The sequence below is a fragment of the Kribbella sp. NPDC020701 genome (assembly GCF_055562215.1).
In genome coordinates this window covers 249200-306454 of the sequence record NZ_JBVHFT010000005.1, presented here as the reverse complement: position 1 = coordinate 306454, position 57255 = coordinate 249200, and the positions used below count along the sequence as shown (strand labels likewise).

General features: G+C 68.1%; 50 protein-coding genes and 1 tRNA gene (2 of these 51 only partly in view). 23 read left to right on the top strand and 28 right to left on the bottom strand.

Annotated features, from left to right (window positions below):
- Window positions 1–469, bottom strand: the 5' portion of a protein-coding gene (locus ACZ3HV_RS14535) for a LuxR C-terminal-related transcriptional regulator (protein WP_465684395.1). The gene continues 1091 nt to the left of window position 1, outside the view; the window shows 469 of its 1560 coding nt (coding positions 1–469); it begins with the start codon at window positions 467–469; its stop codon lies beyond the left edge, outside the window.
- 62 nt (window positions 470–531) lie between these two features.
- On the opposite strand from ACZ3HV_RS14535, the gene ACZ3HV_RS14530 reads away from it, so the two are divergent.
- Together ACZ3HV_RS14530 and ACZ3HV_RS14525 are read left to right on the top strand one after the other, a co-directional pair.
- Window positions 532–1323 (top strand): endonuclease/exonuclease/phosphatase family protein, encoded by a 792-nt coding sequence (locus ACZ3HV_RS14530; RefSeq protein WP_465684393.1) that lies wholly within the window; start codon window positions 532–534, stop codon window positions 1321–1323.
- Window positions 1324–1587: 264 nt separating this feature from the next.
- Complete coding sequence (locus ACZ3HV_RS14525) at window positions 1588–2115, top strand: hypothetical protein (RefSeq protein ID WP_465684391.1); 528 nt, start codon at window positions 1588–1590, stop codon at window positions 2113–2115.
- A gap of 109 nt (window positions 2116–2224) precedes the next feature.
- Here ACZ3HV_RS14525 and ACZ3HV_RS14520 read toward each other — a convergent pair whose 3' ends face one another.
- Both ACZ3HV_RS14520 and ACZ3HV_RS14515 read right to left on the bottom strand, forming a co-directional pair.
- Window positions 2225–3427: an epoxide hydrolase family protein gene (locus ACZ3HV_RS14520; RefSeq protein ID WP_465684389.1), complete on the bottom strand. Its 1203-nt coding sequence runs from the start codon at window positions 3425–3427 to the stop codon at window positions 2225–2227.
- Between the two features lie 246 nt (window positions 3428–3673).
- Window positions 3674–3747 (bottom strand) — tRNA-Met (locus ACZ3HV_RS14515).
- Window positions 3748–3906: 159 nt separating this feature from the next.
- Here ACZ3HV_RS14515 and ACZ3HV_RS14510 point away from each other — a divergent pair.
- Window positions 3907–4872, top strand: a complete 966-nt coding sequence (locus ACZ3HV_RS14510; RefSeq protein WP_465684387.1) for a GNAT family N-acetyltransferase — start codon at window positions 3907–3909, stop codon at window positions 4870–4872.
- A gap of 118 nt (window positions 4873–4990) precedes the next feature.
- Window positions 4991–5575, top strand: a complete 585-nt coding sequence (locus ACZ3HV_RS14505; RefSeq protein ID WP_465684385.1) for a hypothetical protein — start codon at window positions 4991–4993, stop codon at window positions 5573–5575.
- Between the two features lie 98 nt (window positions 5576–5673).
- Here the strand turns inward: ACZ3HV_RS14505 and ACZ3HV_RS14500 are convergent, their stop codons facing one another.
- Genes ACZ3HV_RS14500 through ACZ3HV_RS14480 form a run of 5 tightly spaced genes read right to left on the bottom strand, consistent with a single transcriptional unit; the run spans window position 5674 to window position 11206 of the window.
- On the bottom strand, window positions 5674–8673 hold the full coding sequence (locus ACZ3HV_RS14500) for a UPF0182 family membrane protein (RefSeq protein WP_465684383.1): 3000 nt from the start codon (window positions 8671–8673) through the stop codon (window positions 5674–5676).
- Window positions 8666–9286 carry a PPA1309 family protein gene (locus ACZ3HV_RS14495; RefSeq protein ID WP_465684381.1) on the bottom strand — a complete coding sequence of 207 codons (621 nt, stop codon included), beginning with the start codon at window positions 9284–9286 and terminating at the stop codon, window positions 8666–8668. The genes ACZ3HV_RS14500 and ACZ3HV_RS14495 overlap by 8 nt, the downstream gene beginning before the upstream one ends.
- Before the next feature lie 43 nt (window positions 9287–9329).
- Window positions 9330–10367 carry a YlbL family protein gene (locus ACZ3HV_RS14490; RefSeq protein ID WP_465684379.1) on the bottom strand — a complete coding sequence of 346 codons (1038 nt, stop codon included), beginning with the start codon at window positions 10365–10367 and terminating at the stop codon, window positions 9330–9332.
- Window positions 10364–10750 (bottom strand): hypothetical protein, encoded by a 387-nt coding sequence (locus ACZ3HV_RS14485; protein ID WP_465684377.1) that lies wholly within the window; start codon window positions 10748–10750, stop codon window positions 10364–10366. The genes ACZ3HV_RS14490 and ACZ3HV_RS14485 overlap by 4 nt, the downstream gene beginning before the upstream one ends.
- 30 nt (window positions 10751–10780) lie before the next feature.
- Window positions 10781–11206, bottom strand: a complete 426-nt coding sequence (locus ACZ3HV_RS14480; RefSeq protein ID WP_465684375.1) for a molybdenum cofactor biosynthesis protein MoaE — start codon at window positions 11204–11206, stop codon at window positions 10781–10783.
- Between the two features lie 343 nt (window positions 11207–11549).
- On the opposite strand from ACZ3HV_RS14480, the gene ACZ3HV_RS14475 reads away from it, so the two are divergent.
- Window positions 11550–12827, top strand: coding sequence for a zinc-dependent metalloprotease (locus ACZ3HV_RS14475; protein WP_465684373.1), 1278 nt, complete (start codon window positions 11550–11552; stop codon window positions 12825–12827).
- Window positions 12828–12901: 74 nt separating this feature from the next.
- Window positions 12902–13462: an NUDIX hydrolase gene (locus tag ACZ3HV_RS14470; RefSeq protein ID WP_465684371.1), complete on the top strand. Its 561-nt coding sequence runs from the start codon at window positions 12902–12904 to the stop codon at window positions 13460–13462.
- Between the two features lie 721 nt (window positions 13463–14183).
- Here ACZ3HV_RS14470 and ACZ3HV_RS14465 read toward each other — a convergent pair.
- The 5 genes from ACZ3HV_RS14465 to ACZ3HV_RS14445 all read right to left on the bottom strand — a co-directional run bounded on the left by ACZ3HV_RS14465 (window position 14184) and on the right by ACZ3HV_RS14445 (window position 19190).
- Window positions 14184–14834 carry a DUF2064 domain-containing protein gene (locus tag ACZ3HV_RS14465; protein ID WP_465684369.1) on the bottom strand — a complete coding sequence of 217 codons (651 nt, stop codon included), beginning with the start codon at window positions 14832–14834 and terminating at the stop codon, window positions 14184–14186.
- The gene (locus ACZ3HV_RS14460; RefSeq protein ID WP_465684368.1) at window positions 14831–15235 is read right to left on the bottom strand and encodes a winged helix-turn-helix transcriptional regulator; all 405 of its coding nucleotides are present in this window, start codon (window positions 15233–15235) and stop codon (window positions 14831–14833) included. Before ACZ3HV_RS14460 ends, ACZ3HV_RS14465 begins: the two co-directional genes overlap by 4 nt.
- A gap of 125 nt (window positions 15236–15360) precedes the next feature.
- Window positions 15361–17127, bottom strand: a complete 1767-nt coding sequence (locus tag ACZ3HV_RS14455; protein WP_465684366.1) for a helix-turn-helix domain-containing protein — start codon at window positions 17125–17127, stop codon at window positions 15361–15363.
- Window positions 17128–17144: 17 nt separating this feature from the next.
- Entirely contained in the window at window positions 17145–18446 is a 1302-nt protein-coding gene (locus ACZ3HV_RS14450) for an MFS transporter (protein ID WP_465684364.1), read from the bottom strand.
- 15 nt (window positions 18447–18461) lie between these two features.
- Window positions 18462–19190 carry a 3-hydroxybutyrate dehydrogenase gene (locus ACZ3HV_RS14445; RefSeq protein ID WP_465684363.1) on the bottom strand — a complete coding sequence of 243 codons (729 nt, stop codon included), beginning with the start codon at window positions 19188–19190 and terminating at the stop codon, window positions 18462–18464.
- A gap of 146 nt (window positions 19191–19336) precedes the next feature.
- Here ACZ3HV_RS14445 and ACZ3HV_RS14440 point away from each other — a divergent pair, with 146 nt between their 5' ends.
- Window positions 19337–21598: an FdhF/YdeP family oxidoreductase gene (locus ACZ3HV_RS14440; protein ID WP_465684361.1), complete on the top strand. Its 2262-nt coding sequence runs from the start codon at window positions 19337–19339 to the stop codon at window positions 21596–21598.
- Here the strand turns inward: ACZ3HV_RS14440 and ACZ3HV_RS14435 are convergent.
- Window positions 21573–22748: an MFS transporter gene (locus tag ACZ3HV_RS14435; RefSeq protein WP_465684358.1), complete on the bottom strand. Its 1176-nt coding sequence runs from the start codon at window positions 22746–22748 to the stop codon at window positions 21573–21575. The genes ACZ3HV_RS14440 and ACZ3HV_RS14435 overlap by 26 nt on opposite strands.
- Before the next feature lie 67 nt (window positions 22749–22815).
- Between ACZ3HV_RS14435 and ACZ3HV_RS14430 the strand changes: the two genes are divergently transcribed.
- Window positions 22816–23391, top strand: coding sequence for a CGNR zinc finger domain-containing protein (locus ACZ3HV_RS14430; protein WP_465684356.1), 576 nt, complete (start codon window positions 22816–22818; stop codon window positions 23389–23391).
- Here the strand turns inward: ACZ3HV_RS14430 and ACZ3HV_RS14425 are convergent.
- The 3 genes from ACZ3HV_RS14425 to ACZ3HV_RS14415 all read right to left on the bottom strand — a co-directional run bounded on the left by ACZ3HV_RS14425 (window position 23354) and on the right by ACZ3HV_RS14415 (window position 27096).
- A complete protein-coding gene (locus tag ACZ3HV_RS14425; RefSeq protein WP_465684354.1) occupies window positions 23354–24046 on the bottom strand; it encodes a nucleoside/nucleotide kinase family protein in 693 nt (230 codons plus the stop codon). The two genes, ACZ3HV_RS14430 and ACZ3HV_RS14425, sit on opposite strands and share 38 nt — an antisense overlap.
- A 92-nt stretch (window positions 24047–24138) precedes the next feature.
- On the bottom strand, window positions 24139–26325 hold the full coding sequence (locus ACZ3HV_RS14420; RefSeq protein WP_465684352.1) for an MMPL family transporter: 2187 nt from the start codon (window positions 26323–26325) through the stop codon (window positions 24139–24141).
- Window positions 26326–26547: 222 nt separating this feature from the next.
- Complete coding sequence (locus ACZ3HV_RS14415; RefSeq protein WP_465684350.1) at window positions 26548–27096, bottom strand: YgjP-like metallopeptidase domain-containing protein; 549 nt, start codon at window positions 27094–27096, stop codon at window positions 26548–26550.
- Window positions 27097–27620: 524 nt separating this feature from the next.
- Between ACZ3HV_RS14415 and ACZ3HV_RS14410 the strand changes: the two genes are divergently transcribed.
- Complete coding sequence (locus ACZ3HV_RS14410; RefSeq protein WP_012922897.1) at window positions 27621–27779, top strand: DUF5679 domain-containing protein; 159 nt, start codon at window positions 27621–27623, stop codon at window positions 27777–27779.
- A gap of 149 nt (window positions 27780–27928) precedes the next feature.
- The gene (locus tag ACZ3HV_RS14405; protein ID WP_465684348.1) at window positions 27929–29239 is read left to right on the top strand and encodes an ABC1 kinase family protein; all 1311 of its coding nucleotides are present in this window, start codon (window positions 27929–27931) and stop codon (window positions 29237–29239) included.
- A 74-nt stretch (window positions 29240–29313) separates the two neighbouring features.
- Here ACZ3HV_RS14405 and ACZ3HV_RS14400 read toward each other — a convergent pair whose 3' ends face one another.
- Both ACZ3HV_RS14400 and ACZ3HV_RS14395 read right to left on the bottom strand, forming a co-directional pair.
- The gene (locus tag ACZ3HV_RS14400) at window positions 29314–30783 is read right to left on the bottom strand and encodes an MFS transporter (RefSeq protein WP_465684346.1); all 1470 of its coding nucleotides are present in this window, start codon (window positions 30781–30783) and stop codon (window positions 29314–29316) included.
- Window positions 30784–31161: 378 nt separating this feature from the next.
- Window positions 31162–31329, bottom strand: coding sequence for a hypothetical protein (locus ACZ3HV_RS14395; RefSeq protein WP_465684344.1), 168 nt, complete (start codon window positions 31327–31329; stop codon window positions 31162–31164).
- Between the two features lie 18 nt (window positions 31330–31347).
- Between ACZ3HV_RS14395 and ACZ3HV_RS14390 the strand changes: the two genes are divergently transcribed.
- The gene (locus ACZ3HV_RS14390; protein WP_465684342.1) at window positions 31348–31929 is read left to right on the top strand and encodes an NUDIX hydrolase; all 582 of its coding nucleotides are present in this window, start codon (window positions 31348–31350) and stop codon (window positions 31927–31929) included.
- A 1239-nt stretch (window positions 31930–33168) separates the two neighbouring features.
- On the opposite strand, the gene ACZ3HV_RS14385 is transcribed toward ACZ3HV_RS14390, so the two are convergent.
- The 4 genes from ACZ3HV_RS14385 to ACZ3HV_RS14370 all read right to left on the bottom strand — a co-directional run bounded on the left by ACZ3HV_RS14385 (window position 33169) and on the right by ACZ3HV_RS14370 (window position 36919).
- Window positions 33169–33384, bottom strand: a complete 216-nt coding sequence (locus ACZ3HV_RS14385; RefSeq protein ID WP_465684340.1) for a hypothetical protein — start codon at window positions 33382–33384, stop codon at window positions 33169–33171.
- Between the two features lie 30 nt (window positions 33385–33414).
- Window positions 33415–33702 (bottom strand): WhiB family transcriptional regulator, encoded by a 288-nt coding sequence (locus tag ACZ3HV_RS14380; protein WP_131285495.1) that lies wholly within the window; start codon window positions 33700–33702, stop codon window positions 33415–33417.
- Between the two features lie 150 nt (window positions 33703–33852).
- Window positions 33853–34050, bottom strand: a complete 198-nt coding sequence (locus ACZ3HV_RS14375) for a hypothetical protein (protein ID WP_465684338.1) — start codon at window positions 34048–34050, stop codon at window positions 33853–33855.
- 745 nt (window positions 34051–34795) lie between these two features.
- Entirely contained in the window at window positions 34796–36919 is a 2124-nt protein-coding gene (locus ACZ3HV_RS14370) for an ATP-dependent DNA helicase UvrD2 (RefSeq protein WP_465684336.1), read from the bottom strand.
- Window positions 36920–37018: 99 nt separating this feature from the next.
- Between ACZ3HV_RS14370 and ACZ3HV_RS14365 the strand changes: the two genes are divergently transcribed.
- Window positions 37019–37258, top strand: coding sequence for a mycoredoxin (locus tag ACZ3HV_RS14365; protein WP_360365938.1), 240 nt, complete (start codon window positions 37019–37021; stop codon window positions 37256–37258).
- A 98-nt stretch (window positions 37259–37356) separates the two neighbouring features.
- Window positions 37357–39756, top strand: a complete 2400-nt coding sequence (locus ACZ3HV_RS14360; protein ID WP_465684334.1) for a DUF6923 family protein — start codon at window positions 37357–37359, stop codon at window positions 39754–39756.
- Here the strand turns inward: ACZ3HV_RS14360 and nudC are convergent, their stop codons facing one another.
- A complete protein-coding gene (nudC, locus tag ACZ3HV_RS14355; protein ID WP_465684332.1) occupies window positions 39757–40680 on the bottom strand; it encodes an NAD(+) diphosphatase in 924 nt (307 codons plus the stop codon).
- A gap of 39 nt (window positions 40681–40719) precedes the next feature.
- On the opposite strand from nudC, the gene deoD reads away from it, so the two are divergent.
- Window positions 40720–41433, top strand: coding sequence for a purine-nucleoside phosphorylase (deoD, locus tag ACZ3HV_RS14350; RefSeq protein WP_360365932.1), 714 nt, complete (start codon window positions 40720–40722; stop codon window positions 41431–41433).
- A 26-nt stretch (window positions 41434–41459) separates the two neighbouring features.
- Window positions 41460–41972 (top strand): hypothetical protein, encoded by a 513-nt coding sequence (locus ACZ3HV_RS14345; RefSeq protein WP_465684330.1) that lies wholly within the window; start codon window positions 41460–41462, stop codon window positions 41970–41972.
- Window positions 41973–41978: 6 nt separating this feature from the next.
- Here ACZ3HV_RS14345 and ACZ3HV_RS14340 read toward each other — a convergent pair whose 3' ends face one another.
- Complete coding sequence (locus ACZ3HV_RS14340) at window positions 41979–42620, bottom strand: TetR/AcrR family transcriptional regulator (protein WP_465684328.1); 642 nt, start codon at window positions 42618–42620, stop codon at window positions 41979–41981.
- Window positions 42621–42797: 177 nt separating this feature from the next.
- Between ACZ3HV_RS14340 and ACZ3HV_RS14335 the strand changes: the two genes are divergently transcribed.
- The 3 genes from ACZ3HV_RS14335 to ACZ3HV_RS14325 are packed head-to-tail and all read left to right on the top strand — an operon-like array spanning window position 42798 to window position 46319.
- Complete coding sequence (locus ACZ3HV_RS14335; protein ID WP_465684326.1) at window positions 42798–43604, top strand: SDR family NAD(P)-dependent oxidoreductase; 807 nt, start codon at window positions 42798–42800, stop codon at window positions 43602–43604.
- A gap of 5 nt (window positions 43605–43609) precedes the next feature.
- Window positions 43610–44734, top strand: a complete 1125-nt coding sequence (locus ACZ3HV_RS14330) for a DUF5938 domain-containing protein (protein ID WP_465684325.1) — start codon at window positions 43610–43612, stop codon at window positions 44732–44734.
- Between the two features lie 10 nt (window positions 44735–44744).
- Window positions 44745–46319, top strand: coding sequence for an AMP-binding protein (locus tag ACZ3HV_RS14325; RefSeq protein WP_465684323.1), 1575 nt, complete (start codon window positions 44745–44747; stop codon window positions 46317–46319).
- On the opposite strand, the gene ACZ3HV_RS14320 is transcribed toward ACZ3HV_RS14325, so the two are convergent.
- Entirely contained in the window at window positions 46305–46988 is a 684-nt protein-coding gene (locus ACZ3HV_RS14320) for a GOLPH3/VPS74 family protein (RefSeq protein WP_465684321.1), read from the bottom strand. The genes ACZ3HV_RS14325 and ACZ3HV_RS14320 overlap by 15 nt on opposite strands.
- 164 nt (window positions 46989–47152) lie before the next feature.
- On the opposite strand from ACZ3HV_RS14320, the gene ACZ3HV_RS14315 reads away from it, so the two are divergent.
- The 5 genes from ACZ3HV_RS14315 (at window position 47153) to ACZ3HV_RS14295 (ending at window position 50865) form a co-directional block, all read left to right on the top strand.
- The gene (locus ACZ3HV_RS14315) at window positions 47153–47740 is read left to right on the top strand and encodes a GNAT family N-acetyltransferase (protein ID WP_465684319.1); all 588 of its coding nucleotides are present in this window, start codon (window positions 47153–47155) and stop codon (window positions 47738–47740) included.
- Window positions 47741–49471: an IucA/IucC family protein gene (locus tag ACZ3HV_RS14310; protein ID WP_465684317.1), complete on the top strand. Its 1731-nt coding sequence runs from the start codon at window positions 47741–47743 to the stop codon at window positions 49469–49471.
- Between the two features lie 39 nt (window positions 49472–49510).
- Window positions 49511–49732: a hypothetical protein gene (locus tag ACZ3HV_RS14305; protein ID WP_465684315.1), complete on the top strand. Its 222-nt coding sequence runs from the start codon at window positions 49511–49513 to the stop codon at window positions 49730–49732.
- Window positions 49729–50232: a Uma2 family endonuclease gene (locus ACZ3HV_RS14300; protein WP_465684313.1), complete on the top strand. Its 504-nt coding sequence runs from the start codon at window positions 49729–49731 to the stop codon at window positions 50230–50232. The genes ACZ3HV_RS14305 and ACZ3HV_RS14300 overlap by 4 nt, the downstream gene beginning before the upstream one ends.
- A 99-nt stretch (window positions 50233–50331) precedes the next feature.
- Window positions 50332–50865, top strand: a complete 534-nt coding sequence (locus ACZ3HV_RS14295; protein ID WP_465684311.1) for a Uma2 family endonuclease — start codon at window positions 50332–50334, stop codon at window positions 50863–50865.
- On the opposite strand, the gene ACZ3HV_RS14290 is transcribed toward ACZ3HV_RS14295, so the two are convergent.
- The gene (locus ACZ3HV_RS14290) at window positions 50855–54088 is read right to left on the bottom strand and encodes a UvrD-helicase domain-containing protein (protein WP_465684309.1); all 3234 of its coding nucleotides are present in this window, start codon (window positions 54086–54088) and stop codon (window positions 50855–50857) included. The genes ACZ3HV_RS14295 and ACZ3HV_RS14290 overlap by 11 nt on opposite strands.
- A gap of 181 nt (window positions 54089–54269) precedes the next feature.
- A protein-coding gene (locus ACZ3HV_RS14285) for an ATP-dependent helicase (protein WP_465684307.1) crosses the window boundary here: on the bottom strand, window positions 54270–57255 show its 3' portion. Its footprint extends 230 nt past the window's final position; 2986 of the gene's 3216 nt are visible here — the last part of the coding sequence; its start codon lies beyond the right edge, outside the window — the gene reads right to left on this strand; the stop codon is at window positions 54270–54272.

The following is a 57255-nucleotide window of genomic DNA, read 5'->3' as shown; positions in this document are numbered from 1 at the left end:
ACAGCCCCTGCTGGTGCAGCGCCAGCCCGACCAGATCCTTGCTACCAAGCCGATGCCCCGCTGCGACTGCCTCAGCACTGATCGCTACCGACTGCTCCGGGCTAGCGGCGGCGAAGGCCTGACCCATCCGCAAGAAGGCGGCCGGTACCGAGTCCGTCCCGTCCTCCTCGACCAGCCGGGCCGCCCGGGCCAGCCAGCCACCGGCGATCGCCACCTCGCCGGCAAACATCCGCTGCATCCCGGTCCACTGCGCCGCCGCGGCCGCACCAAGCAGATCACCTCGCTGGAGCAGCTCGTCGTACGCCCGCTCCCGGATGGCGTGATAGTCCTCCATCCGCCCCAACAACATGGCGACAACGGCGTACCGGTCGAGGTCCTCGGCAGTCAGACCATCGGCAGCACTGAACAACTCATAAGCCCGCCCCCAGGCCCGCTCCTCATAAGCCTCTCTAGCTTCAGCAACCCCCATCCGACCAGTATCAGCCCCATTTCGACCGCCATGCTCGATCGGGGTCCGGTAAGACTTTGGGCATGACTCCGCGACTAACCCTTGCCTCGCTCAACACACGGGGCATCCCGCTGGTCGGGTCACGACTGGGCGAGAGGTACACAGCGATCGCCGACGCCTTCGAAGCATCCGAGGTGGACGTGGTGAACTTCCAAGAGGTCTTCACCTACTACCACCTCCGCCAGTTGGTCCGCTCGATGCCGTCGTACCCCTCCATCAGCTTCAGACGCTCGGCGGCCGGTCCTGCGGGCGGACTGGTGACCATGGCACGGAGGCCGGTTTCACAGACCTCGTACCGACGCTTTCCGGTCCCGTCGGCCACCGAGACGGCCGGCCTGCCACGACTGGCCTGGCTGATGACCTCGTTGAAGGGATCACTGGTGACGAGACTGGACGGGATCACCATCGTGAACACTCACCTGCTGGCGAATCACGACGGCGACTGGTCTCCGCAGAACCGCTTCTACCCCGTCCAGCAAAGCCAACTGGCAGCACTCGCCCAGTACGTCGCCGCGGTCCCACAGCCGGCCATCCTCTCTGGCGACTTCAACATCGCTCGTGACAGTTCGCTCTACAGCGACTTCATCTGCGACACCGGGCTGGTCGACGCGTTCGGCAACGACTGTCCGCCGACCTTCCACGCCGCGTACCTCGGGCCTGACAAGACATCACACTGCATCGACTTCCTGCTGCTCTCGGACCCCTCGATCACCGTGGAAGCCGCCGAACTCACCTTCACCGACCACCGACCGATGCCGGCCGGTCCGGGATACGTGACCGACCATCTGGGGCTGCAGGTGCGGGTCGTGGTGTGATGCGTGCCTGTCCCGGATGTGTGGGAGCCACGTCCCGGATGCGAGGTGGGAGCAGGTCCCCTGGCTGACGGGAAACCGCGACGGCGACCGTCGGGTTATGACAACCACTACTGCGTTTCCCCCGCGTCAACGACGCAGGGTTCGTACGGCGCGGTTGCGCCATATCACTGTCAGCACGCGACTCATCACAGTCCTCGCCGACCGACCCGCCTTGTATCACGGCGGCGCGTTTGCCACTCCTCCAAGGAAGGGGTCGGAGGCATCGTGGAGAGCAAGCAGACCGAGATGACGGTGAATCACTCGCGCCCGGCAGCTGAGCCCCACACCCTGTTCTGGGGCATGGGATCGGGGACAATCGCCGTTGGCGTCTTCACCATCGTGCGGGGCGTCGGCCGCGTCCTCGACTCCATGGAGTTGCCGAATCAATTCGAGGGAACCGGCCCGGAGGCCACTGCCGACACCGCCAGCACCGTTAGCTGGGGTGCGGTCATTCTCACAGTGGGTGCGTATCTGTGGCGCGCAGGGAGACGGAGTGGCCTCCGCGATCGGGCTGGACGGGTCCTGATCATCGCCGGCTACGTGCTGATTGGCATTGCGATGAGCGAGTCGATCCACCTCGCGGTCGACATCTGGGCAGTGACAACCGATGCACAGGGAGACGCTCTGACCTCCACCATCATCAAGACGTTCCTGGGGTGGGGCGTGCCAGGTGCCATCCTCGTCAAGGTCGGATGCTCCCGTCGGCTGGCCAACGAGGAGATCATCATGACGGTCGAGGGCAGAGTCTCCTGAGCAACCGACAGACATCGCATCCCAGAGACAAGACGAAGGCCCGGAACTGATGGTCCGGGCCTTCTTTGTGTCGGGGGAGATCCGTCGTACGGCTCCGACGTTGCGTCGTTTAGCGCAGTGGCCTGAATGCGGCTCGCACTTCGGCGGCGAGGACCTCTGGCTCCTCCCAGGCAGCGAAGTGGCCGCCCCGGTCGACCTCGTTGAAGTAGGCGAGGCCGGGGTAGACCGTCTCGGCCCAGCTGCGCGGGGCGGCCCAGATCTCGCCGGGGAACGTCGAGAAGCCGACGGGAACCCTGACCGGCGGAGGAGCCTCCCCGGACGCACCGGCCGCGGCCAGGAACCGTCCGAACTCCCAGTACCACCGAGCGGCCGAAGCGCCGGTACCCGTCAGCCAGTACAGCGTGATGTTGTCGACGATGCTGTCCCGAGTGAGATTGCCGACCGGCTCGCCGTCGACGAACGCGCGGGAGATCTTGTAGTAGCTGTCCGTGTCATGGTCGAGCATCCAGGCCGCCAGCCCGACGGGTGAGTCCAGCAGGGAGTAGCCGATGGTCTGCGGTCGGGTGGACTGCTCCAGGAAGTAGCCGAAGCCATCGTGGGTGAACGTCGCGAGCGCCTCGTGCGCCGCGCGCTCCTCCTTGGATTCCTTAGGCAGTAGATCGACGATGCCCAACGCCGTCGCGAGCAGGTTGACGTGGATCCCGACCAGCCCTTCGGGCGCCTGACGGCCCATCGCGTCCGTGACTGCCGCACCCACGTCGCCACCCTGGGCGACGTAGCGCGTGTAGCCGAGGCGGTTCATCAGCTCCGCCCACGCCTGTGCGATCCGGCCGTTCTCCCAGCCGAGCTCGGTGGGCTGGCCGGAGAAGCCGTAGCCGGGCAACGACGGCAGTACCAGGTGGAATGCGTCCTCTTCGTTGCCGCCGTGAGCTGTCGGGTCGGTGAGTGGGCCGACACTGTCGAGCAGTTCGACGACAGAGCCCGGCCAGCCATGGGTCATGATCAGCGGCATTGCGTTCTCATGCCGCGACCTGACGTGGATGAAGTGGATGTCGACCCCGTCGATCTCAGTGGTGAACTGAGGTAGCGCGTTCAGTCTCGCCTCGCACTTGCGCCAGTCGTACTCGCTGGTCCAGTACCGGGCGAGTTCCTGCAGCGTCGCCAGCTGCACGCCCTGCGATCTGTCCGGGGCGAGTTCCTTGGTGGGCCAGCGCGTCGCCGCTACCCGCCGGCGCAAGTCGTCGAGCTGCTCCTGCGGAATCTCGATGTGGAACGACGGAATCAGGGTCGTGGTGTCGATGGTGGTGCTCATGACGCCTCCTTGGCGCGGCGACCCGGGCAGCACGAATCCAGGCCGCAAGGTGTTGGGGGATCTCGTTCGCGAGATCTGATGCGGTGGGTGACACCACCGACCCTGCTCTTCCCACCCGCAGGTCGCGCCCGTCGATTTCCCTGGTTTGCTCCCGGGTCTCCCTGCCGCCGATCATCCCCGGCCGCAAGTGAGTGGCCCCCTGAAGCAAAACGAAGGCCCGGACCTGATGGTCCGGGCCTTCTTCCGTAGCGGGGGCAGGATTTGAACCTGCGACCTCTGGGTTATGAGCCCAGCGAGCTACCGAGCTGCTCCACCCCGCGTCGTTGTGTCTTTAGTTTAGAGGATCTGGGCTGAGCAACCAAATCGGCTCCCGGTGTGGCTCCGGCACGGCCCCAGGACAACTCCGCGACGGCTGCGGGACGGCTGCGGGACGGTGAAAACCCGTGTCACCGGCGGGGCGAGCGGCGTACCGTCCGAGTATGTCCAGACACGACATCCGGCCGTTCGAGGAGGCGGATCTGCCCGCGGCCGCCAGTCTGCTTGCGCAGCGACACAAGGAGCACCGCAAGCGCCACCCTCTGCTTCCGGCCGACTATGAGGACGATCAGCTCGCCCTGGTCGAGGTGACCGCCGTGTGGGAGAGCGAGAGCGCCTCCGGTGCGGTGCTGACCGAGGGCGGTGAGGTGACCGGCTATTTGCTGGCCGCACCCAAGCCGTCGCCCGTGTGGGGTCCGAACATCTGGGTGGAGTCCGCCGGCCACGCCGTACGTGAGCCTGAACACATCCGCGACCTCTACGCCGCCGCAGCCACCAAATGGGTCGACGACGGCCGTATTGCGCACTACGTGCTGGTGCCGGACGACGCCGAGCTGATCGACGCGTGGTTCCGGCTGGGGTTCGGCTCGCAGCATGCTCACGCGATCCGGCCTGCGCCGAGTGCGCCGGTCTCTCCGCCATCCGATCTCGTCGTACGCCGTGCGGTCCGCGACGACATCGCCGTACTCGCGGAACTGGACCTGGCACTGCCGCAGCACCAAGGGCTGTCACCGGTGTTCTCTGCAGGGGAGATCCCCAGTCTGGAGGAGGCACTGGCCGATTGGGACGAGTCGATCGACGACCAGGACTATGCGACGTTCGTTGCCGAGTACAACGGTCAGGTGATCGGGTCGTCGATCGGGTGTTCTCTGGAGAAGTCGAGCTCGCACAGTGGCTTGGCCCGACCGGACAACGCCGGCTTCCTCGGGTTTGCCGCGGTACTGCCCTCGGCTCGGGGGCGAGGGGCTGGGCGGGCGCTGGGTGAGGCCGTTCTGCAGTGGTCGGCGGACACCGGGTACACGTCCGTGGTGACGGACTGGCGGGTGACGAACCTGCTGTCGTCGCGGGCGTGGCCGAAGCTCGGGTTCCAGCAGACGTTCCATCGGTTGCACCGGCTGATCGGGTACTGAGCGAGCGGTTGTCCACAGGTTCGAATTCGTCGGCCAGCGGACGGGGTGATCGCTGCATCTTCTTGGGCAAGAAGGCGTCTCGCAGCAGGCGAGGCGTCACGGTTCCCAGGAGGCAGCCATGTCGCGTTCGTCCCTTCGTTCCCGAGTCGTGCCGTCGACCCGTCGTATCGTGATCGGGAGCGCCGTCGTCCTCGCCTCACTCGGCGCCTTGACGGCCACCTCGGCCGCGGCGAGCGAGCCCGGGCCGCGCTCGGGGTTCTCCGTGGCACCTCCATCGACCGAGCAAAGGGCATGCACCTTGGACGGCTTCGTGATCGACCATCTCCCCGAGGGCATCGGTGTGCCGAGCGACTTCGAGTACGAGTGGGAGGACGTGAGCTTCCACAGCCGGGTCTGGGAGACCGGCCCGGATCCGGAGGGGGCGTACAAGGTCGATCTGACCGTCAAAACGCTCCGCGCCGAGAAGCTCACCGATCTCGAGGCACTGAAGGCGTTCCTGATCGAGTACGAGGAGAAGGACCCGGACAACTGGGAGCTGACCCCGGTCAAAGTCGGCGGTTACGACGGGCTGTTCACGGGGGACGAGGTGTTCTACTTCGTCTCGCCAGGAGTGGCGGCCGAGGTGACGATCGACCACGACCGCTTCACCGACGAGGACGTCCTCGACACCGCTGCCGGCTTCCGCCCGGAGACCACCACCTGATGCCGTAGGCAACCAGTCGTCCCCGGTGCTGGGGCAACAGAACGGGGCGGCGACGCCGACTGGTGTCGGTGTCGCCGCCCCGGGATCCGGCCTGCGGATCAGCCTGACGGTGAAGTCGGAGGCGTTGACGGCGGTGCCGGCGTGCCGGACGGCGTCGTTGTCGGTGTACCCGACGGAGTCGGCGTGGTCGGCGTCGGCGTGGTCGGCGTCGGCGTGGCTCCGGCTGACACCGCCCTATCGATCGCCGCCTTCATGTTGTTGACCTGGGTCTGGTATTCGGCCAAGTTGCCCGCCTTCAGGGCCGCCTGGGCCGCCGTGTACGCAGCTTGTGCCTCGGCGAGCGCCTGCTTGACCGTCTGGTTCACCGGGGTGGTCGGCGGCTTCGTACCGCCCGGCTGCTCACCGGTGTCGACGCTGGTGTTGAACACCTTGTTCAACGCTTCGGTCAGCGTGGAGCCGAAGGCGACCCGATCACCGAAGGAAACCAGTACATACCGGAGGACCGGATAACTACCAGGCCCACTGGTCCGGACCGAATACACCGGCTGGACGTAGAGCAGACCACCGCCGAGTGGCAGCGTCAGCAGGTTGCCGAACTGGGCTCTGGCGCCGCTGGTCGGCTGGTTGATCGGCAACAGCGCCGTTCTGATGCCGTCGTCGGTCTGGAACTTGTTGAAGACCTGTCCTGGACCGGGTATCTGCAGGTTCCCCGGCAATCGGAGGATCCGGAACTGGCCATAGTCCGGCGACGAAGCCTCGGAGTCGACGGCCATGAACGCAGTCAGGTTCTCGCGTTCGGCGTTCGGCACGTACACCGACGTCAGGGAGAACTTCGGATCGGTCTGACCGGGCATCCGCAACGAGAGATAGAAGGGAGGTTGTTTGATTTGAGTCGACGAGTCACTGCCGGACGACACCGCGGTGGGGTCGGCCGGGACGCGCCACAGGTCGCTGTTCTGGTACCAGGTGCCGGCATCCGTCACGTGGTACTTGGCCAGCAGGTCGCGCTGGACCTTGAACATGTCCTCCGGGTAGCGCAGGTGGGACATCAGCGCCGGCGAGATGTCCGCCCGCGGCTTCACCGTGTTGGGGAACGCCTTCATCCAGGTCTTCAGCACCGGGTCGCTCTCGTCCCAGGCGTACAGCTCGACCGATCCGTCGTACGCGTTGACGACGGCCTTGACCGAGTTGCGGATGTAGTTGATCTGCTCGCTCGGCTGCTGCGCGATGGTCCCGCGGCCGGTGGTGGTGTCCCGGGTGCTGTCGTCCAGGGCGACCTTCTCGGAGTACGGGTAGTTCGCCGAGGTGGTGTAGCCGTCGACGATCCAGACGACCTGGCCGTCGACGATCGCCGGGTACGGGTCGCCGTCCGGCGTCAGCCACGGAGCGGCCTTCTCGACCCGCTCGCGCGGGCTGCGGTCGTAGAGGATCTTCGAGTCGGTGTTCACCCGGCTGGACAGCAGGATGTTCGCGTCCCGGAACTTGGTTCCGTAGAGCAACCGGTTGAAGAAGTTCCCGACCGGGACACCGCCGGTGCCCTGGTAGGTGTTCAGCGTCGGGTCGCCGCCGCTCTTGCCTTCCGGGGTGTCGAGCTCGACCGCCTGGCCACCCTTCGCTCCGCCGACTATCGAATAGTCCGGAGACTGCTCGCCGAAGTAGATGCGCGGTTCGTAGTCACCCAGCTGGCCGGTGGGAGGCAGATCCTTCTCCGACCACACCGGCGTACCGTCGGCGGCGCGCTGGTTGCCGTTGGCGGCGACGACGCCATAGCCGTGGGTGTAGACGGTGTGGTCGTTGTTCCAGTTGCGCTGACCGGCCGGCAGGCGGTCGACCTGCACCTCGCGGACCGCGATCACGGTGTCGTTGGTCTTGTCGCCGATCTTGTACCGGTCGACGTCGAGATCAGTCGGGAAGGAGTAGAAACCACGGACCTGCTGCAACTGTTCGAACGTCGGGCCGACCACGGTCGGGTCGATCAGCCGGATACCCGGCAGCACCTCGGTGTCCGCGAGCAGCTCGGACGGCTTGGCCGTCGTGGTCGCCGCATAGTTGATGACCTGCGTCTTCTCCAGCCCGTAGGCCTGCCGCGTCGCCTCGATGTTCTTGGTGATGTACGGCGCCTCACGCACCGGCTCGCTCGGACGGACGCGCAACTGCTGCAGCGCGGCCGGCCACAGCGCGCCGAGCAGGATCGCCGACAGGATCAGCACGACCGTGCCGACACCGGGCAGCAACCAGGTCCGGCGGACCACGTTGGCGAAGAAGAGGCCGGCACACAGCACCGCGATGACAGCAAGGATCTCCTTGCTCGGCAGGACGGCGTTGTCACCGGTATAAGAGATACCGGTGAACAGCCTGCCGTCCGACGTCGTCAGGCCGAAGCGGTCCAGCCAGTAGCTGAAGGCCTTGAGCAGGACGAGCAGACCGAGCAGCACCGAGAACTGCACCTGCGCCGCGCCGGAGGCCTTCTGCCCCTTCGCGGACGGGCGGAAGCCGCCGTACAGATAGTGGGTGATGATCGCGGCGACCAGCGAGAGCAGCACGATCGAGTAGCCGAAGCCGAGCAGCACGCGCAGCCACGGGTAGTCGAAGACGAAGAACGAGATGTCCTTGTTGAAGTGCTTGTCGGTGACACCGAACGGTGTCCGGTTCCGCCAGGCCAGGAAGACCTTCCACTCCCCCGACGCGGCCGAGCCGCCGAACACCAGCATCAGGGCCGCGACCACGCCGATGGCGATCTTGCCGCGCTGCTGGAGCAGGTCGCCGTACCGCTCGAAGCCCGGGCTGGGCGACGGCGCGAGAGCGACCCGCGGGCGGGTGCGGAAGGCGATCACGATGTTCGCGACGACCGCGGCCGCCATCAGCAGGCCGACCACCAGGAACAGCAGCACCCGGGTTCCGAGCACGGTGCTGAACACGGAACCGAGGTCCACCGAGCGGTACCAGAGCCGCTGAGTCCAGACATCGGTGAAGACGCTGAACAGGATCAGCAGGACGATCAGGGTCGCGATCGTCGGCAGCAAGGCCCGGGGACGTCCGCCGGATGTTCGCCGCGGGCGCCGCGGCTCCTCCGGCATGTCGTAGACGCCGTCACTCATGGTCGTTCTCCTCGTCGTCGCTCATGCCGTCGACCCCAGGACCGCCGCCCGGCCGGCTGCCGAGAGAAGGTTCGAATGTCAAAGACAGTACTTCGCACAGCGTGGGGACCAAGTCCGTGCCGGTCAGCACGGCGCTGTCCTCGTCATGGGAACGCAGTCGGACGGCACCGAACCGGTCGCCTTCGCGGAGCACCGCGGCGACCATCCGGACCTCGTGGCGGCGCGGGTCACTGCCGGCCATCCGGGCGAGTTCGGCGTCCGATTCGACGCTCGACAGGCCAGCCTCGGTCGAGGCAGGAAGCACGATCCGTTCGATCGCGAGCGCGCATCCGGTGACGCCGTTGGGCCATTCGATCTGCGCCAGCGCATCGGCCAGGTGTTCGTCCTCGAGGCCGCCGGGCAGCTCGCCCTGGGCGACCGGAGTCAGAGGCTGGGAGGCGTCGTCAGCGCCGAGCTGCGCAGCCAGCTGGGGCTCGGCGCGGAGCAGCTCCTCGGTGGGGACCAGCGCGAACAGCTGCGCGGGCTGGTCCCAGCCCGCGCCGCTCACGTGCTTCTCGATCTCGATCACCGCGCGACTGAGCGCGTCAGGAGGCAGAGTGCCTACGGAGTCCATGCCGACAGACCTCCCCTTTGGCTGGCCGATGCGTACGGGTGGTTCACGGTGTGCATGCCGGGACATCTCCCTTTCCGCCGGCGATCGCCGTCAGGGCACTGATCGCCTCGCTCAGGGTGGTGATCTTCACCAACCGGATGTCCTTTACGCCGGCGTGCAACGCCGCCGCGCAGTTCGGGCCTGGGACCAGGAACACCGTGGCCCCGTCGTTCTTGGCGCCGGCGATCTTCTGCTGGATGCCGCCGATCGCTCCGACCTGGCCGAGCGCGTCGATCGTTCCGGTGCCGGCGACGTGCTTGCCGTCCAGCAGGGGGCCTGGTGTCAGCTTGTCGTAGATAGCCAGCGCGAACGCCGTGCCAGCGCTCGGGCCGCCGATGTCCTGGCCGAGGTTGACCGTCACCTTGACCGGCGAGTCGACGCCGATGCTGATACCGACCATCGGGCGGGTGGCCTCGCCGGGTGTCGCCGCGGTCTTCAGTTGCACGGTCTGCTCGGTGCCGCCGCGCCGGATCAGGAAGACGACGTTCTCGCCGACCTTGTGCTTGCGAACGAGGTCGCCGACCTGCGGGACCTGGGTGACCGTCTGTCCGTCGACGGCCAGCACGATGTCGCCGGCCTTCAGCTTGCCGTCCGCCGGAGTGTCCTTCGCCACCGTCGAGACCTTCGCGTGGAACGGGACCTTGGCCGCCTGCAGAGCGGCCGCGATCGCACTGTCCTGCGAGCCGGTCATCTCGGCGGTGTTCTGCTGCTCGACCTCGTCGGCACTCTGGTCCGGCGGATAGATGATGTCGCGCGGGAACAGGTCGTGATGCGGGTCGAACCAGTTCCGCATCGCCTGCGGGAGCGTCAGTTCACGGTCCGGCGAGGTGACCGACACCGTGGTCAGGTCGAGCTGACCGGTCGTCGGGAAGGTCTCGTGACCGGTGATCTCGATGACCGGCTTGTTCTTCGTCGTGCCCAGGGTGTCCTTGACCGGCCCGGGGCTGAACGAGACGAACGGCACCGGGAAGGCGGTGAGCAGGCCGAGCGAGATGACCAGCACGACGATCGAAGTGACCAATGTGGCGGTACGACGTGTCACGAACCCTGCCCTGCGATCTTGGTGGAACCGAACATCTCGGCCGGACCGAGCTTCCTGGCGAGTGCCTTTGCCGGGTCCAACGTCCCAGCACCCGGATCCGTCCCCGAGCCGTCGGCGGCCGGAGCGGCCCGGTCGTCGGACTTGTGGATGCCAGCCGCACTCGAAACGGTCGTGGCGGTGCGGCGACCGAAGCCGCGGCGGCGTTCCCGGGTGGCGCTGGGGCCGGGTGCGGCGAGCGCTTCATTGAAACGGCGGAAGTCCTCGACCGAGGCGAAGGCACCACCGGATCGGCGCGGACCACGGCTCCGCCCGCGCCACGCCGCCCAGCACATCGCCAGCAGCGTGGCGACCAGCGGGAACGCCAGCCACGCCAAAACCTTCATCCGGCCACCTTCATGCGCCCAGCGTACGGGTCAGTGAGCGCCGACCCACTCGCTGGCACCGTCGGTGAAGTGCTGGTGTTTCCAAATCGGGACCTCGGCCTTGAGATCGTCGATCAGCCGGCGGCAGGCGGCGAACGCGACGTCACGGTGCGAGGCGGCCACCGCCACGATCACGGCGGCATCCCCGATCTTCAGGTCTCCGGTCCGGTGGACGGCGGCCAGCGCGGTCACCCCGGGATCGTCGCAAATACGCTGCGCCACCTTCCGCAGGTGCTCCAGGGCGTCCGGGTGCGCCTCGTAACTGAGCCGATCAACCGGCTTGGCCTGGTCGTGGTTGCGCACCGTGCCAATGAAGAGAGCGGTCCCACCGGCGGTCGGGTCGGCGACAGCAGCCAGCACCTCATCGCTGGACAGCACGTCCTCCCGGATCTCCAGGAGCCTGATCGTGTCGCTCATCCGTCCCTCATTCCCAGCACGCGCCGACTCTCGTCCACCTGCCTCGAACCGTCCCCCATCCACTCGATTCTCCCTCCGATCCCCCTCAAACCGCACATCCCCTCCTCTTTCCGCCCGACTCGACCGTGGATTGCGGCGTACCCGAAGCTGCTTTCCGTGGCGTGTTGCGCACCCCGCGAGACTGTTGCCTCGCTCACCTACCCGCGATCTGCGCCGCCTGTGAGCGGGCGGTGGGTCTGCCCGAGGCGAACTGGAACGGTAAAGCGTTCGCCCGGGGAGGAACCGGTGGGTGGAACCAGTACGTTGGAGTTGTACGCCCCACCGCACAGGAAGGCCCACTCCGATGAGCGACGAACCGGACAACCCGTTCAAGGGAACTCCGTTCGAGGCCATGTTCCAGCAGTTCTCCGGTGCGGCCGGCGCGGGCGGCACCCCGGACCTGAACGCGATCTTCGCCCAGGTCCAGCAGCTGCTCAGCGGTTCCACCGACGGCAAGCCGGTGAACTGGGACCTGGCCAAGGACATCGCCCGCAAGACGGTCTCCGCCGCCGGAGACCGCTCCATCACGTCTGCCGACACCGATCGGGTATCGGACGCCGTCCGGCTGGCCGAGCACTGGCTCGACGAGTCGACCACGCTGCCCGAGGTGTCCGCCACCTCCGCGGCCTGGAGCCGGGCCGAGTGGGTCGAGAACACGCTGCCCGTGTGGCAGACGATCGTCGACCCGGTCGCTGAGCACGTCGCCGGCGCGATGGGCAATGCCCTCCCGGCCGAGGCTCAGCAGTTCGCCGGCCCCATGGCCGGCATGCTGCGGCAGCTGGGCGGGTCCGTCTTCGGTGCGCAGGTCGGTCAGGCGCTGGGTGAGCTCGCCGGTGAGGTCGTGAGCTCGTCCGACATCGGCCTGCCGCTCGGACCGACGGGTCAGGCGATCCTGCTCCCGGACAATGTCGCCAAGTTCGCCGAGGGTCTTGGCGTGACCGACGAGGACGTGCGGCTCTACCTGGCCCTGCGTGAGGTGGCCCACCAGCGCCTGTATGCGGGCGTGCCGTGGCTGAAGCAGCACGTGCTGGCCGCGATCGCCGACTACGCCGCCGGGATCGAGGTGGACACCGGCAAGATCGAGCGCGCGATGGCCGACATCGATCCGCAGAACCCGGAGGCGATGCAAGAGGCACTCGCGGGCGGCCTGTTCGAGCCCGAGGACTCGGAGCAGCAGAAGGCAGCGCTGGTCCGGCTCGAGACCGCCCTTGCGCTGGTCGAGGGCTGGGTGGACGACGTCGTACGGCAAGCCACCAAGGACCGGATGCCGTCCGCCGTCCAGCTTTCCGAGACGGTACGACGGCGCCGTGCGGCCGGCGGTCCGGCGGAGCAGACGTTCGCCACGCTTGTCGGACTCCAACTGCGGCCGCGCCGACTCCGCGACGCGGCGAACCTGTGGGCCGCAGTCCGCGACGCCCGAGGCCTGGAGGGCCGCGACGAGCTGTGGTCGCACCCCGACCTCCTCCCCAGCGCCTCCGACCTGGACGACCCCATCGGCTTCGCCCAACACGCCGGCGAACTGGCCGACATCGACATCACCGACTTCCTCCCCGACGAAGGCCCCGACAACCCCACCAAGTAACTCCCCTACCCACGCCCGCCCAGCCAAACTGCGGGGCGGGCTGTGGGACGCGGCGCATGGTGGAGACTTGGCGGATGCTTCATGACGATGCGGTAGCGACGTTGGAGGGCTGGGCTGCGCCCGATGCTGAGCAAGAGAAGCTGCGCGAGCACTACTTGCGGCATCTGGCACAGCACGCGGACGGCATGTGGCGAAGCAGCCGGCCCGAGCACATCACCGCGAGCGCGCTGCTCGTCGACGCGACGGGCACCCGAGCACTACTCACTCTGCACAAAACAGTCGGCTGCTGGCTCCAACTCGGCGGCCACTGCGAGCCCGGCGACACCACCCTCGGCGGCGCCGCCCTTCGCGAATCCACCGAGGAGTCGGGCCTCGACCACCTGACGATCGACCCGTCCCCACTTCTACTCTCCCGCCACCAAATCCTCGCCGGCGGCTGCGCGGGCACCTTCCACCTGGACGTCCAGTTCCTGGTCACCGCCACAGCAGGCACGGAGTACACCGCCAGCGAGGAATCCCACGACCTCGCTTGGTATCCAATCGACGCCCTACCACCCGACACAGACACCACCGTCCGGCAATTGGCGAACAGAGCCCGCCACCACCTCACCACCACTCCCCGCTTAGGCAACTGACGGAGCACCCCAGCACGTCATGTCCACTCCCCGGCCGGTTAGCCGACGGAGCACGCGACCACGTTGTGCGTGAAGTACTGAGGCCGCGTGGCAGGATGCGGCGCGCCAGCCGTGTGGACCGGGGTCGCGGGAACCGCGGTCGAGGGCTGATCATCAACCCGGTGTCGCCAGTCGAGGCCGAGCTGTGGGCCGACTGATTCAGCCGGCCCACGTGCCTCTAAGACCCCCTACTCCCCCGCTCTACCCACAATCCCCAGCCGCACAGCCATCCCCACATGACCTGCCGCACAGCCGATCCCCTCGCACTACCCATCCCCGTGGAACCCCGTCGTACAGGCCATCCCCGTGAAGCCCTCGCTGTACTACCGATCCCCCATGCAATCCCCGTTGCACTACCGATCCCCCGTGGAACCCCCCGCATTACTGCTGATCCCCGTCGTACTGTTCATCCCCCGTGCGGTACAGCTGTCTCCTGCATGCCTTGCAGTATTGCTGTTTCCCCGTGGAACTGCGTATCCCCGTGTGGTGCCGCTGTGCGTGCCCGTGACCCCGGTCAGGTGGGGTTGGGCTGGCCGTCCCCCGGTTGTTGTCCGCGGGGCAACCCCTGGCGGGGGTGGGCTGGGCCGGGTACCGCCCCTGAACGGCATCGACGGTCAGTCCGAACTCCCCCCAGGAGTTTCCCGCTGCTTGGTGAACGAGCGGCGAGCAGGAAGGTGACGCCTCAGGCGCGACGAAGTATGGATCTTGTTGCGTCCCAGCCCTCGAGGCCAGGATCCAATCGCGCTATGTCACCGGCCGATCGCAGACGGTGCCAACCTGGGCCGATCGCGACCGCATGCCGGCGGGGTTTGCGGGACTCGAGTTCAGACAGCGCGGTGTCGAAGGTGGGGGCGACCTCTGCGACCCAATCGGCCGTTGGGCGATTGACGCCGATCGCCGCTAGCGAACCGTCCTCGGCGGGGGTGACGGCGATGTCCGCGGTGCTGAGTGCGCGGAAGAGTTTGCCGATGAGGAGTCCTGGCAGATCGGGTACGTCGTGGGAGACGGCGACTACTGCTGCGGCCGGGCCGGCGAGTTCCACCGCGTCGAGTACTGGTCGATTGGGGTCGACGGCGTAGACGGGAGTACCGGGCCAGGTCAGGTCACCAACCTCGGACAGCGTCGACTCCGAGCCGCCGGCAACGGCGACCGCCACGTCAACGCGATCCAGACCCGCCAGCACCTCATACGTATCCTCAGCCAACGCCAGCCGCCACGCCTCCGGGTCACGACCCGGCGGTGCCCACGTCCCCAGAGCAGGTACGACGAGCACCACCACCCGCCGATCCGACGCCGTCACAGCCGCGCGCTCGTCCTGGTCTGATGGGGTCACGCTGGTGTGCTTACGTCGTAGGTGGTTCGGGCTGTGTTGACTTCGGTCATGTGGGTTTCGGCCCAGGACTTGATGGCGGCGATCAGGGGCATGAGGGTCTGGCCTAGCGGCGTTAGTTCGTAGTCGACGCGGACTGGGACTGACGGCGTTACCGAGCGCGTGAGGAGGCCGTCGCGTTCGAGGGAGCGCAGGGTTTGGGTGAGCATCTTCTGGCTGACGCCTGCGATGCGGCGGGACAGGTCGGAGTATCGCTGGGGGCCGTCGGCTAGGGCGGTGAGGATGAGGGTCACCCATTTGTCGCTGATGCGGTCCAGCAGCTGCCGGGCTGGACAGGTCGCCAGGAACGCGTCGTACTCGCGGGCTGCGTCTTCCCGGAGTTGGGCGGCGGTGCGGGTGGCCATGACTCTCCTCGTCGTGCGATACGCACTTCCGAGTGCGTACTTCCCGCCAGAGAGTAACTCTCCGAAATTGGTGTCGCCAACAGGCGTCGAGCTAAGGAGAGAGCCCGAGGTCACAGCGGCCGCACCTAGTCCAGGGTCAGCTGTAGGCGCAGTGCGACCTGTACGTCGAGGGCGTGGTCGGGGTGGAGCCAGCCTTCACCGAGCAGCACGGTGATGCGGTCCAAACGCTGCTGGACAGTGTTCGGATGGACGTGCAGGGCATCAGCTGCACGGGTCGGGCTCTGTCCCGCGGCGAAGTACGCCCGTAGCGTCCCGATCAGATCAGTCCCGCGCTGAGCGTCGTACTCGATCACTGGGCCGAGCACATGGTCGACGTGAGCGGCAATGTCTGCGCGCGCCGCGCCGACGAGCCCTGCGAGGCCTAGGTCGTCAGGTGTTGCGGCCTGGGCGGTCCGGCCGAGTCGCAGCATGGTGGTGACCAGTCGGGCCGCTTGGCGATGCACTGCGATCAGGTCGCTCCCCCAGGCCGCTGGGCCGGTGACCGCGATCGTCACACCGGCGTGGCGGGCTACCGCGGCCAGTCCGTGGGCCACCTTCGCCGGGTCGGACGACGTGAACAGGAGCACGAGGTCCCCGGCGTACGGGCCGCTGAGGGTGAGCTTGTCTTCCAGCGGTGCGGTGAGCCTGGCCAGTACGCCGGTGTGGTCGCCGCGGCAGACCGCTACCACCAGGCGATCATGACGGCGGTTCGGTGCGACCAGCCGGAGCCGGTCGGTCAGTGTCCTCGGATCTGCGCTGCCACTCAGGACATCTGCCAGCAGGTCCGCCTGGGCGCGTTGGGTCTGCTGGGCGGCCTGACGGCGGAACAGCAGCACCAGTGCGGTGACAACGGCGGCGCGTTCGACGATGCGCTGGTCCGCGCCGGACAGGTCGTCGACGCCACCGATGACCAGTGCGCCGAGTCGCTCGCCTTTGGCGGTCGCTGCGACCACCCAGCAGTCACCGATGCGAGTCAATCGACCGGACTCGGAGTCCTGCCAGGGCACCGTCGTTCCAGGTACGCCGCCGGCGACCGCGAGCTCGTTGCCGACAGCGTCGACCAGGACGACCCACACGTCGAGGAGCTCGGCCAGTGCGGCTGCGATCGCGTCCACATCACCACCGGACAACACGATCCCGGCGAAGCGGTCATGGGCTGCAGCCGCGTGCTCGACACCGGCGTGCGCAGCGGAGAGCTGGTCGAGTGCGGCCGCTGTCTCGGCGGCTGCGCGGACTTGGACGATCGTCACGGCCGCCAGAGCTGCCAGTGAACCTAGGAGTGACACCTCCTCGCGGCTGAACGGTCGGCGGGTCCGGTTGGAAGCGAACAGCACGCCGACGAAGGCTCCGTCGACGATGAGCGGCGTACCGCAGATGGCTACCAGACCCTCCTCACCGACGGCGTGGTCGATCGATGTGGTGTGCCGGAAGCGATGGTCGGCCGGATAGTCCGCGGTCCAGTACGGCTTGTAGGTCTCCGCGACCAAACCGCCAAGTCCCGCGCCCAGCGGGAGCCTGACCTGCTGGAAGGCCGCCGACACGGACCCATCGGTAGCCCGCATGTACGTGTCGCCGCGTGCCTCGTCGTACAAGGTCAGGTAGGCGACATCCGCGCCAAGCAGGGTGCGGGCGCGATGGACGATGGTATCGAGTACGCCGCCTGGGTCCCGGGCGGAGGCGAGTTCGCGCGCCACATCGACCAGCGTGGACAGCTCGGCCTCGCGCTTCTTGCTGGCGTCGATGCCGGCCCGGATCCGCAGGGCGAGGTCGCGTGCCACCGCGTCCTCGCCCGCCGCCCGGGCCAACTCGCTCCCGGGCGCGTCCTCGGCCAGCAGCCGGAGCAGCTCCTCCATCTTGGCGATGATGCCACCTACAGAGCGGTGAGGTCCCGGCGACGGGTTTCGGAGTACGACGTCACCGCGACCACCGAGATCACTGCGCAGGCTGCGACGTACACCGAGATCGCATAGCCGGAGTCGTACGCCTTGAGCAGGGCCACCGCGATGAACGGGGCCAGACCGCCCGCGATGATCGACGCGAGCTGGTAGCCAACCGACACACCGGAGTAGCGGACCCGCGTGCCGAAGAGCTCGGTGAAGAACGCTGCCTGTGGCCCGTACATCGCGCCATGCAGCACCAGTCCGACAGTGACGGCCAGTGTGGCGAGGGCGAAGTTCTTCGTGTTCACCAGGGCGATGAAGACGAAGGCCCACACGCCGACTCCGACCGCACCGATCAGATACACCGGCTTCCGGCCGATGCGGTCCGACAGCGCACCCCACAACGGGATCGCGAAGAAGTGGATGGCCGCACCGATCAGTACGGCGTTCAGCGCGAAGGACTTGCCCATGCCAAGGTGTTCCTTCGCGTACGTCGCGATGACGATCGTGAAGATGTAGTAGCTGACGTTCTCCGCCATCCGGGCGCCCATCGCGGTCAGGATCTCCCGCGGGTAGCGCGTGATCACCTCGAGGATCGGCAGCTTGTCCACCGGCTGCTGCTTCGCCCGCGCTTCCTGGAACACCGGCGACTCCTCGATCCGCAGCCGCACCCACAGCCCCACCAGCACGAGTACGGCGGACAGCAGGAACGGAATGCGCCAGCCCCAGGAGTTGAACGCCTCGTCCGACTGGAATGCCGCCAGGGCGGCCAGTACGCCGTTCGCGATCAGCTGACCGGCGGGAGCGCCGGCCTGTGGCCAAGATGCCCAGAAGCCACGCCGTGCGGGATCACCGTGCTCGGACACGATCAGTACGGCGCCACCCCACTCACCACCGAGGGCGAAGCCCTGGATGAGTCGCAGCACGGTCAGCAGGATCGGAGCGAGCGCACCGACCTGTGCGTACGTCGGTAGCAGGCCGATGGCGAACGTGGCCACGCCCATCATCAGCAGCGACAGCACCAGCAGTTGCTTGCGCCCCAACCGGTCTCCGAAGTGGCCGAACACCACTCCGCCGATCGGACGGGCGAAGAAGCCCACTGCGAAGGTGGCGAAGCTCAGGAGCGTCCCTGTCAGCTCTTCGCCCTTCGGGAAGAAGAGATCACCGAACACGACCGACGCGGCGACGCCGTAGAGGAAGAAGTCGTACCACTCGACCGTCGTGCCGACGAGACTCGCGCCGACCACGCGGACGATCGATGTCCGGGTACGAACCGGTTCTGTTGCTGTCATGGGCGGGCTCCTGAGCTAGTGGGCGGTCCAGCCGCCGTCGAGTACGAACGAGCTCCCCGTGATGGAAGCGGACGCCGGGCCGCACAGCAGCGCGACCAGCTCCGCCACTTCGGCCGGCTCGATCAGCCGCTTCACCGCGACCGGTTCGAGCAGGACCTTGTCCAGCACCTCTGCCTCGGACAGGCCATGGGTGGCCGCCTGGTCCGCGAGCTGGGCGGTGACGAGCGGCGTACGGACGTAGGCCGGGTTCACACAGTTGCTGGTCACGCCGTGCGCCGCGCCCTCCAGGGCGACGACCTTGCTGAGTCCTTCGAGTCCGTGCTTGGCAGCGACGTACGCCGCTTTGAACGGGCTGGCCCGGAGTCCGTGCACCGAGCTGATGTTGACCACGCGGCCCCAGCCGGCGCCGTACATGTGGGGCAGCGACTGCCGGATGAGCCGGAACGGTGACTCGAGCATGAGCCGCAGGATGTAGCTGAAGCGCTCCGGCGGGAACTGCTCGACCGGTGCAACCTGCTGGACCCCGGCGTTGTTCACCAGGATGTCCACGTCCGTCGGCAGCTCGGACAGGCTGTCAAGGTTGGACAGGTCGGCCACCACCGTCTCCACACCCTCGAGCGCCTCGAGTCCGGCCGGGTCGAAGTCGACTGCGACGACATGTACGCCGTCCGCCGCGAGGCGCCGGGCACACGCGGCGCCGATGCCGGACGCAGCTCCGGTGACTAGGGCTCGACGGGTCTCCATGGGCGACGACTGTAGAAATCCCCGCCCCGGCACACTATGGGATGCGAGCACACATCCAGGCCCTGGTCAGTGGTGTTCTGCGCCACTTGTCCACAACTTCGCCTATCAAAGCAGCGCGTGATGATAGGTGGACCTATTGTTGAAACATGGTCGATATCGAACAGCCGAAGAAGAAGGCGGCCGGCGTCCCCGCGGTGCTCTCGTCGTTCAAGTTCGGTCTTCGGGAGATGGGCCCGGCGCGGACCGGCAAGGTCTTCTTGAGGATGAACCAGGACGGCGGGTTCGACTGCCCGTCCTGTGCCTGGCCGGACCCCGACCACAAGCGCAAGCACGCGGCCGAGTTCTGCGAGAACGGCGCCAAGGCGGTGGCCTGGGAGGCGACCCGCAAGCGGGTGCCGCGCGCCTTCTTCGCCGAGCACCCGGTCGAGGCGATGAACGAGATCTCCGAGTTCGAGCTCGGCAAGCTCGGCCGGATCACCGAGCCGATGCTGCTGCGGGCCGGGGCGACGCACTACGAGCCGGTCGGCTGGGAGGAGGCGTTCCAGGTCGTCGCGCGACACCTGAAGGCGCTGGTCGACCCGAACGACGCCGTCTTCTACACCTCCGGCCGGACCAGCAACGAGGCCGCGTTCCTCTACCAGCTGTTCGTCCGCGCCTACGGCACCAACAACCTGCCCGACTGCTCGAACATGTGCCACGAGTCCTCCGGTACGGCGCTGTCGCGGGTGATCGGCAGCGGCAAGGGCGCCGTCACGCTGGAGATGCTGGAAGAGGCCGAGCTGATCGTCGTCGTCGGCCAGAACCCGGGCACCAACGCACCCCGGATGCTCAGCCACCTCGAGATCGCGAAGAAGAACGGCGCCGACATCGTCTCGGTGAATCCGCTGCCCGAGCCCGGCCTGATGAACTTCAAGAACCCCCAGCGCCCGTCCGGCTGGATCGGCAAGGGTACGACGCTCGCCGACCAGCATCTGCAGATCCGGATCGGCGGCGACCAGGCGTTGTTCCTCGCCGTCGGCCACCTGCTGCTCGACGCCGAGGCGGCCAGCCCGGGGACTGTGCTGGACAAGTCCTTCATCGACGATCACACCAGCGGGTACGACCTCTACGCCAAGCACAACAGCGAGATCGACTGGGCGGCGGTCGAGCTCGCGACCGGGCTGCACCGCCGGGAGATCGAGGAGTTCACCCAGCGGTTCATCAAGTCCAAGGCGACAGTCATCTGCTGGGCGATGGGCCTGACCCAGCACCGCGAGGCCGTCGCGACGATCAGCGAGATCGTCAACGTCCTGCTCCTGCAGGGCAACATCGGCAAGCGCGGCGCCGGACCGTGCCCGGTGCGCGGCCACTCGAACGTCCAGGGCGACCGCAGCATGGGGATCTGGGAGAAGATGCCGGACGCCTTCCTGGACAAGCTGGACCACGAGTTCGCCTTCACCTCACCCCGAGAGCACGGCATCGACGCGGCCGCGACCGTGCAGCGGTTGCGGGACAACGCCGTACGCGTCTTCATCGCGATGGGTGGGAACTTCGCGTCCGCGACACCCGATACCGAGGTCGTGCATCGCGGTCTACGCGAGTGCGATCTGACCGTGCACGTGTCGACGAAGCTCAACCGCTCGCACACCATCACCGGTCGCGAGGCGCTGATCCTGCCGACACTCGGGCGGACCGACCACGACCACACGGCGGCGGGTCCGCAGTCGGTGACGGTCGAGGACTCGCAAGGTGCGGTCCATCTGTCCACCGGCAACCTGATCCCACCGGGTCCGGAGATGAAGTCGGAGATCGGCATCATCTGCGGGCTGGCGCAGGCCGTCGTACCAGACGTCGGGCAGATTCCGTGGGCTGACTTCGCCGATGACTACAGCCTGATCCGGCAGCGGATCGGGCGCGTCGCGGACGGGTACGAGAACTTCGAGGAGCGCCTGCGAGCCAACGAGGGTGGGTTCCTGCTGGCGCACGCGGCCCGGGACAAGCGTGAGTTCCGGACGTCCGACGCGCGGGCGCAGTTCACGGCGAACGACCTGACCTGGTTGCCGACGGCGCCCGGTCGGCTGCTGCTGCAGACCATGCGCAGTCACGACCAGTTCAACACCACGATCTACGGGCTCGAGGACCGCTACCGCGGCGTGCACGGGACGCGCGAGGTCGTCTTCGTGCATCCGGACGACCTGGCCGAGCTGGGATTGAAGGACGGTGGGTACGTCGACATCGTGAGCGAGTTCGCGGGCGTCGAGCGGCGTGCCTCCGGGTTCCGGCTGGTCTCCTATCCGACCGCACGCGGTTGTGTGGCGGCGTACTACCCGGAAACCAACGTGCTGATGGCCGCCGACGACGTTGCCAAGGGCAGCAACACACCGGTCGCGAAGGGCCTGACGGTCAGGCTGGAGCCAGTCGCTTCCTGAACCACGACTGGAGGATCGCCAGTGCCGCGGCCACTGCCGCACTGGTGAGCCACAGACCCTTGGGACCTGCTGCGTCGAGGAGTTGGGTGACGGTCAGTGGCGCGATCGTCGTCGCGATGCCCCAGCTGAGGCCGAAGACAGCGAGGTAGCGGCCGCGGGCGTGATCGGGCGCGAGGCCGGATGCCTGCGTCAGGTAGCGGGTTAAGAGGAACAGATCGCCGAGGCTCCACAGGACCGCGGCGAGCAGGAAGATCGCGAGGCTTTGCGCGAAGGCACTGACTACCAGGCCGACGCCGAGCATGACGTAGCCAATGCTCATCGCTCGGAAGTCGTCGAGGTGCTGGATGCGCAGTACGCGCTGGGCGAGGATCAGTGTGACCGCGGAGACGGCGAGGATGATGCCGGTGCCCGATTTCGGGAGGCCTTGCTCGAGCAGAGTGAGTGGCATGCCGATGATCAGCTGCATGTAGAGAGTGGCGAAGACAGTGCCGCCGGCAAGCAACAGCAGTAGTCGGCGGTCGCTCCAGACGGCTGTTGCGACGGTGGGCGCGACCTCACGTTCTCGTCGTACGTCGGCTGGGAGGGCGACCGCGACCAGCACGGCGCAGGCCAGGCAGGTGACCGCATCGGCGACGAAGAGCCAGCGCAGGTCCACATGGCTGATCGCCGCTGCGAGCAGGCCGGCCAGGACCCCGGCCGCGGCCAGCGCCGCGCTGTAGAGGCCGTACGCCGCCGGGCGTTGGGAAGGCTCCGTGACGTCAGCGATCATCGCCTGGCTCGGCGGCTCATAGATCTCGAAGACAAGGCCGAGCAGCAGGGTGGCGACGACTGCGGACCAGAGCACGTGGCTGAGCGCTATCCAGGTCTGGGCGATCGCGCAGCCGGTCAGGCCGAGGACGATCGTCCGGCGGCGGCCGAGGCGGTCGGCCAGGTGACCGCCGAGCAGCCGGGACGGGATCGTGGCCGCGCCGAAGAGCGCCAGGATCACGCCGGTCTGGCCGAGCGAGGCGCCGAACTCGACGGTGAGCACCACCCCGAGGAACGGCAGCGTGAACGCGCCGATCTTGTTGACCGCGCGAGCCACGACCAGGATCCACACCGCCGGGGACAACCCACGCCAGGGCGCGGTCAGGGTCGCGGCAGCACTCATGTTCGACTCCATGACTGTCTAAGTGGATATGATCGGTCACGCGAGTTCGAGCCTACGGAGAGATCTTGTGACTGGTCAAGTGTCTTTTGATAGTCATGCCCGGAACGTGCTCGCGGCCTCCGTCGAGTACGTGAACCGGCTGACGCCCGGTGCGTCCGGCGGCGCCGCGTACGCCGTACCGGACGACAAGGCGCAGGCCGTGGCCGACGCTTTGGTCGCCATCGGCTATCCGCAGCTGTCGGTCCGGCCGGAGGACGCGCGGCGGCTGGCCGTGCTCGCGGGACGGATGCGGATCGTTTTCGAGGCGGCGCACAGCGGCGACCTCGATCGGGCCGCCGACGAGGTGAACTCGCTGCTCCTGGACACCAACGCGCGACCGCAGTTGGACCGGCGCAACGACGGCTGGAGTCTGCACTTCCACGGCCCGGACGACGGACTCGTCAACGGCTGGGCCGCCGGCTGCGCGGCCGGTCTCGCCCTCGCGCTGGGCACGGGCCTGGCCGGCCGGCTGGGAGTCTGCGCAGCGCCGCACTGCGACCGCGTCTTCGTCGACATCTCCCGCAACGGCCAGCGCCGCTTCTGCTCACCCCAATGTCAAAGCCGGGTCAAAGCCGCGGCACATCGCGCTCGGCAAACCTCGTGAGTGTCGGGTTCGCCGGGTCCTGGTTGCCCACGACAACCTGTGCACGGTCCTTCGGACGAACCTGATCGACGTACAGGCGCTCGCCGGGGATGTACCTGGTGCGGTAGCGGTGCTCGGCGGCCTCGGCGGAGTCCATCCACTGCTGGTCGCGAATGGTGCCGCGGCGGAGTACTTCCTCGAAGGTGATGTCCACGTAGACGCGGAGATCCCAGTAGTCGTCGAGCTCAGGCCGTTGGAGGAATGCGCCGTCAGCCAGCAGCACGGCATCGTCTGCTGCCACCGCGACGGGCGTGTCGAGGACAGTCTTGGCGGACGAGTCCCTGATCCCGGCGGTGTACCGGCGATCGCCGTCTGGGCCGAGCGGCACCAACAGCCGGTGGCGAATGGCCTCGTTGTCCCAGGTCTCAAGGTAGTAGCTCTCCGGCGAGTCCACCGGGTACGTCGTACGCAGCTCGACGGCACGCTTGAAGTGGTCGATCTCCGCGCGGATCACCTCACGCTCGGTGCGATCACGCAGTACCTGCACGAGCTCATCCGCCAGCGTGGTCTTCCCGGCCGCCGAACACCCATCGATCGCTACCCGCACCGGGTGTGGCCGTTCCACCGCGAGCACCAACTCCGCCAACTGCACCAACGTCTCGGCCCGCTGATCCACAGCTTCTCCTTCCCAGGAGGAGCGACGCTAGCAGCCCGACCACGGGCGAGCGCCCCACCGGCGGGTGGGGCGCTCGCGTCGTACCGGAACCGTCAGCCGACCGGGGTGAGCTCGCGCTCCTCCTCCGGGGCGGGCGGCTGGATCGCGTGCTTCGGCGTACGGCGCAGCCACTTGGGAGCCCACCAGTTGGCCTCGCCGAGCAGGATCATCGCGCTAGGCAGGACGACCGCCCGGATGATGGTCGCGTCGATCAGGATGGCCACCGCCAAGCCGACACCGAGCTGCTTCATGTCCAGCGTGCTCAGCGTCGCGAAGACCGCGAACACCCCGATCATCACGGCCGCCGCGCTGGTGACCACGCCGGCCGAGCCGGTGATGCCCTCGGCCACCGCCTGCTTGGTCGGCACGCCGCGCAGCACCGCCTCGCGGATCCGGCTGACCACGAACACGTGGTAGTCCATCGACAGACCGAACAGCACCACGAAGAGGAACAGTGGCAACCAACTGACCACCGCACCGTTCGACCGGAAGCCGAGAATCCCCTCAGCCCAGGTGTTCTGGAACACCGCCGTGACGACGCCGTACGCCGCTCCGGCACTCAGCAGGTTCAGCACGATCGCGGTGAACGCGACGACCACCGACCGGAACGTCACCATCATCACGATCAGCGTCAGCAGCAGCACGAACCCGATCACCAGCGGCAGCTTGTCCCGTGTGTGCGCCGCATAGTCGACATCCGCGGCCACGAACCCACCGACGGCGTACTCGACTCCCGGCACCTTGCCGACCGTCTCCGGCATCAGTTCCTTGCGCAGCTTGGTCAGCGAGTCCCGCGCTTCCTGGCTGCCACCCTCGTACGGCGTGGCGACCTCGAGCGTCGTGACCGTGCCGTCCTTGGAGACCCGCGGCTCCTCGAGACCGTCCTGAGCGAACAGCTTGTCCTTCTCCGTGCGCTGCATCAGTTCAGCCAGAGCTGCTTTGACCGCAGGCGCCTGGTTGGCCGGAGCCCGTACGGCGACCTCGTGGCTGGTGCCCGTGCTCGGGAAGGCCGCGGTCAGCCGGTCGTACGCCTTCATCACCGACGTCGTGCGCGGCAGGTCCTCGGTGCCCGGGAACTTCAGCGTCATCCCGAGCGCCGGCGACGCGACCGCGAGCAATGCGGTGACGGAAACCAGCAGAGTGGCGACCGGGTGCTTCAGTGCGGGCTTCAGCACAGCCGGCCAGAATCGCGGCTTGCCCTTGCTCGCGGTGAGCCGCCAGACCAGCGGGATCCGCGGACGGTCCACCCAGCGGCCGAGCTTCGCCAGTACGGCGGGGAGCACGGTCAGCGAGCCGACGACGGCGACCGCGACGACCAGGATCGAGCCGACCGCGAACGACGAGAACACCGCGTCCCGGGCCAGGAACAACCCGGCCATCGAGATGATCACCGCAGTACCGGAGACGACGACCGCGTGGCCAGACGTGGCGGCGGCGATCTCGACCGCGTCGACATGACCGCGACCCTTGGCCCGTTCCTCGCGTTCACGGCGTAGGTAGAAGAGTGAATAGTCGACACCGACAGCCATACCGATCAGCAGGATCACGCTGTTCACCGCGTCGACCGCGGGGATGAGCTGGGACGCGGCTGCCGATAGGCCGATCGCGGCTGCGACGGCGGACAACGCGAGTACCAGTGGAACGGAGGCCGCGATCAGCGCGCCGAACGCGATCAAGAGGATCGCGAGCGTCACCGGCAGGCTGAACATCTCGGCGCGCTTGAAGTCCTTGCCGAGCGTCTCGTTCAGCGCCTTGTCGATCGACAGACCACCGACCTCTTCGATCCGGAGCTTCGGATACTCCTGCTGGATCTTGGCTGTGGTGTCGAGGAGCGGCTGGACCCGGTTGTCACCGTCGCCGTCCTTCAGGGTGACCCTGACGATCACCGCGTCCTTGTTCGGCGACGGCATCGGCTGAGCGACCTCCGCGACCCCACCGAGGGCGCGCATCCGCTGGATCACCACGCCGGCCGCCTGGTTGGCCGCCGCCTGGTCGAGCGTCCCGGACGGAGCCGTGATCAGCACGCTCTCCACATCCGGGTCGGCGAAGTTGCCGGACTTGACGATGTTGTCCGCCCGGGTCACCTCACCGATGTCGCCCTCGTTCTCGGACTCCTTGGTCCCGGTCACCGAGCCGATCGCGAAACACGCGATCACGACGACCACCCACATCGCGATCGCCCGCCACGGATGGGTGGCACTCCAGCGTGCCGCCCGGACGGTGATCTGTCCCCTGGCCATACGTTCCCTGCCCCTCTGCCCCGCCACCTGGCGGCGCCCCACCCAGCGCACCTGGCGTGGCGCTGGCTACGGCTCAACCCTGGCTCGCGGAGCCGGGCCGCGACCATGCAGGAAGCCACCCAGTTCACCCTGGGGCTAACCCCACCCCACCCTTTCTCGTACGCCGTACGGCGCCGGGGTGATCGGAGCTTTCGGACGTCTGGCAGCGCCCGTGAGCGGGGCTCAGAAGTCCTCGAGATCCAGCGAGGAGGCGGCGGAAATACCCTCCAGATACCCCTCGGCACGCTCGGCCTTGGGGTAGCGGTGGACCAGCGCCCAGAAGGCGGCGTTGTGGGCCGGCTCGACCAGATGGGCGAGCTCGTGGATGAGCACATAGTCGACTACCCAGCCCGGCATCGACTGCAGACGGGTGCTCAAACGGATCGATCTGTCCGCCGGAGTGCAGGATCCCCACCGTCTGTTTTGGTTCGAAACCCACCTCACAGACGCAGGTTCGGGCACTTCGGGGAGATGGCGACACGCGAGTTCGTGTGCTCTGGCCAACAATTTTTCGTCCGACACGCGGGATCTGCTGCGCTGCTTGTCCAGCCGCGCCAGCATGGTCTCGACCCAGCGCGCCTCCTCGGCGGCCGACAACCGGTCGGGCATCAGCACGACGACCCGCTCGCCGTCCCGGTACGCGCTGACGGTCCGCTTGCGCCGCTTGCTGCGACGGATGTCCACGAACGGCGGGATCGGGCCAGGGGTCGAACGCGGTGGAGAGTCGGCCATGGGTCAAAACGTACCCCCAGAATCTGACAACTTTCTTCCGTCCACATCCTGTGCATCGACGTTTTCGCAGGTCAGACGCCAGATCTTGGGTCGGCCGATCCCGGTTGTTCACACCGTGTTCCCCTGGGTGTCCACAGCGCCGCGCGGCGTGCCCCACAGGTTGCCCACAGAGTTATCCACAGGCGTGGACAACGTGGGCTTGCCACCTCCACCGCCGCCACTTAGCGTCAGGTCCAACAGGCTCCCGGACCGCCTCCGGGGCCGCTCGGAGGGGAAGCCGAGCGGTTCCGAAGGCGGATCCCCGGGAGCCTGTTCCGTGCTGCCGAGGGGTCCGGAAAAGGCTTTCCTCGGGGGATTCCAGCGGCGCGCGGGCCGGCAGGTGCGCTTGAGCGTGCGCCAGCCTGCCGTAGGGTGAATCCCGACTGGGCCGAACGGCCTACGGCAGGACGGTCTGCCGTTAGCATCCACGACGGCCGCGGGGTCGGAACCCCGAGGCTGGTATTCAGAGCAAGGAGAGGGCCCTCATGGCAGAGACCTGGAGCGGCGAGTTCTACTGCGTCAAGTGCAAGGCCAAGCGCACCGCCGACGGCGAGGTCAAGGTCAACGACAAGGGCACGCGCATGGCCAAGGCCAAGTGCCCCGAGTGCGGTACGAACCTGAACCGGATCCTCGGCAAGGCCTGACGCACCAAGTCGTAGGGGCGGTGGCCGGCACGTTGCGCGTGCCGGACGCCGCCCCTCCGTCGTCCACAACCCGCCTGCGGCGTACGCCGTACGCGACATGCCGGTGACCCGGCCGGCGGGCCACTTGGGTGACCGGACAGAATGGGAACGTGTCGGACCTTCCTCGTAAGGCGCTGAGCCGGACCGCGAAACTTGCCAGCCTGCCCCTCGGTGCCGCCGGGCGGGCGACGGTCGGCCTGGGCAAGCGCATCGGTGGCGCCCCGGCCGAGACCGTGTTCGCCGAGTTCCAGCGCCGGACCGCCGACCAGTTGTTCGCCGTCCTCGGTGAGCTCAAGGGCGGCGCGATGAAGTTCGGGCAGATGCTCAGCCTGATGGAGTCCGCGATGCCGGAGGAGCTCGCAGCGCCGTACCGGGCCACCCTGACCAAGCTGCAGGACTCCGCCCCGCCGATGCCGGCCTCGACCGTGCACACGATCCTGTCCCGCGAGCTGGGCAAGCGCTGGCGGGACCGGTTCTCCGAGTTCGACGACCTGCCGGCGGCGGCCGCGTCGATCGGCCAGGTGCACCGTGGCGTCCTCATGGACGGCCGCGAGGTCGCCGTGAAGCTGCAGTACCCGGGTGCCGCCGACGCGCTCCGCGCGGACCTGCGCCAGCTCGGCCGGTTCGCCCGGACCTTCGGGACGTTCATCCCCGGCCTCGACATCAAGCCGCTCGTCGCCGAACTGCAGGAGCGGATCGGCGAGGAGCTGGACTACGACCGCGAGTCCCAGGCCCAGCAGCAGTACGCCGACGCCTTCAAGGACCACCCGGAGTTCGTCGTCCCCCGCGTCATCAAGCACTCCCCCACGGTCATCGTGTCGGAGTGGATCGAGGGCCGGCCGCTGTCGTCGTTCATCACCGACGGCACGAAGCAGGAGCGCGACGAGATCGGGCTGAAGTACGTCCGGTTCATGTTCAGCGGACCGAAGTACGCCGGTCTGCTGCACTCGGACCCCCATCCGGGGAACTTCCGGGTGATGGCCGACGGCCGGCTCGGCGTGGTCGACTTCGGCCTGTGCGCCCGGCTGCCGGACGGCCTGCCGCCAGCGATCGGGCGGCTGCTGCGGATCTCCCTGCAAGGCGACGCCGCGGCCGTCCTGGCCGGGCTGCGCGACGAGGGCTTCATCAAGCCGCGGATGGAGATCGACCCGGACCAGCTGATGGACTACCTCGCCCCGTTCGCCGAGCCGGCCCGGGCCGAGACGTTCCAGTTCAGCCGGGCGTGGATGCGTGCCCAGGCGAACCGGACCGGTGACTTCCGCTCCCCGAGCGCGTCGATGGCGCTCAAGATCAACCTCCCGCCGTCGTACCTGCTGATCCATCGCGTGTGGATCGGCGGCATCGCCGTACTCTCGCAACTCGAGGCGGAAGCGCCGTTCCGGTCCGTCCTGGAGGAGTTCCTGCCCGGGTTCACCGACTGACTCGCTTCATCGACTGAGCGGCTTCATCTGCTGAGGGGCTTCACCGGCTGAGGGGCTTGACCGGCTGAGCGGCTTCACCGACTGAGGGGCGGCGTCGCGCGGAGGGTGATCGCGAGCAGGATCGCGATGGCGGTCAGGGCTACGGCGGTGATGCCAGCTGCGAGGTGGAAGCCGCTGGTGAACGCCTCGCGGGCCTGGGTGAGGACGTCGTCGGGGACGCCCTGGGTGATCGCCTCGCCGAGGGAGTTACCGCCGCGGCCGCCCATCTGGCTGCGGTACACCGCGGTGACCACGCTGCCCAGGATCGCGATACCCAGCGCGTAGCCGAACTCGTTGCCGGTCTGCGTCAGCGCGCCGGCGGACCCGGCCTTCTCAGGTGGGACCGAGCCGATGACCAGGTTCGTCCCGAGCGTGACCAGCGGCGCGGCACCGATGCACTCGACCGCGAACGCGATCACCAGGACGGTGGTCGATGTCGCCTGCGTCATCACGGCCATCCCGACGATCGTGAACGCGATGCCGGCCGGGATCAGCACGCCCGGCCGGATCCGCTGCGCCAGCCGCGGCGCCAACTGGAAGGCGATGGTCGACGTGATCATGCCTGGGACCAGCGCGATCCCGGCGGCCAGCGGGGTCATGCCCAGCACCAGCTGGAAGTACTGCGCGACGAACACCATGACGCCGCCGGAGAGCATCGAGTACGACATCATGCTGCCGAGCGTCACGCTGAACGTCCGCCGGGTGAACAGCCGTACGTCGACCAACGGGTCCGCCAGGCGTCGCTGACGCCGTACGAAGATCCAGCCGAACACTCCGCCGCTCAGCAGCCCACCGACGGACTGTGCGCCGGGGCCGTGCGCGGCCAGGTGCTTCAGCCCATGGATCGCGGGCAGGATCGCGGCCAGCGACAGCACGACGCTCGGTACGTCGATCCGCCCGGCCCTCTCGTTGCGGTACTCCGGCAGCAGCACCGGGCCGACCACGAGCAGCACGACCATCGCCGGTACGCCGATCAAGAACGCCGAGCCCCACCAGAAATGATTGAGCAGCACGCCGCCCACGATCGGCCCGACGGTGGCGCCGACCGTGAAGCAACCGCCCCAGACGCCCAGCGCGGTCGCCCGCTGCCGCGCATCCGGGAACAGCGTCGAGATCAGCGACAACGTGCACGGCGCGATCGCGGCCCCGGCGATCCCCAGCACCGCCCGCGCACCGATCAACATGCCGGGACTAACCGAGTACGCCGCGACGATCGAAGCCACACCGAAGACGGCGGCCGCGGTCAACAGCAGTCGACGCCGGCCGATCCGATCACCCAGGTTGCCCATCGTGATCATCAGCCCGGCGACCATGAACCCGTACACATCCAGGATCCACAACTGCTGGCTACTCGTCGCCCCAAGCGCCTCGGTCACTGCCGGCACGGCCAGCAACATCACGAACAGATCCAACGACACCAACAACGTGGCAAGGCACAAAACCCCCAGCGCAACCCACTGCCGCCGCCCGGTCCCCACGGCCCCGCCCTCAGTACCGACTGTCACGATCCGCTGTCCTTCCGCAGGAGTCCCATCACCCCTACGTCGACCGACTCCCCCCCCAATCTCGACACCACCCCCAAACCAGCCACCACGCCGCCCCGCCCGCCGACAGACCACCCCAGCCAGGCCCCCACCCGCCCACACACCACCCCAGCCAGGCCCCTACCCGCCCACACACCACCCCGCCCGCGAACCCGTCCGCCGCTAGCCCCCCAGCCGCGACGCACCTGCCGACAGCTCACACCCGCCCGCCGATCACGTCGGCCGTGCCCGCCACGCCAGGGGTTGCCCCCTCAAGTGGAGGGTTGCCCACTCAGAATCTCAGGGGGCAACCCTCCAACTCAGGGGTTAACCACTCAGTTGGAGGGTTTGCCAGCGGGCTCACCAGTAGAGGGGGTCGAGCTTTCCTTCGATGCTGCGGACGTTCTCGCGCGCGCACCGGTCGCAGTACAGGAGCTTTCGGCCGTTCTCGACCGAGGTCACCCAGGTCAGCGGCGTGTCGTCCGAGTCCGCCTGCTGTCCACACAACGCACAGGTAGCTCTTGCCATAGCAGTAGTCTGCACCGCGTGCGTTGGCTGATCCACGAAGAACAGGAAGTCTGGGCCAGCCCGTGGCTGAGCGTACGGCGCCTGGACGTCGAGCAACCCGACGGCCGCCGCGTCGACTACCACGCGGTCCGCCTGAGTGACGTGGCCGCCACGGTGGTCACCGTCGACGGGAAGGTGCTGCTGATGTGGCGGCACCGGTTCCTGACCGACACCTGGGCGTGGGAACTCCCGATGGGCATCATCGAGACCGGCGAATCCCCGATGACCGCGGCCGCCCGCGAGCTCGAGGAGGAGACCGGCTGGCGCCCCGGCCAGCTCTCCGAGCTGATCCGCTCCCAACCCGGCGCCGGAATCATGGACTCCACACACCACGTCTTCCGGGCCACGACCGCGACCCGGATCGGCGAACCGACCGAGCGCAACGAGTCCGACCGGATCGAGTGGATCCGGCTCGCCGACGTACCCGAGATGATCGCCCGCCACGAAATCCTCAGCGGCATCACCCTGCTCGGCTTACAGCAGACCCTGCTGGCGGACGCCGGACTCGCCAGGACGCGGACCCCCGCCACTACACAACCGCCACCTCCCCCTCCCGCCTAAGCGCGGCGCCTGCCGCTCGGACCCAGTTGCTGAGTGCTGGAGGTCCGGCCGCGGTCACCGCCAGGCCTGGGAGTAGGCCCGGGGCCGGCGCTGGAGCCGAGCGCCGGGGGGCTGGAGCTGGGGTCCGAGGGCTGGGGGGCTGGAGCTGGGGTCCGAGGGCTGGGGCTGGACACTGGGGGCCGGGAGCCGGGGTGGGGACCGAGGGCCGGGGAGCCGGGAGCCGGGAGCGAGGGTCGTGGGCCGGGTTTGGGGCTGGGGCCGAAGGCCCGGGACTCGCCGGGGTGCGGACCGCCAGCACTACACAACTGCCACCTGCAACTCCCGCCTGAGCGCGGCGCCGGCCGCTCGGGCCCAGTTGATGAGTGCTGGAGGTCCGGCCGTGGTCACCGCCGGGCACTGGGGTACGCCCCGGGGCCGAGGTGGGGGCCGAGGGCTGGAGTTGGAGGTTGGGGAGCCGGGGGTGGGGACCGAGGGCCGGCGGCCAGGGCCGGGGGGAGGGCCGGGAGCCGGGAGCCGGGGTCGTGGGCCGGGGCTCGGGCCTAGGGCCCGGGGCTCGCCTGGGTGCGGACCGCCAGCACTACACGACTGCCAACTGCAGCCTCCGCCTGAGCCTGGCGCCTGCCGCTCGGGGGGCAGTTAGTGAGTGCCGGACGTCCGACATGTTCACCGGCGGGGTGGGCAGAGGGCGGGGCCGGAGCCGAGCGCGGAGCGGAGAGCCGGGGCTGGAGCCGAGCGCTGAGCCGAGCGCCGGAGGCTGGGCCGGAGCCGCGGACCGGACTTGAGGCTGGGGTTGGGACGGGGCCGGAGGCTGAGGCCGAGCCGGGCTTCGGGCTGGGGCCAGGGCTCGGGGCGAGGGGTGGGACCGGGCTGGAGGCCGAGCGGAGCCGGGGCTTCGGGCTGGGGCGCGAGGCGAGGGCTGGGACGGGGGCTGGAGGCCGAGCGGAGCCGGGGCTTCGGGCTGGGGCGCGAGGCGAGGGCTGGGACGGGGGCTGGAGGCTGAGCGGAGCCGGGGCCTCGGGCTGGGGCGCGAGGCGAGGGCTGGGACGGGGGCTGGAGGCTGAGCGGAGCCGGGCTTCGGGCTAGGGCGCGGGGCGAGGGCTGGGACGGGGGCTGGGGGTGGGGATGGGTGAGGGGCGGCATCTTGGGGGATGCCGCCCCTCGGAGTTCAGCTGGTCAGGCTGGGCCTGCTGGGGTCGTCCTCCTTACGGACCACCCCGGCGGGCGGTGTGTTCTGGTTGATCAGACCAAGCGGGCGAGTGCGAGGCGCGCGCGTGCGCTGGCCCTCTCAGCTCGCCGGCTGGCCCGCTCGGCCTGCTTCTGCGCCTTCTCGATCTTGTGAGCGAGGCGGAAGCGCCGGTTCTGCTCTGCGTCGTGCAGCGAAGAACGACAATGAGCACGGGCGAGATCTTCGTGAAGTAGATGCATCTCAGTTCTCCTGTGCGTCTGGTTGCTCATGGTTCGGAGTCTCGATTCGGATTGGATTCGTCAGGCCGCGGTTACGGTGTCGCTCTTGCGCGGACGCCCACGGGGCCGCTTGCGCGGAACCACCACACCCTGGACGAACAGCTCGCCACCCCACACTCCCCACGGCTCGGAACGCTCGAGCGCTCCGGCCAGGCACTCGGCCTTCAGCGGGCAGGTCGTGCAGAGAGACTTTGCGTACTCGACGTCCGCCGGCGATTCGGCGAAGAAGAGTTCTGGCGCGTAGGACCGACAGGGCAGGTCCTGCGACGTTGCCACCTCGGTGAAGACATCGAGGAAGCTAACGCTCATTCCGGTCACCTCCCAGTGACTTTTGGTTGCTGATCTCTTGTCGTCGGTGACTGCCGCCGGTTGACGGCTGCCAAATTCAGGGACAAACAAAAGGGCCGCGGGACCCTTTTCGGGTTCCGCGGCCTTGGAGGTGCCGGCTCTGACGTCTTGTCAGACCGGTGGACTCCATGCTCGAGAACCCGAACCGCCGTACTTCACATCGCCGACAGCTCCGCCCAGGACCTGGGCAAAGGTGGAAGCCATGAGCACAACGGTCGCGACGTGCAGGCGCGGCGAGGCACCCTGAATCGGGGCGCACGGCAGCGCGGCAGTGTCGCTGAACGGCTTCTTGACCGTGTTGGTGATCATTCCAGGGCACCTCCTCTCGTTGTGGCGAAGCGGGCGGTTAGCTCGATCGCTATGGTGGTTTGAAGTTTTCGGCCAGGCTTCGACCGCAGAAAGAACAGTACGCCGCCGGAGTCGGAGCCCGCAAACTATTTATCGCCAGTTTGCGAACTTGGCCGGAAGTTGCCGCCCCGGCGACCGGATCTGGCTGCCGCGACAGGATTCCGGCACGCTCCGGGACGTCAACCGCACGCTCCGAGATCGTTGCCTCTGTCACCTAAATGCCACGTCTGCCAGGAGCAGAACACGGCACGTCCTCCAGAGTGCGCCGCCAACCCCGTGCCTGGCAAGAGATTTCTTCGTACGCCGGGGTTGCTGCCCGATCGGGCACACGCGGGGATGCCGCTGCCGCAGCCAACGCTTGAACCTGCAGGTAGCTCGCACCCGGGACTTTGCAGGTTGCCGATCGGCTGACCGTCGGCGGCCAAGCAAAAGTCCCGGGTGCGAGCGGTTGGAGGTGAGGGCCGCGCCTCTGTGGCCGGTGATCGGCGGGTGGGCGGTGGTGAGGTGAGCGGGCCCAAGCGGCCGGTGGGACCGAGGGCCGCGCTGGTATGGCCGGGGCGAGGGGTGGGGCCGGGCTGAGGTGGGCGGGGCCGAAGCTGGCCGTTGGAGGAGGCCGCGGGTGGGCGGTGCCCGGCTGAGGTGGGCGGGGCCAGGTGGCGGTGGGAGTGGAGGCCGCGGGCGGTCGCGCTTGGCAAGCTTGGGGGGGTTAGCGGGTGCAGAGGTTGAGGATGGGCTGGCCGTACTTGGTTAGTTTGGTGTGGCCTATGCCGGGGATTCGGCGGAGGGACTGTTCGTCGGTGGGGCGGGTTTCGGCGATGGCGGTGAGGGTGGCGTCGGTGAGGATGACGAAGGCGGGCATGCGTTCGGCCTCGGCCTGTTCGGTGCGCCAGGCGATCAGGGCGTCGTACAGCTTCTGGTCGATTGTGGAGGGGCAGTCCTCGCAGCGGCCGAGTTTGCGGGCGCCGGGGTCGAGGAGGCCACGGCCGCAGACCCGGCACTTGGGGATCGGGCGGCCGGACCGGCTGGACCGAGCCTCGGGGGACGGCCGCTCCCAGCCGACGGATGACGAGTTCCACTCGGTGCGCGCCGTACGCACACCGATCGGGTCCAGGAAGCGGGTCGGCCCGCGCTGACCGCGGCCGCCGGGTGAGCGTGACGTCGACCAACTGACGAAGAGCTGCTGCTTCGCCCGGGTCACGCCGACATAGAACAGCCGCCGCTCCTCCTCCACCTGCGCCGGCGTCTGGGCGTAGCTGATCGGCAGTGTCCCCTCGTGCGCGCCCACGATGAACACGCAGTCCCACTCCAGCCCCTTGGCCGCGTGCAGCGTCGCCAGCGTCACCCCTTCGGCGAGCGGTGCGTGCTGAATCGACGCACGCCGGTCCAACTCCGCCATCAGGTCGCCCAGCCGAGCAGAAGGATTGGCCGCAGCGAAGTCGGACGTCATCGTCACCAGTGCGCCCAGCGACTCCCACCGATCCCGCACCGCGCCCTTCCCAGTCGGCGGCTCCGGCGTCCACCCGGCCCCGGCCAGGACCCCGGTCACCACCTCGACCAGGTCGCCCGACACGTCGCCGGCCTTCGCCTGACCGCGCAGCAGTACGGCGGCCTGCCGGATCTCGGCCCGCTCGAAGAACCGCTCGGCCCCCTTCAGCACCGTCGGGATCTTCCGCTCGGCCAGCGCCTGCTCGAAGTTCTCCGACTGTGCATTGGTCCGGAACAGTACGGCGATGTCCCGCAGCGCCACGCCCTCGTCGCGAAGCCGCACAACCGCCCGCGCCACCGCGTCGGCCTCCGCGACCTCGTCTGAGTACTCGCGGTACACCGGCGACGGACCGGCCTCCCGCTGCGACCGCAATGTCACGCGACCCGGCAGGCCCGATGGACCGGCCGCGTCCAGGATCTTGTTCGCGACGTCGACGATCTGCGGGGTCGACCGGTAGTCCCGTACCAGCTTGATCACCGTCGCGGACGGATGCCGGGACGCGAAGCGCACCAGGTTCTGCGGCTCGGCGCCGGCCCAGGAGTAGATGGTCTGCGCCGGGTCCCCCACCACACACACGTCCTCGCGACCACCGAGCCACAGGTCGAGCAGACTCTGCTGCAGCGGCGAAACGTCCTGGTACTCGTCCACGACGAAGGTCCGGTACTGCCTCCGGATCTCGGCGGCCACCCGCTCGTCCTCCGCGAGCAGCGCGACCGCGCAGAGCAGCACATCCTCCAGATCGATCCGCCCGCGCTCCAGCTTCACGTCCTCGTATGCCGCGAAGATCCGGGCGATCGTGGCCGGGTCGAAGGCCGCCAGGGTCCGGCCCGTGCGCGGCGCCACCCGCGCGTAGTCGTCCGGCCGCACGTTGCTCACCTTGGCCCACTCGACCTCGCCGGCCAGGTCGCGCAGCGCGGGCGTGTCCACCCGGACCCGGCAGCGCGACGCTGCCTCGGTCAGCAGGGGGAACTTGCGATCCGCGATCTGCGGCAGCTCCCCGCCGTACACCTTGGGCCAGAAGAACCGGGCCTGCCGTAGCGCGGCCGAGTGGAAGGTCCGCGCCTGCACGCCCTCGACACCGAGCTGTGCGAGCCGCCCGCGCATCTCGCCGGCGGCGCGCTGGGTGAACGTCACGGCCAGCACGCGGAGCGGGTCGAAGGTCCCGGTCCGGACGCCGTACGCGATCCGGTGGGTGATGGCCCGCGTCTTCCCCGTCCCCGCGCCGGCCATCACCACGACCGGTCCGTGCAGGGTCGTCGCGACTGCCCGCTGCTCAGGGTCGAGCGCCTCGAGCAGGGCGTCCGCGGAAGCGGAGTGTGTGAGATCGCTCACGGACGGGGACATCAGGGAACAGCACCACCTGCGGCAAGGTTCGGATATGTCGAAGGCAACCCTAGACGGGTCGCCCGACAGAAACCCCTCCCACTCCTTAGGAGTCAGCCGATGTCGGCTTTCACCATGTACTCGACGCCCTGGTGCGGTTACTGCCACCGCCTGAAGGGTCAGCTCAAGCGGGCCGGTATCGAGTTCGTCGAGGTCGACATCGAGCAGCAGCCGGATGCGGCGAAGCTGGTCGAGAAGATCAACAACGGCAACCAGACCGTGCCGACCGTGGTCTTCCCCGACGGCACCGCGATGACGAACCCGTCGCTGGCCCAGGTCGCGGAGAAGCTCGTCGCCTGATCATTCCGGAACGCGGGCGGGTCATATCGCCTGAGTTATGGACATTACGGTCATGACCGTTATACCTTCCTGTGACCAACGTCGCAGGGAGCCCGCCCATGATTCCGCGCCGTCCCGTCCGTTATGCGCTCAGTCGTCGTGCCCTGAATCGCGCCGTCGCGACCCTGGCCGTCACGCTGGGCTTGATCACCAGCGGCGGCCTGGCCGCGACCGCGGGGCCGCCTGATCCGGCCGGCACGGGAGACATCCCCTTCCCGTTCCCGTCGGAGAACGGCCCGATCCAGCCGCCGACCACCCCGTTCGCCCCGGCCGACGACGTCATCCACGACCTCGGCTCGCCGGTCCTCTCGCTCACCGTCATGGAGGGTGCGGTCGGCCGGCTGCCCGACGGACGCGACGTCGTGTACGCCGTACCTGCCGGTGAGAACGCCCGCCTCAACGTCGTGGACCTGCACACCCGCCAACTGATCAGCGCGACGCCGCTTCCGGGTGCCGCGGGCGCGTGGGCGATCGTGGTGGCACCCGACGGCAGCGTGTACGTCGGCACCTACCCGAGCGCGCACCTCTACCGCTACAGCCCGGACACCGGCACGGTGACCGACCTGGGTCAGCCCGTTCCGGGCGAGTCCTACATCTACGGCCTCACCGCCGACCAGAACGGCAACGTGTACGCCGGCACCTATCCGACCGCGCACGCCTTCAAGTACGACCCGTCGAACGGACAGGTCACCGACTACGGCTCCCTCGACCCGGTGCAGCAGTACGCACGGTCGACGGTCTACGACCCGGACCACAACAAGCTGTTCGTCGGCGTCTCCACGCCGAACGCACGGCTGCTGCGCATCGACGTGGCGACCAAGGCGGTCGAGGACATCACTCCCCCGGGCATCACCGCCAAGGACTTCATCGACCTGGACTACGCGGACGGAAAGGTGTTCGGCAACGCCAGCGGCCGGCTGGTCGTGGTCGACGCGGTCACCGGTGAGCAGGTGAAGTTCACCGACTCCACCACCGGCACGCAGGTCATGGACTACCCGATCGCCGCCCGGGGCGTGTCCGCGGCCGGTCCAGGAGGCGTGTACTTCACCAGCAACACACTGGCCCTCATCCACTACGACCTCGACACCAACACGGTCGGTCCGGTCGCACCGCCGCGGACAGTGACGCGGGGCGGCTCGATCGGCTACGGCTGGGTGACCGAGAACGGCGTACCCGTCCTGTACGGCCTGGCCGGCAACTACTCCGGTGGCACGTTCCGGTACAACCCGGCGGACGGGACGCTCGCGCAGTGGAGCTCACCGTTCCAGTACGTGCCATCACCACTCATGCACGAGCTCGCCGACCCCGCCACGGGCAAGGTCTTCGTCAATGTCTACCTGAACGGGTCCACCGCCAGCTACGACCCGGCTACCGGTAAGACCACGATCACCACCCGGCAGGGACAGGTCGAAGACTGGAACTGGGACGGCAACGGCAAGCTGTACGTCGGCATCTATCCGTACGGCCGCCTGTCGCTCTGGGACCCGACCGCCCCCGATAGTCCGACCAATCCGAAGGAACTGTTCAGCCTGGTCGACAGCCACCACCAGAACCGGCCGGTGTCCGTCGTACCGGCCGGCAACCGCGTGTACGTCGGCACCACTCCGGCGTACGGCGAGTACGGCGGCTCCCTGACCGTGCTCGACGTTCCGACCGGTGCGTTCACGGTCTACCGCAACCTGGTGCCCGACCAGACGATCGCGTCCGTCCTCCCGCTTGGTACGAACGTCTGGGCGGGCTCCGGCATCGAAGGCGGCCAGGGCACCGAGCCCAAGGCCACCGAGGCGCACCTGATCAAGGTCGACCCGTCGTCCGGCCAGGTGCTGTCCGACATCGTGCCGGTGTCCGGCGCGGCCAGCATCAACGAACTGATCACCGGACCGGACGGCAACCTGTGGGGCCTGGCCGACGGCATCGTGTTCGTCGTCAACCCGTCCACCGGTCAGGTGATCCGTCAGCTCCCGGTGTTCAGCGGAGTCACCGGCGCCAACGACGGTGCGCTGTCCTGGCGCGACGGCTACCTGTACGGCGTCACCAGCGGCCGGCTCTTCGTCCTGGACATCCTCAGCGGCGAATCGACCATCCTGCGCGACCACGGCCTCAACCGGCTCACGCAGACTCCGGACGGCACGTACTACACGCTGCTGCGGCCGGACGGCTACACCAACCCGACCAACCTGGCCTCCTACACCCCACCGGCCGACACCTGTCCGCAGTCGGACATCCGGGCCGCGGTCTGGACCGGGAACGTCAACAGTCACGTGCAGAACCGCTTTGTCAGCTACGGCTGCACATTGACCGACGTCTTACCGGATGCGAAAGCGGACTGGCCGAGCCACGGCGCCTACGTCATCGCCGTGGACAAGAAACTCAGGCAGCTCGAGTCCGACGGCAGCGTGGAGCGCTGGGAGGGGGTCCTGATCCGCGTCGCCGCCGCTCAGTCCGACGTGGGCTCGTGATCACCAGCTTCCGGTGAGCGCCTCGCCGTACCAGCCTTCGATCAGGCGGCGGGAGATGGAGATGTTGCCGGGGAGGGCCATCGTGCCGGCTTCGACCAGCGCACGAAGGTCCTCCCGGGTGAACCACCTGGCTTCGGCGATCTCGTCGGCGTCCACCTCGATGTCGAAGGCCGACGCCTTGGCGTAGAAGCCGAGCATCAGGCTGGACGGCAGTGGCCACGGCTGGCTGCCGGCGTACTCGATCTCAGGCCCCACGACCACACCGGTCTCCTCCAGCACCTCACGCCGTACGGCGTGCTCGAGCGACTCACCGGGCTCGACGAAGCCGGCCAGCGTCGAGTACCGGCCTTCCGGCCAGGCCTCGTTGCGGCCGAGCAGTGCGCGGTCCTGGTCGTCGGTGACGAGCACGATGATCGCCGGATCGCTGCGTGGGAAGTGCGAGCGGCCGCACACCGGGCACTGCCGGACGTGCCCAGCCTCGACGACCTCGGTGTGTGCGCCACAGTTGGCGCAGTGCGTGTGGACGGCGTGCCAGTTGGACAGTCCGATCACGTTGACCGCGATACCGGCCTCACGGTCGTCCAGTACGGCGCCCATCTCACGCAGACCGGCGTACGACTCGTCGGCCTCGCCGTCGATCAGTACGGCGAACACCGCCCGGCCGTCCGCGGTCTGTCCGGCACCTGACTCACGGTCGATGCCCAGGAAGACCCTGGCGCCCTCAGGCGCCTCGGCGGGCGACACGAACAGCAGTGCGGTCCGGTCCGGGGTCACCCGCAGCTTGTCCTCGGACACCACGACCACCTGCGTGTCCGGGGCGGCCCATGCCTTGGCCAGCCACTCCTCGTCACGCCTGCGGTCGGCCGCCCGATCGAGAATGGAGCGGGACAGCGCTAGGGAAGCTGGTGCGATGGAGTAGGCCACATGACTCAACATATCCCGGCCGCGTGAGAGCATCCCCGCATGAGTATTCACATCGCCGCCGAGAAGGGGCAGATCGCACCGCGGGTGCTGTTCCCCGGGGACCCGCTGCGGGCCAAGTGGATCGCCGAGACCTACCTGTCCGACGTGATCTGCTACACCGAGATCCGGAACATGTTCGGGTTCACCGGCACCTACAAGGGTGAGCGGATCTCTGTCCAGGGCTCCGGCATGGGCCAGGCGTCCGCCTCCATCTACGCGAACGAGCTGTTCGCGGAGTACGACGTACGCACGCTGATCCGGGTCGGGACGTGTGGCGCGCTGACCGAGGACGTCCGGGTCCGCGACGTGATCGTGGCGATGTCCGCGAGCACCGACTCGCAGATGAACCGGCTGCGCTTCCACGGCATCGACTACGCGCCGACCGCCGACTACCAGCTGCTCCGCGCGGCGGTGGACGCGGCCGAGGCAGCCGGGTTGAACGTGCACGTCGGTCAGGTGTTCTCCGGCGACCTGTTCTACAACGACCGTCCGGACCTGGTCTCGCGGACCGCGGAGTACGGCGTACTCGGCATCGAGATGGAGGCCGCGGCGCTCTACACGCTGGCAGCGAAGTTCGGCCGCCGCGCGCTCGGCATCATGACGGTGTCCGACCACCTGATCACGCACGAGGTGACCAGCGCGGAGGAACGGCAGACGACGTTCTCCGAGATGATCACCATCGCTCTCGACGCCGCGATCGAGGTGCCGGTCTGAAGCGCTATATGGGCACAGTCACCGCCATGACCGTGGTTGCCCTCCTCACCGCCTGTTCTTCGTCGAAGGGTGACGAGCAGAAGGCGGACGACAAACCGGCCGCCAGCGGTACGACGTCCGCACCGGCCCCGGCACCGATGTCGACCATCAACGCCACCCAGGTGGTCGCCGGCCTCACCGGCGCCGGCTACAAGTGCACCCCGGACGTCGCCTACGTGACGTGTACGTCGGGCGCCACGTCGGTCGGGATCCTCACCGGATCGCACCCCCGTCCGCCGGTGGTGTCGCTGCACGCGGCCGGACCGGTCGACACGTCGTCGGCCGAGATCGCCAAGGTGCTGCCACAGGTCCTGGAGCTCGCCCATGTCAACCAGGGCGGGGACATCGTCAGCTGGTTCGGTCAGCAGAAGGCCAGCACGGCCCAGATGACCGCAGGCGACTGGCTGGTCGAGTACTCGGCCGAGGTCGACACCTACGAGCCCGGCACCAACCTGACCCTCACCGACAAGCTCTGCAAGGTGAACTGTCAGGCGGAGTAGGTCTGGTTACGCCGCGACCAGTTTCGGAAGGACCTGCTTGACCCGATCGGTCAGCAGGTCCGGCACCTTGTCCGGGGCCGCGGCGTAGCCGACCACGGCTTGCTCGAACAGGCCGTCCACCAATGCGTACGCCGTGGGCGCGTCGACGGTCGGCGTGGTCCCTCTGAGGTCGGCGTAGCGGGTGAGGATGCGCCAGATCATCTGCTCGAGCAGCTGGTCGATCGCGACGACATCCGGCCGCAGCTGCTCCTCGAACATGCTCTGGCCGCGCAGGTCGTACCAGAGCCGGTGCATCGGGGTTTCCTCGACCAGTGTCTGCGTCATCTTGCCCAGGAAGCCGGCGGCCAGTTCCTCGCCGGAGGTGGCGGTCTCGACGACCTCGTCGTACCGCTGGGCGCACTTGGTCTTGTAGTGCCGCACGCAGTAGCTGATCAGGTCGATCTTGTCGCGGAAGTAGTAGTGCACGACGCCGTGGGTGAACTCGGAGTTGTTCGCGATCTCGCGCAGGCTGGTCCGTGCGTACCCGAGCTCGCCGAGCGTCTTCAGCGCCGATTCGGCCAACGCGACCCGGCGGCGCTCGATCTTGTCGATCCCGGAGATCCGGGCGGGCCGGTCCTCTTGCGCGGCGTTCGCCGAGGTCACGGTCACCACCCACTCCCTGTCGCACGGCCGGGTTCGTTCGCGTCAGCGTACCCCCGCCACGGGCCAGGCGCTCCCGTGGCGGGGAGATTTCTTGACAAGTGTCAAACAAAGTCTTGACGAGTGTCAAACAACTGGCCAGAGTGTGAAACGACCCCGGTGTCCTTCAACCACAAGGAGCTTCTGATGGGCGGACTCGATCTCTCTGGCCGCAAGGCCCTCGTCACCGGTGGAGCCCAGGGGCTCGGCGAGGGGATGGCGAAGGCGCTCGCGGCGGCCGGCGCCAAAGTGGTCGTCAGCGACCTGCAGAAGGACAGCGGCGAGGCCGTCGCCGACGCGCTGGACAGCGAGTTCGGCGACGGCAACGGATTCGTCGCCCACGACATCACCGACGAGAGCAGCTGGGAGAACGCGGTCATCGCGGCCAACGACATCCTCGGCGGCCTGGACATCCTGGTGAACAACGCCGGCATCGAGATCACCAACCTGCTCACCGAGGTGACCGTCGACGAGATCCGCAAGATGCTCGAGGTCAACGTGCTCGGCACCACACTCGGGATCAAGTGGGGCCTGCGGACGATGCGCCCGGACGGGCTGGCCGGCCAGGGCGGCGCGATCATCAACGTGGCCTCGGTCGCCGCGACCATCGCGTTCCCGGGCGTCGCCGTCTACTCCGCGACCAAGTCCGCGGTCGACCGGCTGACGCGGGTCGCGGCGATGGAGTCCGGCAAGCTCGGGTACGGCGTACGCGTCAACTGCATCTATCCCGGTCTGGTGCCGACGCCGATGGGCGCGGGGCTGGCCAACGACGTCGCGCAGCTCGGGCTGTTCGAGTCCCCCGAGGCCGCGGTCGCCGCGGTGATCGGGCTGACTCCGGCCGGCCGACTCGGTGAGGTCACCGACATGGCCGACGCGGTCGTCTTCCTCGCCTCGGACGAGGCGCGGTTCATCACCGGCATCGGACTGCCGGTCGACGGCGGAATGGGGATGTGATCGCCATGAGCACAAAACCCGTCGTCGTGTACGGCGCCTCCGGTTACACCGGCCGGTTGGTGTGTGAGTACCTCCGCCACTACCACGTGCCGTTCGTGGCCGCCGGTCGCAATGAGAACAAGCTGAAGGAGTCGATGGACTCCCACGTGCCGGGCATCGAGACAGCCGACTACGAGATCGCCACCGTCGACCATGACGTGTCCGCGCTGACCGATCTGTTCAAAGGCGCGTCAGTGGTGCTCAACACGGTCGGACCGTTCAGCGAGCTCGGCCCAGCGGCGGTCGAGGCTGCTCTCGCGGCGGGTGCGCACTACACCGACACGACTGGCGAGCAGGACTGGCTGATGACCTGCGACGAGACCTATGGTCCGCAGTTCGCCGAGGCAGGCCTGCTGCTCGCTCCCGGGATCGCGCAGATGTACACGACGAGCGAGATCGCCGCGCAGCTGTGTCTGGAAGAGCCCGGCCTGGACACCCTGGACATAGCGGTGTTCTGGGGCGGCAGTCCGACCATCGCATCGACCAGAACCATCTTGGTGAACGCAGCCACGTCCAAGGCGCACTACCTCGAACACAACGCGTACGTCGAGTTCCCCGAGCAGGGCCTGGTGTCCCTGGTGGTGCCCGGGCAACACGAGCTGGCGTTGTCGCTGCCGTGGGGTGGCATGTCGCACCCGGTCTGGTTCAAGCGCGATCCGCGGGTGGCCAACTGCAAGTCGCAGGGCGGTGTCTTCAATGCCGCGCTGATGAACGGCGTACCGCAGATCGTCGCCGCAGCTCTCGAAGCCACCAAGGACATGGCTCCGGACGACCGCAACGCGGCGCTGACCGAAACCGCGCGTCAGGTGATGAACCAGATGCCACCGCGCGAGAACCCACGCGTGAACAAGACGCTGGACTCCGTCCACGCCTCCGGACCACTCGGCCGGGCGCACTGCGTCATCCATGGCAACAGCAACTACCAGCAGACCGGTCTGCTCCAGGCGTATGCGGCGTACTCACTGCTGCAGACACCGCCGAAGCGTGTCGGGTTCGCCAGTGGTTGCCAGGCATTCGGTCACCGTGAGCTGCTCGGCGTACTGCGCAGCTTCGGGTTGGTGTCCGAACCACAACTGACCACGCTGCACTGAAGGAGTCACAGTGCGACTGGTCGACTACCTCGACAAGGGCGCCTCGCTCGGTCCGGACGCAGCCTGCCTGACCACCGACGGCGAGACGCTCTCGTACGCCGAGGTGCAGCAGCTGTCCCACCGGATCGCGGCCGGCCTCGCGGCGAGCGGCGTACGACCGGGTGGCAAGGTCGCGATCCTGTCGGCGAACGACCCGATCGCGTTCAGCTGTGTGTTCGGGATCAGCCGGGCCGGTGCGGTCTGGTGCCCGATCAACCCGCGCAACGAGGCCGCGGAGAACCGCGAGCTGCTCGACCAGTTCGACTGTGAAGTACTGATCTACCAGGCGGCGTTCGCGCCCCTGGTTGAACGGATCCGCGACGAGCTGCCGAAGGTCCACACCTTCGTCTGCCTCGACGAGGATCCCGGCCCGGGCCAATCCCCCCACCTCAATGGCCGGGGCCAGACTGTCGGCTGGGACGCGTTCTGCGGGGGCGTGTCCCAGCCGGCACCCGATCTGACCGATCCCGACAACCTCGCGACGATCGTCGGGACCGGTGGGACCACCGGGCGCCCGAAGGGTGTGATGCTCAGCAACACGAACCTCGAGACGATGACGGCGCTGACCCTGATGGGCTATCCGTTCGGCGAGCGGCCGGTCTACCTCGCGCTCGCTCCGCTCACCCACGCGGCCGGCGTACTGTGCTTTCCCGTCCTCTCGTCCGGTGGCGAGATCGTCATCATGCGGACTCCCGACGTCCACGCGTTCCTGCGGCTGATTCCGCAGTACGGCGTGACGCACACGTTCCTGCCGCCGACGGTGATCTACATGGTGCTCGCGGCCCCGGAGCTGGACACGACGGATCTCTCGTCGCTGCGTTGCTTCTGGTACGGCGCGGCCCCGATGTCGGTGTCGCGACTCGAGGAGGCGCTGCAGCGGATCGGCCCGGTAATGGCCCAGCTGTTCGGGCAGACCGAGGCGCCGATGATGATCTCGATCCTGCCGCCCGCCGAGCATTTCGATGCCGCTGGCAACATTGCGCGCGGGCGCCTGGCCTCGGCCGGGCGTCCTTCTCCGCTGGTCACGACCGCGATCATGGCCGCGGACGGATCCCTGCTCCCACGGGGGGAGCGGGGCGAAATCGTGGTCCGCGGTTCGCTGGTGATGCAGGGGTACTACCGCAATCCCGAGGCCACCGCGGCCGCATCGGCGTACGGATGGCACCACACCGGCGACATCGGCTACCTGGACGGCGAGAACTACCTGTACATCGTCGACCGGGCCAAGGACATGATCATCACCGGCGGCTTCAACGTGTACTCCACCGAGGTCGAGCAAGCGTTGATGGCGCATCCTGCCGTCCAGGACTGCGCGGTAGTTGGCCGGCCGGACGAGAAGTGGGGCGAGCGGGTCGTGGCCGTCGTCCAGCTGCAGCCGGACGCGACCGTCGAGGCCGCCGAGCTGATCGCCTTCGCCAAGGAACGCATCGGCAGCGTCAAGGCGCCCAAGGACGTGCTGGTCTGGTCGGACCTGCCGCGCTCCAAGGTCGGCAAGGTCCTCAAGCCGGACATCAAAGCCCGGCTGGACGCTCTAGCTGCTCCCTGACGCAGCGGCGGTCGAACTGGCGACGACGATCGCCGCCGTCACCGCAGCCTGCATCTCGGAGACGGCCTTCTTCACCGCGTCCGCAGCCCAGTCCGACTCGGCGATCTCCTTCGCCCGCCGCTTGAGCGCCTTCTTGTCCACCGCGTCGGTGACGACCTTCGGTACGACGTTCAGCGCGCTGAGCAACGCGATCAGCGCGCCGGTGCGCTCGTCCGGCGAGGTTCCCACCTTCAGCACGCTCTCGAGCTTGGAACGCACCTCGGCCTCATGCCGCGCGTCCTTGGCCGGCCAACGCGTCACCGGGAACAGACCGAGGACCTTGCCCTCGTCCGCCTGCAGGACACCGCGGTCGGCGAGCCGGGCGAGCAACTGGTCCCGCAGCTTCTTCGACAGCCGGCCGATCTGATCCTTGGGCCGCTTGCCGGGCTTGCCCGCGACGAAGGCCAACCGCTCGTCCAGGATCGCGTCGCCGGTCGGTGCGGCGTCCAGCACCTTCAACCGACCGGCCTTGACCCCGTCACCGGCACTGGTGACGTCGATCTTCCCGAGCACGGTCAGCTCGATCAGCACGGCACCGGCCAGCGCGTAGTCCAGCCCTGGTGATCCCGCGATCGGCTTCCCGCTCTCGTCGTCGTACAGCAGCAACAAGAGATCCTCGGCAATCAACATGCCTCCAACCTAGGCACGCCCTCCGCCCCCAGGCATCCGCCGCGCGAACTACCCGGCGCATCCACCGTGGTCAGGATGTGGGTCTGGTTTCGATGCGGAGTCAGCTATCTAGTAAGGTAAGCCTTAGCTAAGCGAAGGTTCGCCCACCTCGAAAGCAGACCGCCATGACCAGAGCACTGCCCGAGCCGTCCTTCCGGCGCTTCTTCGCCGGCGTCGGCACCCTCAGCCTCCGGCCGTTCGACCTGACCGAGGACGTCACCACGCTGCACGGCTGGGTCACCCAGCCGTACGCCCGGTACTGGGGGCTGCTGACCGCGTCCGTGGAGGACGTGCACGCGGAGTACCTCCGGATCGAGAGATCCGGCCACCACCGCGCCTTCCTCGGCGAGCACGACGGCCGCCCGGCGTTCCTGATGGAGCGCTACGAACCGTCGTACGACGCGGTCGGCAAGGTGTACGACGTGGCGCCGGGCGACATCGGCATGCACGTGCTCGCCGGGCCGCCGGTCGCACCGATCACCGGCTTCACGGGAGCCGTGTTCGAGACGATCCTGGACAGCCTGTTCAGCGACCCGCTGGTGGACCGGATCGTGGTCGAACCGGATGTCAGGAATGTGAAAATCCAGGCCCTGAATGAACGGATGGGGTTCCGCCAGCACAGCATCGTGGACCTGCCGGACAAGCAGGCCTGGCTGAGCTTCTGCACCCGCGACCAGTACGCCGACGCGACCCGGATGAATGAGGCAGGCTGAATGATCGACCACCTGAACCCCGACGTCTGGGCCGTCGTCAACCGCGCACTGGTACGCAAGGCTCTCTCCGAGTTCGCGCACGAGCGCATCCTCGAACCGATTGCTGACGGCAACGGATACTCGGTCGGGCGCTACCGCTTCACGGCCCGGCGGTATCCCTTGAATCATTGGGATATCGATGCCGACTCGCTGGACAACGGTGGCGCTCTTGATGCGCTGGAGTTCATCACCGAGTTCCACGAGCAGCTCGGGATCGGCGCGGACATGCTGCCGGTGTACCTCGAGGAGATCAGCAGCACGCTCGCGAGTGCGGCGTACAAGCTCTCGAAGCCGGACCTGACCGCGGCCGATCTGGTCACCGCGGACTTCCAGACGATCGAGGCCGCGATGACCGAGGGGCACCCGTGCTTCGTCGCGAACAACGGGCGGCTCGGGTTCGGGGTCGCTGACTATCGCGCGTTCGCACCGGAAACCGGTGCGGCGGTTCAGTTGACGTGGATCGCCCTACGCAAGGATCGCGCCACGGTCGCGCACAGTACGACGCTCTCGTATGACGAACTGCTGCAGGCCGAGCTCGGTTGCGCGGTGCTGGAGGAGTTCGCGGCTCGGATCGTTGCCGTGGGCGCTGATCCTGGGGACTACGTCTACCTGCCTGTGCATCCTTGGCAGTGGGAGAACAAGACGTCGATCACGTTCGCGGCGGACATCGCTCAGCGGCACATCATTCATCTCGGGTCGGGTGCGGACGAGTATCAGCCGCAGCAGTCGATCCGGACGTTCTTCAACCGGTCGCACCCTTCGAAGCACTATGTGAAGACGGCGTTGTCCGTGCTGAACATGGGGTTCATGCGTGGGCTGTCGCCGACGTACATGGCCGCGACGCCGGCGATCAACGACTGGGTCCACGGACTGGTCTCGAACGACCTGGTCCTGAAGCGCTACGGCTTCTCCGTGCTGCGGGAAATCGCGGCGGCGGGGTATCACAACCGGTACTACGAGAACGCGACCGCGAAGACTTCGCCGTACCGGAAGATGCTGTCGGCGTTGTGGCGGGAGAGCCCGCTGCCCGGCCTCGAGCCCGGTGAGCGGCTGGCCACGATGGCGAGCCTGCTGCACGTCGATCGGCACGGTGCGTCACTCGCGGCGGCCTTGATTCGCGCCTCCGGCCTGGAGCCGGCCGCGTGGCTGCGGGCCTACATCGACGCGTACCTGATTCCGCTGGTGCACAGCTTCTACGCCTACGAGCTGATCTTCATGCCGCATGGCGAGAACCTGATCCTGGTACTACGGGACGCGGTGCCGACCCGGGTCATCATGAAGGACATCGCCGAGGAGATCGCGGTGATGGACCCCTCGACTCCCCTGCCGGCCGAGGCCGAGCGGGTCCGCGCCGAGGTGCCGGACGACGAGAAGCTGCTGTCGGTGTTCACCGATATCTTCGACTGCATCTTCCGGTTCCTGTCCCCGCTGCTGGATCGCGAGGGTCTGCTGACGCCGTCGGAGTTCTGGACCGTGGTGGCCGCGGCAGTCCGCGACTACCAGGCCGCGACACCCGAACTCGCCGAGGCGTTCGCGAAGTACGACATCCTCGCGGCTACCTTCGCGCTGTCCTGCCTGAACCGCCTGCAGTTGAAGAACAACCAGCAGATGGTCGACCTCACGGACATCGCCGGCTCGCTGCAGTTCGTCGGGACGCTGGAGAATCCGCTCGTCACACAAGCAACTGGCTGACCAGGGTGTCGCCGAGCCGCACTGGCCGGCGGTAGGCCGGTGGTCCCGACGCTGACCGCCGGACAACAGGTCCTCTTCCGCGGCGCCGTACTCTCGGCTCCGGTCTCCCCCGAGGACGGCCTGGAGATCTGGGACGCGCTGGAGATCCTCACCACCGAACCATCCTTCGTCGGCCTCTCCCCCACCCACTTGCCGATGCCGACCTTCACTGTGGATAACTCCCGCGGCACTTCGACGGAATCGGTCAAGCTGTTGGGGTGATCGGCGTTGAAGCACCCAAAGACGGCAGACGGTACGAGGTGGTCGACGGCCGCCTCCTGATCACCGGCGCCCAACCCCCATCCCACCACGCCGCCGTCATCGCCCTGATGATCCACCTGAAGAACGCCTGCCCGCCCGACCTCCTGGTCTCCGTGGGCTCCGTCGACTTCCGCCCCACCCTCGACATCTCCCTCCGCCCCGACCTCCTGGTCTGCCGCCGCACCGAGGCCGGCCCCCACCTCCTCAAATCCCCACCCCTCCTGGCCGTCGAGGTCCTCTCCCCCTCCACCCGAACCACCGACATAGTCCTCAAACGCACCCTCTACGAAACCCACCACGTCCCGTCCTACTGGCTCCTGGACCCGACCCACCAAGAACTAACAGTCCTAGCCCTAACCCCCACCGGCTACACCTGCCAAGCTGTAGTCCAGCCCGAAGAAACCTTCCACACCACCACCCCATTCCCAGTCACCCTCATCCCAGCGGACCTGACCCGCTGACTCACCACCCGGGGCACACCGGGGCAGATCCCGGGGCAACCCGGGGCAGATGGTCATCTGGCCTGCTCTATCGGGTCTGGTCGGTCGACGGTGTGACGCATGCGACCGATCAACACAGGTGAATTCACGACCGCGGACCTCGAGCTGACACCTGACGACGACATGCGGTACGAGCTCGTCGACGGAGTGCTGCTGGTGACGCCAACGTCATCGGCAATTGACCAGCGAGCACTCCAGGCGCTGTCCCGGCAGATGGTTCCCGCTTGTCCTGACCACCTCGAAGTCTTCTTCGGACCGCTGGAGTTCCGGCCCGACAGCCGGCTGGCCCTGTTACCCGATCTGCTGGTGGTCCCCTGCCAGGACAACGGAACCCGATGGGTCGAGGAATTGCTGCTCGCCGTTGAGATCCTTGCACCGGCGACCCTCACGGTCGACGAGATGCTCAAGCGCGAGCTGTACCAGGATGCCGGCGTTCCGTCGTACTGGATGTTCGATCCACAGCAAGCGAGGCTGACTGTGCTCGAGTTGGAGAATGGCAGCTACGTCGAGCGGGCGCTGGTGAGCGGGGATCAAGTGTTCGAGGCGGAGCTTCCGTTTCCGGTGAAGGTAGTGCCGGCAGACCTCATCCGTTGAGGAGTTCGATGAGCTCGGGCTTTTCGGGGAGGTTTTGGGGGCGGATGATGTCGGCGGTGCGGACGTAGTAGAAGGCTGCGGTGACTTGGGTGAGGGGGAGGTTCATGAGTTCGGACCAGGCGACGCGGTAGATGGCTAGTTGGAGGGGGTCGGCGGATTCGGTGCGGGTGGTTTTCCAGTCGACGACGTCGTAGCCGCGGGAGCCGTCGGGGCGGACGACCTGGTAGACGGCGTCGATGCGTCCGCGGATGACCCGGCCGCCGAGGGCCAGGGCGAAGGGGGCCTCGATCTCGTACGGCGTGGTCTCGCCATACGGGCCGATGCGGAAGGCGTCCATCAGTTCGGTCAGGTCGGTGTCGTCGACGATGTCCTCGTCCGCGGCGCCGGGCAGGTCGTCGGGGTCGAGCAGGAGTTGCTGGCCGAAGTAGCTCTCGACCCACGCGTGGAACCGGGTGCCGAAACGCGCCGCCCGGTTGGGTTTGCGGGGCATCGGGCGAGCCAGCTCCGACGCGAGACCGTCCGGGTCCTTGGCCAGCCGCATCACCTGGGTCGCGGACAGGGCGGCCGGCAGCTCGACGTCGTACGCCTTCCGGCTCCGGCTTTCCCTTGCCTCGGACAACAATCGCTCGATCTCGGAGTCCCACCGCGCGACCGTCGCCTGCTCGTCCAGCAGCAGCGACTCCTCCGCCTCGATCGACGGCCCCTCCGTCCGCGACTTCTGCACGAGCGCCGCCGCATCCAACCGTCGCTGGTACGACTCCACGTCGTACGCCGTCGGCCACGGCGCCTGCGTCTGTTCGGCGAGCTCAGGGTTCTCCGCCGACAACTCGGGCTGCTCGGCCCACTCGACGACACGCTCGCCGGCGTGCTTCTTCAGCATCGACAGGTACGCCGACGGGCCGCGCGGACGCTTCTGCGTCGGACCCCACCAGTGCCCGGTCGCCACGAGGATCTCCTTCGCCCGGGTGAAGGCGACGTACCCGAGCCGCCGTTCCTCGAGCGCGTTCACATCCTTGCACTCGTCCGCGAACGACTTCAGGCCGGCGTTGGACAGGTCGTGGATATCCGGCAACGTGTCCGCGTCACCGCGCAACGGCCACGGCAGCACCTTCGCGTTCGTGGTCCACTTGTCCCGGCCGCGATCCGACGGGAACACCTTCTGCACCAGGGTCGGCACGAACACGACCGGCCACTCCAGACCCTTCGACCGGTGCGTGGTCAGCAGCTTCACCGAGTCCGCTTCACTCGGCACGGCGAGATCGAGACCGGCGGCGTACTCCTCCTCGGCGGCCAGATACGCCAGCAGCCCGTCCAGCGAACCGTCCGACTCGGTGGACACAAAGTTGCCGACGGCATCCAAAAACGCGGCCAGGTGATCGCGGCGTCCGGAGTCGACGTGGTCGGGCGTGGCGGTGAGCTCGACGTCCAGGCCGATCGTACTGATCACGCGGCGGACGAGGTCGAGCAGCGGCTCCCCCGAGTGCGTCCGGAGCTCGCGCAACTCGATCGAGAGTTCCTTGAAGCGGACCAGGGCCTCCGGCGAGTAGCCCCAAGCATCCGGCCCTGGATCGTCGACCGCCTCGGCCAGCGAGATGACCTCGGTCGAGTCCATCCCGGCGACCGCGGCGTCGAGCGCCGCGACCAGGTCGTCAGCAGCCGGACGCTCGCCCGCATCGGCGAGGAGGCGCGACCGGTTGGCCAGCAGTGCGAGGTCGCGATGACCGATCCGGAAGCGTGGGCCGGTGAGGATCCGCAACATCGCGGCGTTCGCGGTGAGATCGTTGACGGCTTGCAGCGTGGCGACGACGTCGACGACCTCAGGAAGGGCGAGCAGTCCGCCAAGGCCGACCACCTCGACCGGAACCTTGCGCGCGATCAGGGCTTCGTGGACCGCACTGAGGTCGACGTTCGTCCGCATCAGGATGCCGATGTCTTTCCACCGGCGGTTCGGAGTCCGGTGCGCGGCGACGATCGCGTCGGCGACCCACTCGATCTCCTGCGAGCGGGTCTCGAAGAGTCCGACGGTGATCGCGCCCTCGGGTGCGTTGTCGGGTGCTTCGAGCGGGATCACACCGGGGTGCTGTTCGTAGAGCTCGGCCGCGTGCTGGTTGGCGGCGGCGAGGATCCGGCTGCCGCAGCGGCGGTTGACGCTCAGCACATAGCGGTGGGCCGGCGAACCGTCAGCGTTGGGGAAATGTGAGGGGAACTCGTCCAGGTTCGCGACCGAGGCACCGCGCCAGCCGTAGATCGCCTGGCACGGGTCACCGACCGCCGTGACCGGATGACCACGGCCGTCGCCCTCGGCGAAGAGAGCGGTCAACATCCGGCGCTGCGAGACCGAGGTGTCTTGGTACTCATCGAGCAGCACAACCTTGTAACGCGACCGCTCGACGGCCGCGACCTCCGGGCATTCCTCGGCCAGCCGCGCACCGAGCGCCATCTGGTCGGCGAAGTCGACGACGCCGCGTTCCGCCTTGTACGCCTGGTACTCCTCGACGAGTTGCAGGATCTCGCCACGCTTCAGCGCGGTCTCGCCGAGCTTGCGCACCTCGACCGTCTGCTTGGCTGCCGCCGCGACCTCCTGCCGCACCGCCTCGTCGTGCTCGCGTACGTCGTCCGCCCGGAGCAGGTGATCCGCCAGCTCACCGTCGAGCGAGAGCAGGCTGTTGACGAGCGTCGGCACGTGATGCGACGCGAACCGGATCGGCCCGGCGGATCGCCGTACGACGCGACCCGCGAGCTGGAAGCGCGTCGCGTCGGCGAGGACGCGGGCGTCGGGCTCGAGACCGAGGCGGAGACCGTGCTCGGCGATCAGCGTGCCGGCGAACGCGTGGTACGTCGAGACGACAGGCTCGCCGGGCTCTTCAGGCTCCCAGTTCGGGACGTTGCTGCGCAGGTGCGCCGCGAGGATCGGGTGCTGGTCCTTCGGCAAGGTCGACCCGAGTACGCCGGCCTTGGTCAGGTCCTCGCGGATCCGCACGTCCAGCTCGTTCGCCGCCTTCTTCGTGAAGGTCAGCCCGAGCACTTCCTCCGGCTTCACCTGCCCGGTGCAGATCAACCACACCACCCGGGCCGCCATCGCCGTCGTCTTCCCCGACCCAGCCCCCGCCACAATCACCCCAGGCGCCAAGGGCGCGGTGATCGCCGCCAACTGCTGGTCGGAAAAGGGGATGCCGAGCAGGTCACACAGCTCAGCCGTGGAGTGCAGGTGGGCACGCGTCACCGGGATTCCTCTCCGAAGCGCGAACCGTGGGGACGCGGGGCTCCGATGGGCCAAGCGTGGGGACCTGACCCGCGAGCCCGGGACCTGAGACAGGTTATTTCAGGTCCCCAGCCCCCAGAAGGTGTCTCCGGCCCCGAGATCTGCTTCTCCTGGCGGTGCGCCGGTGGCGAGGAGGTTGGCATCAGACGATCTCCCGGCCTTCCGGCTGGATCGGGCACAACGCGCGGGCTTCGCAGCGGGTGCAGCCGTCGTTGCGTTGGGCGGTGAATTCTTCGGAGCGGACCATGGATTCGGCCTCGTCGACCGCCTCGTCCAGCCAGGTCTTGCCGTCGTCACCGGCTTCGAGCGGCCCCTGGTGCTGGACCTTGGGGAAGCCGGCCTCGTCGTGGCGGAGCTGGACGAGCTCGGCGCCACCGGCGACCGAGTCCTCGCCGAGGTTCTTCATCTGCCGGGACGCGATCGCGCGCTGGTAGATCGCCAGCTGCACGTGCCGTGCCACCGCCGGCTTGGTCGGCATCGAACGACCCGTCTTCAGGTCGACCACCCGGATCGTCCCCTCGGCGTCCTGCTCGACGCGGTCCATCCGGCCCTTGACCCGGACGGCGGGCTTGTCGGGGTCCGGAAGCAGTACGTCGAAGTCGACCTCGGTCCCCACCAGCGTCCGATCCGGCCGACCCTGGTGCCACGCGACGAACCGGCGCAACGCCTGTTCCGCCTCGACCCGCTCCCGGTCCGAGATCCACGCGGACTCGAACTCCAGTTGCGTCCACACCTTGTCGAGCCAACCGTTCAGCTCATCGATCGACGGCGGCAAGGTCCCAGTCGCGACCGCATCAGCCAACGTGTGCAACACCATGCCGAACCCGATTGCCGACGTACTAGGCGTCTCCCCGCCGGCCCGCCGGGTCAGGAACCACCGCAGCGGACAGTCCACGATCGTCGTCAGCGCACTCCCCGACAACGGCACCGGCAGCTCGGGATCCGCGATCGGCCGCTCCGACCGGGTCCGCTCCCGCACACCCCACCACCGCTCCGGGTTCGCCGTCGGCACGAACGCGTGATCCCGATCGTCCACCGCATCGGCCAACTGGGCCAGCCGGTCGGCCGCGACCCGCTTCAACGCCGGCGACGAGGACGGATCCGCGAGTACGCACCGCAGGTCGGCGACCAGGCCGGGCAACGACAACGGCCGCCGCGGCCGTCCCGCGACCAGTTTCAAAGGAATGTCGAGCTCGGCAAGAAATCTGGAGGGTTGGTCGCCGTCCGCCTCGGGGGCCTGAACCGCCGTCACGATCAGCCGCTCCCGGGCTCTGGTGATCGCGACGTAGAACAACCGTCTCTCCTCGGCCAGCAAGGCGCCGGCCGACAAGGGATCGATGAGCCCATCAGGTCCGAGGCGGTCTGGCTCCAGCAGGGATCCGCGTCGCCGGAGATCGGGCCACTGCCCTTCCTGCACGCTCGCCACGACCACGAGCCGCCACTGCAGCCCCTTCGACCGGTGCGCCGTCATCAGCTGTACGCCGGCCTCGCGATACGTCCCGTCGAACCGATGGTCGGCCGCAATGTCGAGAGACTCGAGCTCCGACAGGAACGCCGACACCCCCTTGAACCCGACCTGCTCCTCGGCCCGGCTCGCCGCGTCGAACAACGCGCACAGCGAATCCAGATCCCGGTTCGCCGCACGCGCCGGCTCGCCACCGGAATGCGCCTGACCACGCAGCCGGCGCAACCACGGCGAATCCGACCACAGCGACCACATCACCTCGTCCGGCGCCGCCCCCGCGGTCACGATATTCCTTGCCTTGAGCAACCTCTCGCCCAGCGCCGCGAACCGCGCCTCGGCCGGGGACGCCTCCTCGTCGAGCAGCAGCGGATTCATCAACGCCTCGCGCAACAACTCGTCCGACGACCGCGGCAATCGCTGCCCGCCCGCCGCCTCCCGATCGCGCCGCCGCAACACCCGCGCCAGCCGCCGCAGCTGTCCCGCATCCATCGCACCCAGCGGTGACAACGCCAACGCCCGTACGACGTCGACCGTCAACGTCACCGGATCCGCGACGGCCCGCAACGCCAGCAACATCGGACGTACGGCGGGCTCACGTGACAACGGCAACTCGTCACCGGCCACGTCGACCGGGATCCCCGCGGCTGCCAATGCGCGACGCAACGGCGGGATCGACCGGCTGCCGGACCGGACCAGCACCGCCATCTCGCTCCAGCCGACGCCGTCCTGCACATGGGCACGACGCAGCAGATCCGCGATGTGCTCGAGCTCCGCGCCACTGGTCGAGTACAGATTCGCCTCGACCTTGCCGTGGCCGTAGACACAGCCGCTGGCGTCCGGGTTGCGGAAGCGCTCGAACGTGTCCCGGTCCAGCGTGCCCGGCACACCGAGCCGGCTGACGACATTGCGGGACACCCGCTGCAGCGTCGTACCGAAGCGGCGGGTCGTGCCCAGCGCGATCTGGGCCGCCTCCGCCCCGTTCGCCGTACGGAACTCGTCGGTGAAACGCAGCAGACCACGCACGTCGGCACCGCGGAACGTGTAGATCGACTGGTCCGGATCGCCCACGACGACGAGGTCGCGGCCATCGCCGGCGATCGCCTGGAGCAGCTTGGTCTGACCGGGATCGGTGTCCTGGTATTCGTCGACGAAGACGGCCTTGAACTCGGCGCGCAGCTTGGCCCGCACCTGCGGCTGCTGGGCCAGGATCACCGCGCGGTGGATGAGCTCGGAGTAGTCCAGCACCTGCTCGTGGTCGAGGATCTGCAGGTACTCCTCGAAGAAGTCGCCGACCGCGACCCACTCGGCCCGGTCCGCCGAGCGCCCGATCGCGGACAGGTCCTCCGGGTCGAGGCCGAGCTGCCGTGCCTTGCCGATCACCGCCGACACCTCGTCGGTGAAGCCGCGCGTCTTCAACGCCGGATGCAGACTGCCCGGCCAATGCACCGCACCGACCTCACGACTTCCCGACAGCGCCTCACTCAGCCGCAGCGACTGCTCCGGACCGGACGGCAGCCGCAGCGGTACGTCGAACGCGTCGGCCGGCGTGAACCGTCGGAGCAGCGCATAACAAAAGGAATGGAACGTCATCGAGGGCATCACGCGAGTCGTCCGCCCGAGCCGGCCGGTGATGCGGTCGCGCAACTCGGTCGCCGCCTTGCGG

Bases quoted from the DNA above. Each gene is read 5' to 3' on its own strand.
- ACZ3HV_RS14295 (WP_465684311.1), top strand. From the start codon at position 50,332: ATGCGACCGATCAACACAGGTGAATTCACGACCGCGGACCTCGAGCTG.
- ACZ3HV_RS14440 (WP_465684361.1), top strand. From the start codon at position 19,337: ATGGTCGATATCGAACAGCCGAAGAAGAAGGCGGCCGGCGTCCCCGCG.
- ACZ3HV_RS14370 (WP_465684336.1), bottom strand. From the start codon at position 36,919: ATGTCCCCGTCCGTGAGCGATCTCACACACTCCGCTTCCGCGGACGCC.
- ACZ3HV_RS14410 (WP_012922897.1), top strand. From the start codon at position 27,621: ATGGCAGAGACCTGGAGCGGCGAGTTCTACTGCGTCAAGTGCAAGGCC.
- ACZ3HV_RS14380 (WP_131285495.1), bottom strand. From the start codon at position 33,702: ATGAGCGTTAGCTTCCTCGATGTCTTCACCGAGGTGGCAACGTCGCAG.
- ACZ3HV_RS14435 (WP_465684358.1), bottom strand. From the start codon at position 22,748: ATGAGTGCTGCCGCGACCCTGACCGCGCCCTGGCGTGGGTTGTCCCCG.
- ACZ3HV_RS14505 (WP_465684385.1), top strand. From the start codon at position 4,991: ATGTCGCGTTCGTCCCTTCGTTCCCGAGTCGTGCCGTCGACCCGTCGT.
- ACZ3HV_RS14510 (WP_465684387.1), top strand. From the start codon at position 3,907: ATGTCCAGACACGACATCCGGCCGTTCGAGGAGGCGGATCTGCCCGCG.
- ACZ3HV_RS14475 (WP_465684373.1), top strand. From the start codon at position 11,550: ATGAGCGACGAACCGGACAACCCGTTCAAGGGAACTCCGTTCGAGGCC.
- ACZ3HV_RS14345 (WP_465684330.1), top strand. From the start codon at position 41,460: ATGACCGTGGTTGCCCTCCTCACCGCCTGTTCTTCGTCGAAGGGTGAC.
- ACZ3HV_RS14415 (WP_465684350.1), bottom strand. From the start codon at position 27,096: ATGGCCGACTCTCCACCGCGTTCGACCCCTGGCCCGATCCCGCCGTTC.
- deoD (WP_360365932.1), top strand. From the start codon at position 40,720: ATGAGTATTCACATCGCCGCCGAGAAGGGGCAGATCGCACCGCGGGTG.
- ACZ3HV_RS14460 (WP_465684368.1), bottom strand. From the start codon at position 15,235: ATGGCCACCCGCACCGCCGCCCAACTCCGGGAAGACGCAGCCCGCGAG.
- ACZ3HV_RS14455 (WP_465684366.1), bottom strand. From the start codon at position 17,127: ATGGAGGAGCTGCTCCGGCTGCTGGCCGAGGACGCGCCCGGGAGCGAG.
- ACZ3HV_RS14500 (WP_465684383.1), bottom strand. From the start codon at position 8,673: ATGAGTGACGGCGTCTACGACATGCCGGAGGAGCCGCGGCGCCCGCGG.
- ACZ3HV_RS14485 (WP_465684377.1), bottom strand. From the start codon at position 10,750: ATGAAGGTTTTGGCGTGGCTGGCGTTCCCGCTGGTCGCCACGCTGCTG.
- ACZ3HV_RS14330 (WP_465684325.1), top strand. From the start codon at position 43,610: ATGAGCACAAAACCCGTCGTCGTGTACGGCGCCTCCGGTTACACCGGC.
- ACZ3HV_RS14520 (WP_465684389.1), bottom strand. From the start codon at position 3,427: ATGAGCACCACCATCGACACCACGACCCTGATTCCGTCGTTCCACATC.
- ACZ3HV_RS14445 (WP_465684363.1), bottom strand. From the start codon at position 19,190: ATGGAGACCCGTCGAGCCCTAGTCACCGGAGCTGCGTCCGGCATCGGC.
- ACZ3HV_RS14395 (WP_465684344.1), bottom strand. From the start codon at position 31,329: ATGGCAAGAGCTACCTGTGCGTTGTGTGGACAGCAGGCGGACTCGGAC.
- ACZ3HV_RS14530 (WP_465684393.1), top strand. From the start codon at position 532: ATGACTCCGCGACTAACCCTTGCCTCGCTCAACACACGGGGCATCCCG.
- ACZ3HV_RS14480 (WP_465684375.1), bottom strand. From the start codon at position 11,206: ATGAGCGACACGATCAGGCTCCTGGAGATCCGGGAGGACGTGCTGTCC.
- ACZ3HV_RS14335 (WP_465684326.1), top strand. From the start codon at position 42,798: ATGGGCGGACTCGATCTCTCTGGCCGCAAGGCCCTCGTCACCGGTGGA.
- ACZ3HV_RS14450 (WP_465684364.1), bottom strand. From the start codon at position 18,446: ATGACAGCAACAGAACCGGTTCGTACCCGGACATCGATCGTCCGCGTG.
- ACZ3HV_RS14420 (WP_465684352.1), bottom strand. From the start codon at position 26,325: ATGGCCAGGGGACAGATCACCGTCCGGGCGGCACGCTGGAGTGCCACC.
- ACZ3HV_RS14310 (WP_465684317.1), top strand. From the start codon at position 47,741: ATGATCGACCACCTGAACCCCGACGTCTGGGCCGTCGTCAACCGCGCA.
- ACZ3HV_RS14365 (WP_360365938.1), top strand. From the start codon at position 37,019: ATGTCGGCTTTCACCATGTACTCGACGCCCTGGTGCGGTTACTGCCAC.
- ACZ3HV_RS14360 (WP_465684334.1), top strand. From the start codon at position 37,357: ATGATTCCGCGCCGTCCCGTCCGTTATGCGCTCAGTCGTCGTGCCCTG.
- ACZ3HV_RS14315 (WP_465684319.1), top strand. From the start codon at position 47,153: ATGACCAGAGCACTGCCCGAGCCGTCCTTCCGGCGCTTCTTCGCCGGC.
- ACZ3HV_RS14470 (WP_465684371.1), top strand. From the start codon at position 12,902: ATGCTTCATGACGATGCGGTAGCGACGTTGGAGGGCTGGGCTGCGCCC.
- ACZ3HV_RS14320 (WP_465684321.1), bottom strand. From the start codon at position 46,988: ATGTTGATTGCCGAGGATCTCTTGTTGCTGCTGTACGACGACGAGAGC.
- ACZ3HV_RS14385 (WP_465684340.1), bottom strand. From the start codon at position 33,384: ATGAGCAACCAGACGCACAGGAGAACTGAGATGCATCTACTTCACGAA.
- ACZ3HV_RS14375 (WP_465684338.1), bottom strand. From the start codon at position 34,050: ATGATCACCAACACGGTCAAGAAGCCGTTCAGCGACACTGCCGCGCTG.
- ACZ3HV_RS14495 (WP_465684381.1), bottom strand. From the start codon at position 9,286: ATGGACTCCGTAGGCACTCTGCCTCCTGACGCGCTCAGTCGCGCGGTG.